We start from the raw sequence: 47,762 nt of genomic DNA, 5'->3' as shown, positions 1-47,762 counted from the left end.
TTGGTGACCTTGATGGTCGGTCGTGAGTTGGGTGAGCAGATCGACTTGGGCCCGCGCACCATTGGCGGCCCGGCCCTGACGGTGAAAGGCCTGATCCGTTCGGACAAGGTTCGCGACGTGTCGTTTGAGGTACGTGCCGGCGAAATCTATGGCATTTCCGGCCTGATCGGTGCGGGCCGTACCGAGTTGTTGCGGCTGATCTTCGGCGCCGACCTGGCCGACAGCGGCACCGTGGCCCTCGGCTCACCGGCCCAGGTGGTCAGCATCCGCTCGCCGGTAGACGCAGTGGGCCACGGCATCGCCTTGATCACTGAGGACCGCAAGGGCGAAGGCCTGCTATTGACGCAATCCATCAGCGCCAATATCGCCCTGGGCAACATGCCGGAAATTTCCGGCGCCGGGGTGGTCAATGGCCGCGACGAAACCGCCTTGGCCAAGCGCCAGATCGATGCCATGCGCATCCGCAGCTCCAGCCCTGCACAGTTGGTGTCCGAACTGTCCGGCGGCAATCAGCAGAAAGTGGTGATTGGCCGTTGGTTGGAGCGCGATTGCTCGGTGATGTTGTTCGATGAGCCCACGCGAGGCATCGATGTGGGGGCCAAGTTCGACATTTATGCCTTGCTCGGCGAATTGACCCGCCAGGGCAAAGCGCTGGTCGTGGTGTCCAGCGACCTGCGTGAACTCATGCTGATCTGCGATCGCATCGGTGTGCTGTCTGCCGGGCGCCTGATCGAGACCTTCGAGCGCGACAGCTGGACCCAGGATGAATTGCTTGCCGCCGCCTTTGCCGGCTATCAGAAACGTGATGCGCTGCTCAACGACGCAGTGCTTAGGGATACCCCATGAAAACCACCATTTCCCCCGGTAAACCCGGCGGCAACTTCTACGGCCTGGGCACTTACCTGGGCCTGGCGGGCGCCTTGCTGGCGATGATCGCGCTGTTCTCGGTGCTCAGTGATCACTTCCTGTCCTATGACACCTTCAGCACCCTGGCCAACCAGATTCCAGACCTGATGGTACTGGCGGTGGGCATGACCTTTATCCTGATCATCGGCGGCATCGACCTGTCCGTGGGCTCGGTGCTGGCGCTGGCGGCGTCGGCGGTCAGCGTGGCGATCCTCGGCTGGGGCTGGAGCGTATTGCCGGCTGCCGTACTGGGCATGGGGTGCGCGGCGCTGGCCGGTACCATCACCGGGTCGATCACCGTGGCGTGGCGTATTCCATCGTTTATCGTGTCCCTCGGCGTGCTGGAAATGGCCCGTGGCGTGGCGTACCAGATGACCGGCTCGCGCACGGCCTACATCGGTGATTCGTTCGCCTGGTTGTCCAACCCGGTGGCGTTCGGCATTTCGCCTTCGTTCATCATTGCGCTGTTGGTGATCATCGCTGCCCAGTTGGTGTTGACCCGTACCGTGTTCGGTCGCTACCTGATCGGCATCGGCACCAATGAAGAGGCGGTGCGCCTGGCAGGGATCAATCCCAAGCCTTACAAGATCCTGGTGTTCAGCCTGATGGGCCTCCTGGCTGGCGTGGCGGCACTGTTCCAGATCTCACGGCTGGAAGCGGCGGACCCGAATGCCGGCTCCGGCCTGGAGCTGCAAGTGATCGCCGCCGTGGTCATCGGCGGTACCAGCCTGATGGGTGGACGCGGCTCGGTTATCAGTACTTTCTTTGGCGTGTTGATTATTTCCGTATTGGCCGCAGGCCTGGCGCAGATCGGTGCCACGGAGCCCACCAAGCGCATCATTACCGGTGCCGTGATCGTGATTGCCGTGGTCCTCGATACCTACCGCAGCCAGCGCGCCAGTCGGCGGGGCTGACCCATGGCAACGATCAAGGATGTGGCAGCGCTTGCAGGTATTTCCTACACCACGGTGTCCCATGTGGTGAACAAGACGCGCCCGGTCAGCGAGCCGGTACGGATCAAGGTCGAAGCGGCGATCAAGCAGCTCGACTATGTTCCCAGTGCCGTTGCGCGGTCGCTCAAGGCCAAGACCACGGCCACCATCGGTTTGCTGGTACCCAACAGCCTCAACCCCTACTTTGCCGAATTGGCGCGGGGCATCGAGGATTATTGCGAGCGCAATGGCTACTGCGTAATCCTCTGCAATTCCGATGACAACGCTGAAAAGCAGCGTAACTATTTACGGGTATTGCTGGAGAAGCGCATCGACGGACTGATCGTTACCTCGGTGGGTGGCGATGACAGTGGCCTTGCTGCCGGCTTGAGTGCGGTGCGCACGCCCATGGTGATTGTCGACCGGGCGCTGGACGGCATTGATGTGGATCTGGTGCGCATCGATCACGAGGAGGGCGCCTACCTCGCGACGCGGCATTTGCTGGAATTAGGGCACCGGGATATCGCCTGTATCGGCGGCCCAGCGCGTACCCGCGTCGCGCAGATGCGGTTGGCGGGCTATCACCGCGCATTGCGTGAAGCGGGCGTGGAGGTGGCGGCCGACCGTATCCAGGAAAGCGACTTCACCAGCACCGGCGGGTATGCCGCCGCCGTGCAACTGCTGGCGCAAAACCCGCCCAGTGCGGTATTCGCCAGCAACGACATGATTGGTTTTGGCGTGTTGCGTGCGGCGGCCGAGCGCAATATTCGCGTACCGGGCGAGCTATCGGTGATCGGCTTCGATGACATCCAGATGGGCCGCTACGTTTACCCGGCGCTGACCACGGTTGGCCAGTCGATCGTGCAACTGGGCGAGACGGCGGCCGAGCTTCTACTGAAACGAATTGCTACACCCCAACTGCCGATCGATCAACGCATCGTGACGCCGAGCATTGTATTGCGTGAGTCCACGGCGCCCGTCGCCGGTGTCTTCGCCCAATACCGCTGAACCGAATTGATGAGTACTGATGTATGCCAGCAAAAGTAGTGGTAGTAGGCAGCTTGAACATGGACCTGGTCACCCGTGCCAGCCGGTTACCCCGTGCCGGTGAAACCCTGATTGGCCAAACGTTCTCCACCGTGCCTGGCGGCAAGGGCGCCAATCAGGCGGTGGCGTCGGCGCGGCTGGGAGCGGATGTTGCGATGGTCGGCTGCGTCGGCACCGATGCCTACGGCACTCAACTGCGTGACGCGTTGCGGGTGGAAGGGATTGATTGCCAGGCTGTCAGCAGCGTGGAAGGTTCCAGCGGCGTAGCGTTGATCGTAGTGGATGACAGCAGCCAGAACGCGATTGTGATCGTCGCGGGCAGCAACGGTGAGCTGAAACCGGCTTCGTTGCAGGCGTTCGATGCAGTGCTACAGGCGGCCGATGTGATCGTCTGCCAGTTGGAGGTGCCCATGGAGACTGTAGGTTTCACGCTCAAGCGCGGTCGTGAATTGGGCAAGACGGTCATCCTCAACCCGGCACCGGCCAGCGCGCCATTGCCTGCGCAGTGGTACGCCTCGATTGATTACCTGATCCCCAACGAAAGCGAGGCCACTGCGCTGAGCGGCATTGCGGTGGACTCACTGGACAGCGCCAAATTGGCGGCGAACCACCTGATCAAGGCGGGCGCACGCAAGGTCATCATCACCCTGGGGGCTCAGGGGGCACTGTTTACCGACGGCCAGCTCGTTGAGCACCTGCTGGCGCCACAGGTCAAGGCGGTAGACACCACGGCCGCGGGTGACACCTTTGTGGGTGGCTTTGCCGCCGCACTGGCGGGTGGTAAAAGCGAAGCTGAAGCGATCCGCTTCGGCCAGGTGGCGGCGGCGCTGTCTGTCACCCGTGCCGGTGCACAACCCTCCATTCCAACGCTGCACGACGTTCAAGGTTTTGTGTCCCCATGAAAAAGACCCCTCTGCTCAATATTGCGCTGTCGCGAGTGATCGCTTCTCTGGGGCACGGCGACCTCCTGGTGATCGGCGACGCTGGTCTGCCGGTGCCGCCGGGCGTTGAGCTGATCGACCTGGCGTTGACCCAGGGTGTCCCGGATTTCATCAGCACCCTGCGTGTGGTGCTCAGCGAAATGCAGGTGGAAAGCCATGTATTGGCCGAAGAAATCCTGCTCAAGCAGCCACCGGCGTTGAGCGAGCTCAATACCCTCACGGACCAGGCGGCCCTCGGTGAGCGGCGCCTGGTCAACCACGAGGCGTTCAAGCAGTTGAGTCGCACGGCGCGTGCCGTGGTGCGTACGGGTGAATGTCAGCCGTACTGCAATATTGCGCTGGTGTCCGGCGTAACGTTCTAGCATTTCCCAACGACAAGGAGTGTTTTATGCAACGTGGTCTCTTAACCCTGAGAAATTTGTTTAGGAGTGTCCTGCTTTTGTCCGCACTCACTGCAGCCAGCGCCCAGGCGGCGGAAAAAATCGACTTGATCATCGACACCGACCCCGGCGCCGACGATGTGGTGGCCTTGCTGTTTGCCATGGCTTCCCCTGAGGAGCTGAGCATTCGCGCCTTGACCACCGTCGCTGGCAACGTGCGCCTGGACAAGACATCGCGCAACGCGCGTCTGGCGCGTGAGTGGGCAGGGCGGGAGGATATTCCGGTATACGCCGGTGCATCGAAACCGCTGCTGCGTACACCGATCTACGCTGAGAATATCCACGGCAAGGAAGGTATTTCCGGTGTGGCGGTGCACGAGCCGAAAAAAGGCCTGGCCGAAGGCAATGCCGTTGACTACCTGATCAAGACCCTGGGCAGCGCCAAACCGCATAGCATCACCATTGCAATGCTGGGCCCGCAGACCAACCTGGCGCTTGCGCTTACTCAGGCGCCCGAGATCACTCAAGGCATCAAGGAAGTCGTGGTGATGGGGGGCGCGCACTTCAACGGCGGTAACATTACCCCCGTAGCGGAGTTCAACCTCTTTGCCGACCCGGTTGCCGCTGAAATTGTGCTCAAGAGTGGTGTGAAGCTGACTTACCTGCCGCTGGATGTGACCCACAAAGTGTTGACCAGTGACGCGCGCTTGAAAAAGATCGCTGACCTGAACAACAACGCCAGCAAAGTGGTCAGCAGTATTCTCAATGAGTACGTCAAGGGTGACATGGAGCACTACGGCATTCCGGGCGGGCCGGTGCATGACGCCACTGTCATTGGTTATCTGCTCAAGCCTTCGCTGTTCAGCGGTCGCCAGGCCAACGTGGTGGTGGACAGCCGCGAAGGGCCGACCTTCGGCCAGACCATCGTTGATTGGTACGATGGCCTTAAGCAGGAAAAAAACGTGTTCTGGGTCGAGAATGGCGACGCCCAAGGCTTCTTCGATCTGCTGACCGAGCGCCTGGCGCGTTTGAAGTAAGTGGACTGCCGGTCGGCGTTCGCCGGCCGGTTCTTATTCGCGCTCGGGGTTCTGGGCGCCCATGTGATCGGCGGGGTACTTTTCGAATATCTGGCCGATGAACGCTTGCGCTGCTTTCGTCCCAAGTTCCTTGACCAGCAGGTCGATGCCGATGATCGCCAATTCCTCTGGGCTGCCGGGGCTGTACGAGCTCTGTCCTTGGGGCCATTTGGCTTTGATATCGGCTTGGAGCGTTACGGTGGTCATGGAGGTCTCACGGGCTGAAAATACTGGGCAGTGCGCTGCAACGCGCGTTTTAGCGAGGCAGTTAACCATTTTGTATCGGATTTGGCACTGATACTTAGGCATGAGGCGCTTCGGAAACGGGCGGGCGCTGTGCGACACTGTGCGCCTGTTTATTGACCGGGGAACACTGCATGCAGATCGATTTGAATAACCCCGAGAACCTGACCCTGGCCGCGGTGCGCCAACTGATCGCCAGCGCCAGTGATGACGAGCACACGCAGTTGCGGGTGACCAACGCCGGTATCGCCTATATCTCGTCGGGGAAGGCGGTGGGCGGGGTGGACATCGATGGGTTGCTGTTCCGTCTGGAGACCTGGGCCAAAGGCTCTGGGTATGTTGGCAATGTGGCCGCAAGTGATGAGGTGTGGGTCACGCAGATTTTCAACGCACTCAAGCAGAATTGGCCAAAGCCGCCGTTTGACTACATCGACATCTACTGATTACGTTCATATCTGGTCACGATTGAGCAGGGAATGCCGGGCGCGAGTCAGGCAGACTGCCCTTCAGCAGTTTACGTCTTGAAACCAATCAGCCAGACCGCTGTCGCACGAACTCTGTCCATTTTTTATCATAGGAGGCTTCATGCCTTGGAAGCTCGCATCATTCGGTACTTTGTTGGCGGCACTCGCGTTGGCGGGTTGCAGTACCCCGGGTGCCTCTGAGCCAACCAAAGATGCCGCCGTGGCCGATGCCGGTCATAGCCGCTGTGAGGCGAAGGCCGCCGAATTCACCATCGGCCAGAAAGCTTCACCTCAGTTGCTGGAGCAGGCCCGTACCCGCGCTGGCGCGCAGAACGCACGCATCCTCAAGCCCAGCGACATGATTACACTGGAGTACCGCTCCGACCGCCTTAACCTGAACACCGATGACAACCTGGTGATCACGCGGGTCAATTGCGGCTGAGTCTCCCAGGCTTTTGCAGCGCCCATAAAAAACCCCGTCACATGGACGGGGTTTTTTAGCTCAGCGGAGAATTACTCGCCGCGAACCTGTGCAGCTTGCATACCCTTTTGGCCTTTCTCAGCCACGAAGGAAACGGTTTGGCCTTCTTTCAGGCTTTTGAAACCGTCGCTTTCGATAGCTTTGAAGTGTACGAACAGGTCGTCACCGCCACCTTGAGGAGTGATGAAGCCGAAGCCTTTTTCATCGTTGAACCATTTAACGGTGCCGGTTTGGCGATTAGACATGGTGTATCTCCAAGAAACATATATTTTCAGTAGTACTGTGCTGCTCAGGCCAACTGGGCACACCGGGCTATCATAGTCGAAATGTTCGGCTTGGGAGCCCCCCCAAGGCATTGTTTGCTAATCAATAGCGTTGCGTTTAGTGCTTGGGTTGGCTGAAAGCCCCGATCTACGGGGCTTTGCCGCGAAATATAAGCTGGTAAAAAAAGCCGTAAAAGCTGCGTAATTTGTGAGAAATGGCAGTTTTTGCGCGATTTCTCCAGCAAAACGACCGTCCGATCAGGCGTCGTCGTTACTTTTTCTTCACGACTTTGCAGGACGAAATAGCTGCCACAGCTTTGTTTTTAAGCTCCGGGCTGGCGTTCTGGTTGGTCATCAGCTCCTTGATCTCCGCCGTGCTCAATTCAGCATTGATCTTGTCGGCGCCACATTCGCAGTGGGCTTTGGCAGTTTTGGCATCTACGTTCTGGCTGGCGGCGGCGCTGCAGTCGCTGACGAAGCTGTCGCGGGCACCGGCTGGCCAGTTAGAAGGAGCGGCGGCTTGTGCACCGAAAGACAGGAAAGCCAGAGAGGCGGCGAGAGCGAGGGTCGAGGTGAAACGCATCATGGGATGCTCCTTTGGGTGGAGGACGAACGGCGATTCTCAGTGGGTTTGAGGCATTGCGTACAGCTCAAGTTCCGTTTTGTAGCTATAAAGCCGGGAATTTGTCGTTGCATGGGGTGGCGTCGGCGCCATGACCGTTCATCTGTGCTAGCATCTTCGGCCTGGCTATTCCCAGGCGTGCCATTTGCCGCCTTGCCATGTTCTTTTTAGCTCACTCCAGTCACTCTGGTTCGATTATCGGTTGGCCGAAAGGCTCCTGCCGCTGTAAGGCAGGCGTTCATCACTGAACGGCCTGGTATTGGATCTTGTACTGGCTCATCCCAACCCACGTGACCTTTGGTAGGGGTCACCACTAGGAGAGGAGGCGCCATGCCAACTATTACTCTTCCCGACGGCAGTCAACGTTCATTCGATCATTCGGTTTCCGTAGCCGAGGTCGCCGCATCCATTGGTGCCGGCTTGGCCAAGGCCACCGTAGCCGGCAAGGTCGACGGCAAGCTGGTTGACGCCAGCGACCTGATCACCAGCGATGCCAGCCTGCAAATCATCACGCCCAAGGATCAAGAGGGGCTGGAGATCATTCGTCACTCTTGCGCTCACTTGATTGGCCATGCGGTCAAGCAGTTGTACCCGACGGCAAAAATGGTGATCGGCCCGGTCATCGACGAAGGCTTTTATTACGATATCGCCTATGAGCGTCCTTTCACCCCGGATGACCTCGCCGCCATCGAACAGCGCATGCACCAGCTGATCGAAAAAGATTACGACGTGATCAAGAAGGTCACGCCTCGCGCCGAAGTGATCGACGTGTTCACCGCCCGTGGCGAAGACTACAAGTTGCGCCTGGTGGAAGACATGCCGGAAGAGCAGGCCATGGGCCTGTACTACCACGAAGAATACGTCGACATGTGCCGTGGCCCGCATGTGCCGAACACGCGCTTCCTCAAGTCGTTCAAGCTGACCAAGCTGTCTGGCGCCTACTGGCGTGGCGACGCTAAAAACGAGCAACTGCAGCGTATCTACGGCACTGCCTGGGCTGACAAGAAGCAGCTGGCTGCCTACATCCAGCGCATCGAAGAAGCCGAGAAGCGCGACCACCGCAAGATCGGCAAGCGCCTGAACCTGTTCCACCTCCAGGAAGAAGCGCCGGGCATGGTGTTCTGGCACCCGAACGGCTGGACCCTGTACCAGGTGCTTGAGCAGTACATGCGCAAGGTTCAGCGCGACAACGGCTACTTGGAGATCAAGACTCCGCAGGTCGTTGACCGCAGCCTGTGGGAGAAATCCGGGCACTGGGCCAACTACGCCGACAACATGTTCACCACTCAGTCGGAAAACCGCGACTACGCCATCAAGCCAATGAACTGCCCGTGCCACGTGCAGGTGTTCAACCAAGGTTTGAAGAGCTACCGCGAGCTGCCGATGCGTTTGGCCGAGTTCGGTGCCTGCCACCGTAACGAGCCATCGGGCGCGCTGCACGGCATCATGCGTGTTCGTGGCTTTACTCAGGACGATGCCCACATCTTCTGCACTGAAGAGCAGATGCAGGCTGAATCCGCTGCGTTCATCAAGCTGACCATGGATGTTTATCGCGATTTCGGCTTTACCGAAGTCGAGATGAAACTGTCCACTCGTCCGGAAAAACGCGTCGGTTCCGACGAACTGTGGGATCGCGCCGAAGCTGCATTGGCCGCAGCGCTGGACAGTGCGGGCCTTGCGTACGATCTGCAGCCGGGGGAGGGCGCGTTCTACGGTCCGAAGATCGAGTTCTCGCTGAAAGATTGCCTTGGCCGTGTCTGGCAGTGTGGTACCCTGCAGCTCGATTTTAACCTGCCGATCCGTCTGGGAGCCGAATACGTCTCCGAAGACAACAGCCGTAAACACCCGGTTATGCTGCACCGGGCGATCCTTGGCTCGTTCGAACGGTTCGTCGGTATCCTGATCGAGCACTACGAGGGTGCATTCCCTGCGTGGCTGGCTCCGACCCAGGCAGTGATCATGAATATCACTGATAAACAGGCAGATTTTGCCGCTGAAGTTGAAAAAACTCTCAACGAAAGCGGGTTTCGTGCCAAGTCCGACTTGAGAAATGAAAAGATCGGCTTTAAAATCCGCGAGCATACTTTGCTCAAGGTTCCCTATCTTTTGGTTATCGGAGATCGGGAAGTCGAGATGCAGACTGTCGCTGTGCGTACTCGTGAAGGTGCTGACCTGGGCTCGATGCCCGTCGCCCAGTTCGCTGAGTTCCTCGCGCAAGCGGTTTCCCGGCGTGGTCGCCCAGATTCGGAGTAATTATTATTAAGCGTGAAATGAGACAAGATAAACGAGCTGCACCGAAAGCCCCGATCAACGAGAATATCTCGGCACGCGAGGTTCGGTTAATTGGCGCTGACGGCGAGCAGATTGGCATCGTCTCGATTGATGAAGCGCTTCGTATCGCTGAAGAGTCCAAATTGGACCTGGTGGAAATCTCCGCCGACGCAGTCCCGCCTGTTTGCCGGGTGATGGACTACGGCAAATCGATCTTCGAAAAGAAGAAGCAGATTGCTGCGGCGAAGAAGAACCAGAAGCAGATTCAAGTAAAAGAAATCAAGTTTCGTCCAGGGACGGAGGAAGGGGATTACCAGGTAAAACTGCGCAACCTGGTACGTTTCCTGAGTGATGGGGACAGGGCCAAGGTATCCTTGCGATTCCGCGGCCGTGAGATGGCCCACCAGGAGCTGGGGATGGAACTCCTCAAGCGGGTTGAAGCTGACCTGCTCGAGTACGGTTCGGTCGAACAGCATCCTAAGATGGAAGGACGCCAACTGATCATGGTCATCGCCCCGAAAAAGAAGAAGTAATCAACAGGGCACGGCAGGCCTTCTGATTATGTTTATCAACTGAATGCGGAGTATCCGAACATGCCAAAGATGAAGACTAAAAGTGGTGCTGCTAAGCGGTTTCTGAAAACTGCTAACGGTATCAAGCACAAGCACGCTTTCAAGAGCCACATCCTGACCAAAATGTCGACCAAGCGTAAGCGTCAACTGCGCGGTAGCAGCTTGCTGCATCCGTCTGACGTGGCAAAAGTCGAGCGCATGCTGCGCCTTCGTTAATTTTTGGATCAAGAATAGAGGAAGTAACTCATGGCTCGTGTAAAGCGTGGCGTCATTGCCCGTAAACGTCACAAAAAAATTCTGAAACTTGCTAAAGGCTACTACGGCGCGCGTTCACGCGTATTCCGTGTTGCCAAGCAAGCGGTAATCAAGGCAGGCCAATACGCCTACCGCGACCGTCGTCAGAAAAAACGTCAGTTCCGCGCTCTGTGGATCGCTCGTATCAACGCTGGTGCTCGTGTTAACGGTCTGTCCTACAGCCGTTTCATCGCTGGCCTGAAAAAAGCTTCCATCGAGATCGACCGTAAGGTTCTGGCCGAACTGGCAGTGAACGAAAAAGCGGTGTTTGCTGCGATTGTCGAGAAAGCTAAAGCCACCTTGGCTTAAGTACCCCCGACAATCACCCTGGGCTACTCCTGTAGCCCAAGGTGGTAAACGTCTTAAATAGGGGAAGAGCCTTCAAGCTCTTCCCCTATTTTGTATCTGGAGTCTGTACATGGAAAACCTGGACGCGCTCGTCGCTCAAGCTCTTGAGGCTGTGCAAAGCGCTGAAGATATCAATGCCCTGGAGCAAATCCGGGTTCACTACCTTGGTAAAAAAGGTGAATTGACTCAGGTGATGAAGACCCTGGGGAATTTGCCCGCTGAAGAGCGTCCGCAAGTCGGCGCGCTGATCAACGTCGCCAAGGAGCGTGTCACAGAAGTACTCAATGCGCGCAAGGCGACGATGGAGGAGGCTGATCTCGCGGCCAAACTCGCTGCCGAGTCCATTGACGTGACCCTGCCTGGCCGTGGCCAGGCCTCGGGCGGCCTGCATCCGATCACCCGGACTCTGGAACGTATCGAGCAGTTCTTCACCCATATTGGCTACGGCATTGCCGAAGGCCCTGAGGTTGAAGACGACTACCACAACTTCGAGGCGCTCAACATCCCAGGCCACCACCCGGCCCGGTCGATGCACGACACCTTCTATTTCAACGCGAACATGCTGTTGCGCACCCATACCTCGCCGGTACAGGTCCGCACCATGGAAGCGAACAAGCCGCCGATCCGCATTGTCTGCCCAGGCCGTGTGTACCGCAGCGACTCCGATATCACCCACTCGCCGATGTTCCACCAGGTTGAAGGCCTGCTGGTTGATCGCGATATCAACTTCGCCGACCTCAAAGGCACCATCGAAGAGTTCCTGCGGGTGTTCTTCGAGAAGGAGCTGGCGGTGCGTTTCCGTCCATCGTTCTTCCCGTTCACCGAGCCGTCCGCTGAAGTCGACATGGAATGCGTGATGTGCAGCGGTAAAGGCTGCCGCGTCTGCAAGCAGACCGGCTGGCTGGAAGTGATGGGCTGCGGCATGGTTCACCCTAACGTGCTGCGCATGTCCGGGATCGACCCAGAAGAATTCTCGGGCTTTGCCTTCGGCATGGGCGTTGAGCGTCTGGCCATGCTGCGTTACGGCGTGAACGACTTGCGTCTGTTCTTCGACAACGACTTGCGGTTCCTCGCGCAATTTCGCTAGTCGTAACGAATCTTTAGGAGAGCAGGATGAAATTCAGTGAACAATGGCTGCGTGGCTGGGTAAGCCCGCAGGTAGATCGCGACGAGCTGGTTGCTCGTCTGTCGATGGCCGGTCTTGAGGTCGATAGCGTTACGCCGGCCGCCGGTGTTTTCAGCGGCGTGGTGGTGGGTGAGGTGCTGAGCACCGAGCAGCACCCGGATGCCGACAAACTGCGTGTGTGCCAGGTCAGCAGTGGTACGGAAACTTTCCAGGTCGTGTGCGGTGCGCCAAACGTGCGTCCGGGCCTGAAGATTCCGTTCGCCATGATCGGTGCCGAGTTGCCAGGCGACTTCAAGATCAAGAAAGCCAAGCTGCGTGGCGTTGAGTCCAACGGCATGCTGTGCTCCCAGGCCGAGCTGCAGGTGGGCGAGGGCAACGATGGGCTGATGGAACTGCCGGCCGATGCGCCAGTGGGCCAGGACATCCGCGTTTACCTGGAACTGGAAGACGCCAGCATCGAGGTCGACCTGACCCCGAACCGTGGTGACTGCCTGTCCCTGGCAGGCTTGGCGCGTGAAGTCGGTGCGCTGTACAACGCCCCGGTTACCCGTCCAGTGGTTGCCTCTGTGCCGGCCGTGCACGACGAAGTGCGCCCGATCGAAGTCATCGCACCCAACGCCTGCCCACGTTACCTGGGCCGTGTGATTCGTAACGTCGACCTGTCCAAGCCTACGCCGCTGTGGATGGTTGAGCGTCTGCGTCGTGCCGATGTGCGCAGCATCGACGCTGCCGTCGATATCACCAACTACGTAATGCTGGAGCTGGGCCAACCATTGCACGCCTTCGATCTCGCCGAGATCAACGGTGGCATCCGCGTGCGCATGGCCGAAGAAGGCGAGAAGCTCGTCCTGCTGGATGGTCAGGAAGTCAGCCTGCGTGCCGATACCCTCGTCATCGCTGACCACTCCCGTGCCCTGGCAATTGCCGGCGTGATGGGGGGCGAGCACAGCGGTGTGTCTGCGACCACCCGCGACGTATTCCTTGAAAGCGCGTTCTTCGATCAAATCGCTATCGCTGGCAAGGCCCGTTCCTACGGCTTGCACACTGATGCATCGCACCGCTACGAGCGTGGCGTGGACTGGAAGCTGGCCCGTGAAGCCATGGAGCGCGCCACTGGCCTGCTGCTGGAAATCACCGGTGGCGAAGCTGGCCCGATCACCGAAACCGTCAACGAACAGTACCTGCCGTCCGTTGCGCCGATCACCCTGCGTGCTAAAAGCGTTGAGCAAATGCTCGGCCTGGTGATCGAACCGGCTGAAATCGAGCAACTGCTGTCGGCCCTCGGTCTGGCCATCTCCGTGAGCGGGGAAGGGCAGTGGAAGGTTGAAGTGCCAAGCCATCGTTTCGATATCAGCCTGGAAGTAGACCTGATCGAGGAGCTGGCCCGTCTGTACGGGTACAACCGCCTGCCTGTTCGTTACCCGCAAGCGCGCCTGGCGCCACAACCGAAGGCCGAGGCGCGTGCGCACCTGCCGGAGTTGCGTCGTCTGCTGGTGGCCCGTGGTTACCAGGAAGCGGTGACCTACAGCTTCATCGATCCCAAGCAGTTCGAGCTGTTTAACCCAGGCGTCGAGCCGCTGCTGCTGGCCAACCCGATTTCCAACGACATGGCGGCCATGCGTTCGTCCCTGTGGCCAGGTCTGGTGAAAGCACTTTCCCACAACCTGAACCGTCAGCAAGACCGCGTGCGCATGTTCGAAAGCGGCCTGCGTTTTGTAGGTCAGTTGGATGGCCTGAAGCAAGAGCCGATGCTGGCTGGCGTAGTCTGCGGTAGCCGTCTGCCGGAAGGCTGGGCGCAGGGCCGCGATGCTGTGGACTTCTTCGACGTCAAGGCTGACGTGGAAGCGGTACTGGGCTTCGCCGGTGCTTTGGATGCCTTCACCTTCCTGCCAGGCAGCCACCCGGCGCTGCATCCGGGCCAGACTGCACGTATCGAGCGTGAAGGTCGCCTTGTTGGCTACGTGGGTGCCATTCACCCGGAACTGTCGAAAACCCTGGGTCTTGACCGTCCTGTGTTTGTATTCGAACTGGTCCTGGCTGAAGTGGCTTCGGGCAAGATGCCTAAATTCAGCGAGCTGTCGCGCTTCCCTGAGGTTCGCCGCGACCTGGCGCTGATCGCCGATCAAGGTGTGGCCGCCACTGCCGTTCTGGATGTAATCCGTGAAAATGCAGGGGAATGGCTGACAGACCTCAGGCTATTTGACGTCTATCAGGGTAAAGGTATTGATCCGCATAGAAAAAGCCTTGCCGTTGGCTTGACCTGGCAGCATCCATCGCGCACTCTTAATGACGATGAGGTGAATACCACGACACAAAATATCCTCACCTCGCTCGAACAAAGGTTGAACGCCACGTTAAGGAAGTGACGTATGGGGGCTTTGACGAAAGCTGAGATGGCGGAACGTCTGTACGAAGAGTTGGGTCTGAACAAACGCGAGGCCAAGGAATTGGTCGAGCTGTTCTTTGAAGAAATCAGACACGCTCTGGAAGACAACGAACAGGTCAAATTGTCCGGTTTCGGCAATTTTGACCTGCGGGACAAACGCCAGCGGCCTGGCCGCAATCCAAAAACGGGAGAAGAAATCCCGATCACGGCTCGCCGTGTGGTCACCTTTCGTCCAGGGCAGAAGTTGAAGGCCCGAGTTGAGGCTTATGCTGGAACCAAGTCATAACGACGAGCTACCCGTCATCCCAGGCAAACGCTACTTCACCATTGGTGAAGTCAGCGAGCTTTGTGCGGTAAAACCGCACGTGCTGCGCTATTGGGAGCAGGAGTTTCCTCAACTCAACCCCGTCAAACGTACCGGGAACCGTCGGTATTATCAGCGCCAGGATGTGCTGATGATCCGACAGATCCGTGCGTTGCTGTACGACCAGGGGTTCACCATCAGCGGTGCGCGCCAGCGTATGTCCGGTGATGAGGCCAAAGACGACACCACCCAATACAAGCAAATGATCCGCCAGATGATCGCCGAGCTTGAAGATGTACTTGTGGTTCTGAAGAAGTAATTCAGGCTTTTAAAATACTTCCACATTTCAAAAGCTTGCGGTATATTCCTGATCGCTTCGTTGCGAAGCAAACCCAGTAACACGCCTAGTCGGGGCGTAGCGCAGTCCGGTAGCGCACTAGCATGGGGTGCTAGGGGTCGAGTGTTCGAATCACTCCGTCCCGACCATATTTTGAAGGGGGCCAATCACCTAGGTGATTGGCCCCTTTTTCGTTTCCGGCTTTCACCACGCTACGCAACCAACTAAAGCATCCCCTCGACCTCTCCCAGTCCTACTCGCGGAACCACGCTCTGCGGAATCCTTGAGCACTCAGACACGTTGTAAACCCTGAAGCCATCCCCCACGACTTTACTGGCCATCAATTCAAACGACGGCAATATCCGGGTGTAGTAGTGCTGATCAAGCCCGCAAGGGGACTTGATGGACTCGAGGCTCTCATAAAACCTTCCCGATTTCTCGTTCAGGTCAACGCCCACCATGAACACCTTGGAGAAGCCGAGGTGGTACGCCAGCTGCAGCGTCAGGTAGGCAACGGTTCGTGCATCAAAGAAGCCTTTGCTCATGTCCTTGCTGAACCCAATGGGGCGTCGGTGAAGGCCAGGTAAGGGGAGATTGGCAATCAGCTCTCTGTGTTTACCTCGCACAGAGTCGAACCAGGACGGTTGTTTGGCCTTGGACAACGGGTACAGGCGCCCGGCCGGGTGAATACCCAGCGACCGCGCGTGCTCCTCCCGCAACGCGACGTTTTGGCTGACAGTCATCGCGTAGTTGAACAAATCCGGCTGTTGTTGGGGAAACCCCGTATCGGTGCAGGTGTAAAACAAGGGTTTAACGTCAGTGCCCAAGAACATCGAAATGGCGCCATTCATTGTGATCATCGGCACGTGGGCAAACCGTTCCAGGGGAAACGACTTGGCCGACTGGCCGGACGCAATGATGAATACGGCGCCTGTTTCAGTATTGCGGCAGGCGTCAAACGGCTGAAAGTCGAGGTGAGGGGAGATCTGTGTCATCGGGCCCTACCGTGCGCTGAAGTGATAATGCGTACTTCAGCCGACTGACTAGCGCTCCCACAGTTCCATTCATGAAACAAACCACATGTGCGCGCCGTTAGAACGTCTGCCCCATCGAGAACTGAAACACCTGCTTATCCGCGTTCTCCGGCGTCTTGATCGGGTACGCCAGGTTCACGCTCAACGGTCCCAGTGGGCTGTACCAGGTCACCCCAACGCCCACCGAACTGGCCATCTGGTTCAGGTCCACGCTGCCACAGCCCTGGGTGGTGCTCAGGTAGCACTTGTCCGAATACACCGAGCCCACGTCCCAGAACAGCGAGGTGCGCACCGACTTGTTGTCTTTGATGAACGGCACTGGGAAAAGGTATTCCACGCCGCCGGTGATCAGGATGTTGCCGCCCAGCGCTTCGGTGTCGCGGTCTGAGTAATACGCTTGGCCGGCGCTGGAATAGGTGCCGGTGGCCGGGGTGTTGCGCGGGCCAAGGGTGCCGCTTTCAAAGCCGCGCACGGTGCCTTCGCCGCCTGCCGTGTAGGTTTCGTAGAAGGGCAGGCTGTCTGTGGAGCCATAGCCGTTGCCGTAGCCAAGCTTGGTGTGAAAGCGCAGGGTGGTGCTGTTGGTGACGGGCACGTAGGTCTGCCCTGAGTAATCGATCTTGTAGAAGCTCAGGTCGCTGCCGGGCACCGTCACCATCAGGTTGAGGTTCTGCGAATAACCGCGAGTGGCCAATATCCCCTTGTTCAGCGTTGACTCCGACCAGCCCAGGTTGGCCTTGAAGTTGGTGAAGTCCTTGCCTTCGCGCTCGACAAAATCATAGATCTCATCCGCGCTGTAGGTACCCGGCTCAATGCTGTCGTGCTGGGCCGTCAGGCCAAAGCTCAGGCGCGAGGTTTCATTGATCGGGTAACCCAGGGTAGCGCCCAGGCCGTAACTGTTGATGGCGTAGTACGACACCCCGTCGTCGTAGTACTTGTTGTAGTCCGTCTTGCTGTAGAACGCGTTGTAGCCCAGGCTCACACCGTCCGGGGTGAAGTAGGGGTCGGTAAAGCCGATGTTGTACTTGCTCTGGTACTCCGAGCGGGTCAGCCCCAGGCTTGCGTAGTTGCCGGTGCCGAGGAAGTTGTTCTGGGTGATCGAGCCGCCCAGGATCAGCCCCGCGCTCTGGGCAAAACCGATGCTGGCGGTGATCGACCCCGACGCCTGTTCTTCCACGGCGTAGTTCACATCCAATTGATCGTCCACGCCCGCCACGGCCGGGGTTTCGACGTTGACCTCCTTGAAGAAACCCAGGCGTTCCAGGCGCACCTTGGATTGATCGATCAGGTAGGTGGAGGCCCAACCGCCTTCCATCTGGCGCATCTCGCGGCGCAGCACCTTGTCGTCGGTCTTGGTATTGCCACGGAAATTGATCCGGTTGACGTAGGCACGCTTGCCGGGGTCGACAGCGAAGGTGATGTCCACCGTGTGATTTTTCTCATCAACCTGCGGTACGCCGCTGACGTTGGCGAAGGTGTAGCCCTCATTGCCCAGGCGACGGGTGATCAGCTCCGAGGTGGTGGTCATCAACTTGCGCGAGAACACCTGGCCCTTTTGCACCAGCAACAGTGACTGTACCTGGTCTTCGGGCACTTTCAGCTCGCCGCTGAGCTTCACCTCACGCACCGTGTATTTCTGGCCTTCCTGGATATTCACGGTGATATACACGTGCTTCTTGTCTGGCGTCATGGATACCTGGGTCGAGGCGATATCCATATTGATATAGCCGCGGTCCAGGTAATACGAGCGCAGTCGTTCCAGGTCACCGGAGAGTTTTTCCCGTGCGTATTTGTCGTCGTTCTTGAAAAACGACAGCCAGTTGCTGGTCTTGAGGGTGAACTGGTCGGTCAGCGCTTCGTCGGAGAACACCGTGTTGCCCACCACGTTGATGTGCTGGATCGACGCGACTTCACCTTCATTGACTTTGACTTTCACCCCCACCCGGTTACGCGGCTGGGCCACCACCTCGGTCTCGACCGACGCCGAATAGCGCCCCTGGGCCACGTACTGGCGCTGCAACTCGTTGCGCACACCTTCCAGGGTCGCGCGCTGGAAAATCTCGCCCTCGGCCAAGCCGGACTGCTTCATGCCCTTCATCAGGTCTTCGGTGGAGATGGCCTTGTTGCCCTCGAACTCGATACTGGCAACCGAAGGACGCTCGACTACATTGATAATCAGCACATCGCCTTCGCGGCTCAGCTGGATGTCCTGGAAGTAGCCGGTCTTAAATAATGCACGGGTGGAATCCACCAGGCGCCGGTCATCGGCTTCGTCACCCACGTTGAGGGGCAGGGCGCCAAACACGCTGCCCGCCGACACCCGTTGCAGGCCGTTGATTCGAATATCCGAGATTTTGAAACCCTGGGCCAAGGCCAGGGAGGCATTGAGCAGCAGCGCAACCGAGCAGAGCAGGCGCGAAAAATTCATCAAGATCTTTTTCCAGAACACATCGACAAGCAGCGCCGGCGCGGCCGGACTGGTGAACATCCAGCTTAAGAGTGCCTGGCGTTTGATGCGGTTAACCGAGTGTCAAGTTAGGTAAAGGTTGGCCGCAAATCATCACGCAAGGCCGATAATGCGCAGCCCCCCACTGACGAGTCCGCGATGATCTCCGTACTGTTGGTCGACGACGACCAGGAACTGACTGCTATGTTGAGCCAATACCTGGCGAGCGAAGGCTTTGCGGCGACGGCGGTGCATACCGGCGAGGAGGGCGAAGTGGAGGCGCTGTCGGGTCGCTACAGCATCGTGGTGCTGGACGTCATGCTGCCCCTGCGCTCGGGCATCGAAGTGTTGCGGCGTATCCGCGCGGTCAGCCAGGTGCCAGTGGTGTTGCTCACCGCCCGTGGCGACAACATCGACCGCATCACCGGCCTGGAGCTGGGCGCCGACGACTACGTACCCAAGCCCAGCTCCCCTGGCGAGTTGGTGGCGCGTTTGCGCGCGATCATGCGCCGGGTGCACCCGGTAGGCCAGCCAACCACCGAGATGATCAAGACCGGCGCGCTGGTGCTGTGGCCGGGCAAGCGCCAGGCGTTGTGGCACGGCGTCGAACTGGGGGTCACCAGTACCGAGTTCAGCCTGCTCGAAGAACTGGCCCGTAGCGCCGGGCAGGTGGTGAGCAAAAAGGATCTGTCCCTTAATGCCTTGGGCTGCCCGCTGACCCGCTACGACCGGCGCATCGATGTGCATATCAGCAGCATCCGGCAAAAACTTGGGCCACGCCCGGACGCCAAGGCCTGGATCCAGAGCGTGCGCGGCCTGGGCTACCTGTTGATCGCCGAATGACCAAGCCCAGCCTGCTGTTCTGGAAGCTGTTCCTGGCCTTCTGGCTGGCCACCACGCTGACCTTTCTGGTGGGGATCGGTGTGCTGGAACTGGGCCGTTTCCGCCCCAACGACCCCCATGTCGAAGCCATCCTGGCGGCCGAAGAAAAGTTGCTGCAGCAATTTGGTGTCGAGGCGGGTGGCGAGCTGCTTACGGTATGGGAGCGCCCTGCGGATGAAGGGATTGGTGTGTATGACAGCAGTGGTCAATTACTGGCGGGGGCGCCGGTTACGGAGGTGGCCCATGAACGATCTGTCACCAGCAAGGAGGGCCTGGTGCTGTCGATTCGTTCCACCCACGCCCCCGGCAAGGACCCCGGCCGGCCCTGGCACGAGATCCCGCTGATCATCGGTACGGTGATGAGCGCATTGTTCAGCGGCTACATGGCCTATTACCTGGCCTGGCCCCTGGCTTACTTGAAGCGGGCAATGAGCGACGCCGCCCAGGGGCGTTTCGAAACACGGGTAAAGCCGGCCATGGGTAAGCGCCGCGACGAAATCGTCGACCTCGCCGAGGACTGCGACCGTATGGCCAACCAACTGAAAGTATTGGTGCAGGCCCAGCAACATTTACTGCACGATATCTCCCACGAGCTGCGCTCCCCGCTCACACGGATACAGGCGGCCATCGGCCTGTTGCGCCAGGATGCTGCGCGGCTGGAGATGCTTGAACGCATCGAAAGTGAATCCGAGCGCATGGACACACTTATTGAAGCGCTGCTGACCCTGGCCCGCCTGCAAGGTCGTCCGGAAAGCATCGAGCGTGAATCCCTGGATGTCGTCGAGTTGTTGACGATGATTGTCGAGAACGCCCAGTTCGAAGCCGGTATCAAAGGCTGTCGTGTCCAGCTGCACGCCTGCCCGCCGTTTATCGCCTGTGTCAGTGGCGAGTTGCTGTACCGCTGCTTCGAAAACGTGCTTCGCAATGCCGTTCGCTACACGCGGCCCGGCACCACGGTGCAGGTATCGGCGCAGGTCAGCGCAGAAGGCAACCGCCTCAATGTACAGATCACCGATCAGGGCCCAGGCGTGAACAGCGACCGCCTGCAACGTATTTTCGATCCGTTCGAACGGGGTGTGGGCGATGCCAGCGTCGGCTTCGGCCTGGGCCTGGCCATCGCCGCACGGGCGGTGCAAATGCACGGTGGCACCATCGTTGCGCGTAACGTTCCCACCGGTGGGCTGACGGTGGAAATCAACCTGCACAGCGCACGATCTTTACACGACATTACATTGGCTTGACCGCCCTGTACGTCGCCCCTGATTAGACTTGCCGCCATTGATAGAGTGGAGGTGGCGATGTTTCAGGTGCACAAGAAGGGCTTCGTGTCCGGCAGGAAAATGGTCGACGGCCTGGTGCCCTACGACTTCTTCTGCGAAGACAGCCCGGCGATCAACCTGTTTGTGTTTACCGGTGCGGCCACGCCGCACGCCACGGTGGAAGAACAGACGCTATGGGGCTTCACCCGCCTGGAGCGCTTCGAGGCGATGAGCGCAGCACTGGTTACCCACAAGAAACACGCCGGCTGGTTCCAGAGCGTCAGCGTGCTGACCGGGCCGAACCAGAACGGCACCCAAAGCGTGAAGTTCCAGCGCGTGTTGAAGATCATCAAGCACGCCAGCGCCACGCGGAAGGTGGATTACGAAATACTCACCGACGAAGGTGACACCTACTTCACCCGCCAGGCCGTCGCCCCCGACAGCGCGCAAACCATCATCTATTCGGCCGAGCCACCGGTGGCCATGTAGCTCAAGGTCATGCGGCTCAACGCCCGAATGCCCACCGCCAGGCTCGGGTCATCCACCCGGAACCCCGGCGAGTGCGTCGGCCATATGGTTTTGCCTTCTAGCGCGGGCGGTGTCACGCCCATGCGCATGAAAATCCCCGGCACCTGGCGCGCATATTCAGCGAAGTCGTCGGCGCCGTAAGTGCCGTTGTCGATGCGCACCGGGGTGGTGGACACCTGTTGCAGCACCGGTAGTAACTGGTCCACCAACGCCGTGTTGTTGTAGCCGGCGCGATAGTTTCCGGGCAGGTACTCGACCTTGGCCGACGCCCCCGACGCTTGGGCAATGTGCTCGGCGGTGCGGGTCATGCGTTGCAGCACATCCTCGCGCTGTTCATCGCTGACGGTGCGAATCGAGCCTTCCAGGCGCACTTCGGCAGGGATGATGTTGTGGCGGTCCCCGGCTTCGATACGGCCCACGGAAATCACCGGCGCGGGCAACAGGCTGAGGTTCGACTGGCGGCTGGGAATGGTCTGCCACGCCAGGATCACTTGGGCCGCCACCGGCACCGGGTCGATACCGGTCCAGGGGAACGCGGCGTGGGTCTGGCGGCCGATGATGTGGGCGACAAAGGTGTCCGCCGCGGCCGTGGTGCGCTGGCGGCTGAGGGTGAACGTGCCCGCTGTACCGGCCGTCACATGAATGCCGAAGATCACCGCCGGCACCGGGTTTTGCAACGCGCCTTCCTTGATCATCAACTGCGCGCCGCCTTGCTCGCCCAGCGGCGGGCCTTCTTCGGCTGGCTGAAAGATCAATTTCAGCGTGCCCGGCAGTTGCTCGCGGTGGGCCGCCAACACTTCGGCCACCCCCAGCGCCATGGCCATATGGGCATCGTGGCCGCAGGCGTGCATCACCCCGACTTCCTTGCCTCGGCTGCGAAAATCCCCACCTTCGTCTTTAGCGCGTACGGTCGAGGCATAGGGTAGGCCGGTCTGCTCCGTTAGCGGCAGTGCATCCAACTCGGCGCGAATCGCCACCACCGGGCCTGGCTTTCCTCCACGCAAAATACCGATCACGCCGGTGTGGGCGATGCCGGTCTGCACCTCCAACCCCAATTCCCGCAGGCGCTGGGCGATGCGTTCACGGGTGTGGAACTCGCGGTTGCCCAGTTCCGGCTGTTGGTGGATGGCGTGGCGCAGTTCGATCACACCGGGCAGTGCCTGGCGGATCTGTGCATCCAGATCGGCCCAAGGCTCAGCGGCCGATGCGGCGCCGGACAACAGCAACAGAAAAAACGCTAGCTTGGACATGTCCGGGCTCAATAAGTAAACGCAATCGGCGGCGCCTTGGCGTTCAGCAGGTAATCACCGATGGCCTTGTACTTGTAGGCCAGGGCGTCATGGGTGGTGTGGGTGCGCGCGTTGCGCCAGTGGCGGTCGAAGTTGTAGCGCGACTGGGTGGTGGCGGCGCCGCCGACCTCATATAACCGCTCGCACACAAACAGCGCGGCGCGGGTCGAGGCGATCTTGGCTTCGGCCACTGCAATCGAAGACTTCACCAAAATGGCCTCCAGCGCCTCACCCTCGGCTAGGACCTGCAATTGCGTGCGCGCCGCCAGGTCCACCGCACCGGCGGCTTTCTCCACCAGTGCTTCGGCGCCATGAATACGCGCGGCCAGGTCGCCCAGGGTGTGCAGGATGTACGGATCCTGGCGCGCCGAATCCACGCCACTTTCGCGCACCGGCCGCGTGCCACTGCGCGCCCACGCCACCGCATCATCCAAAGCCGCCAGGCCAATGCCCACATCCAGCGCGCAGTGGATCAGCTGCGCGCTGGCGCCGATGTAGTTGCGGCGCTGGTACCACTGCGCCAAGGGGATGACCTGTTCGGCACGCACCGGTACATTCTCCAGCAAGGTGCTGCCGCTGGCGGTGACGCGCTGGCCCATGCCGTCCCAGTCATCGAGCAACGTAATGCCAGGGGTGTCGGCGGGCAGCATCACGTACACCGCGTTGCCGGCCTCGTCCACCGCCTGGATTTTCAGCAAATCGGCAAACAGGCAGCCGGTGCTGTAGAACTTGCTGCCATTGAGCACCAGCTGGTCGCCGCGCCGCTCCAGCCGTGTGTGGATTTCGCCGCGAAAGGTGCCGCTGCGCTCGGCAATCGCCCCCGACGATAACTGGCGCTCGGCAAACGCGCCGAGGTACTCGCGCTGCTGCGCCGGGTTGGCGATCAGGCGCAGGTGTTCAACGGTGGCGAAGTGCGGGAACAACGCCTGTGCCACACTCGGATCGGCCTTGGCCAGCGTGATAAAAATCTGCGCCACTTGCAGCTGGCTGACGTCACCGCCGCCCAACTCAGTGGGCACCCGCGCGGCGCCCAGGCCCGACTCGCGGATCAGGTCGAGCTGGGCATACGGCAAGATCCGCCCCGCATCGCGTTCGGCGGCGCGGGGTTGGATCTGCGCGGCGAGTTGGTGGGCGAGGGCAAGGTAATCGGTCATGAAGATGTCCATCAAAAAAGGTCAGGAAGCGTCGCGCAGGGCGCTGCGTGGAACGCCGAACAACAGGATCAATGTGCCGGTGGCCACCAGTGCCGCGACGATATACAACGCCAGGCTGATGCTGCCGGTGGAGGTCTTGATCGCGCCGATCATGATCGGCGTGAGCAGGCTGCTGATCTGCCCGCAGCAATTGACCAGCGCCAGGCCGGCGGCCTTGGCGTGGTCCGACAGGTAGTAGGTGGGGATGGTCCAGAAAATCGCCGTGGCCACCAGGTAACCGCTGGTCATCAGGGTCAGCACGGCAATCGCCGAATATGGGCTGAATAGAAAATTGGGCAGTACCAGCATCGCCAGCGCCGCCGTCAGGCCGCCCACGGCGAAGTGCCAACGCCGCTCTTGCTGCACATCCGAATGCCGGCACGCCCACAGCATCACGCCCACGCCGATCACATAGGGCAGGGCCGACAGCATGCCCAGTTGCCCAAGGTTGCTCACCCCGGAGTCGCGGATGATCGACGGCGCCCAAATATTGGTGACGTTGCCGGTGCACATGATGGTCAGGCAGTACGCCAGGGTGATGAACCACACCTTGCGATCCTTCAGCGCCTCCACAAAGCGTGTGTGCCCGCCGGGTTTACGTTGCTGGCGCTCTTGGGCCAGGGCCTGTTCGATGGCGGCTTTTTCATCGGCGCTCAACCAATTGGCCGACGCGGGTTTGTCGTCCAGCCAGTACCAGGCGAACAACCCCGCGAGCACCGGCGGAATGCCGGTGATCACGAACAGCCATTGCCAGCCGGTAAACCCGCCGACGCCCGCGAAGTGCCCCATGATGCTGGTGGACAGCGGCCCGCCGATGATCCCGCACACCGCAATCGCCATGATGAAGCGCGAGGTGATGCGTGCCCGGTGGCTGGCCGGAAACCAGTAGGTGAGGTACAGGATCACCCCCGGAAAGAACCCGGCCTCGGCCGCCCCCAACAGCACCCGCAGCACATAGAACTGCGCCGGGGTCTGGGCAAACGCGGTGGCGATGGTCACCAGGCCCCACAGCACCATGATACGCATCATGGTTTTTTTCGCGCCGATCTTTTCCAGCAGCAGGTTGCTGGGGATCTCGAACAGCAGGTAACCGATGGAGAACACCCCGACGATGATGCCGAACGTGGCGTCGCTGATGTTCAGGTCAGTCTTGAACTGCAAATGCGCAAAGCTGATGTTGACCCGGTCCAGCCAATTGAGCACAAAGCACAGAAACAGGAACGGCATGATCCGCCACGCCAGTTTGCGGTACAGGCGCTGGTCGAAGGCGGCCGCCGGGCGTTCGTAGTTAGTCATTACCAGCTCACGTCGACTTTAGCGAAGTAGTACGCGCCTTCCAGGCCGTAAGGCGAGTACCAGCTGTAGGTCGGGTTGTCGGTGGGGAAGAAGTAGAAGCGCTTGGCTTCGTCATTCAACTGCTCGGGGCGCTTGTCGAAGATGTTTTCGCCGCCCACGGTGACTTTCACCGCATCGCTCAACCAGTAACCCACGCTCAGGTCGGTGATGAACGCAGGCTTGACCACTTCATCGCGGCTGGCGGCAATCTGGTTGCGCCCGGTGACCTTGGAGTAGCGGGTTTCCTTGAGGTTGACCTCGAAGTCTCCCAACTGCCAGGCGGCATTGAGGGAGGTGGTGTTCTTCGGGTACGCCGAGGTCAGGTTGCCCTGGCGGTCGCGGCCCACGGCGCTCACACCGGTGCCGGCGAGTGCCGACGGTTCCTTGATTTTCTCGATGGTCTGCAGGCTCTGGTTGCTGAGCAAGGTCCACTTGGTCTTGCCATAGCGGCCCAGGTCGTAGCGGTAGTCCGCCACCAGGTCGATGCCACGGGTGCGCGTATCGGCCAGGTTGCCGAAGTAGGAGACGATCTGGTTCGGGTTCAGGCCAGCGGCTGCGAGTACGTTGGATACTGCAGTGCCTTGCAGGTTACTGGTTTGCAGGATGCGGTCCTTGATGTCGATCTGGTACAGGTCGACGGTGACGTCCAGGTTCTCGGTGGGCGTTGCCACAAACCCGAGGCTGTAGTTCATCGAGCGTTCAGGCTTGAGCTGCTTGGCGCCCAAGGCCTGGCCAGCCGGATCGTTGACGGTGACGTAGCGCGTGGTGGCCTGCTCCAGTTGCCCGTTGAGCGGGCTGGTGCGCCAGGCGGTCAGCGATGATGAGTAGAACTGCTGTTGCAGGGACGGCGCGCGGAAGCCGTTGCTCACCGTACCGCGCACGGCGAATTGCGGGGTAAAGGCATAGCGCGTGGAGAGCTTGCCGCTGCCGGTGTCGCCAAAATCGCTGTAGTGCTCAAAACGCCCGGCCAGGCTTACGTCCCACTTGTCGGTAAGGCTCTGGCTGAAGTCCACGTAGCCGGCGGTGTTGGTGCGCGAATAGTTATGCGCATCCGCCGGGGTGAAACCCACCAGCCCGGGTGCGCCGGGGTTGGGGCGTTGGCCGGCCAACGGGCTGCCGGCGGGGAACACGTAGCCGCCATCGGCGTAGGAGGCGTATTCACCGGCCTGGATCTCGAAACCGTCACGACGGAATTCCAGGCCCGTGGACACGTTCAGCGGCTTGGCGAACAAACCGGTGTCGAATGAGCGGGTCAGGTCGAGGTTGTTAGTCCACTGGCTGGCGATCAGGTTGCCGCCGTCCATGTTCTGCGGGCTGTTGGGCCCCAGGGAGGGGTTCAGCGACCGCTCGTTGCGGGTGTTGGCATTGTTGTAGCCGTAGCTGGTGCTCAAGTCCCAGGCCCAGCCGAGCAGGTCGTCGTTACGCACGCCGAACACGCTCTGGAAGTCATCTTCTTCCACCACAAAGCGCGGCGAGAAACCGTCCGGGTACACCGAGACAATGTTCTGCGGCGAGTTGGCCGTACGGTAAGTGCCCCAACTGGTGGAGTTGCGGTGGCTGAGGGTGGAGAACGAATACAGCGTGTAGTCCTCGTTCAGCGGCAGCTCGGCGTTGTAGCCGAAGTTGTAGGTTTGTGAACGCGGCTGGCCCAACTGTTGGCGATAGCGGCTTTCGCTGGTTTCGCGCGGGTCGGGCTGGCCGTTCTGGCGGAAATAGATGCTGGTGCGATCCGGTACGGCACCGGCCACGTTGGAGCTTTCCTGGATGCCGACGTCCGCGCTGAGGCTGAAGAAACCATCATTGGGCAACTCGAACCCCTGGTTGACCTGGCCCTGGCCCCGGGCACCGAAGTTGCCCTTGCCGCCCACGCGATTGGCGTACTGCCCGTACAAGGCACTGCCGCTGCCGCCGGAATGGTTGCGCTTGAGGATGATGTTGATCACCCCCGCGATGGCGTCCGAACCGTACTGCGCCGCTGCGCCGTCACGCAGCACTTCCACATGGTCGACGGCGGCGATGGGGATCAGGTCGAGGTCGGCAGGGGACTGGCCGCTGGACGTGGCGGCGGTCTGCACAAAAATCAGCGAGGTGTTGTGGCGACGCTTGCCATTGACCAGCACCAGCACATGGTTGCCGCCCAGGCCGCGCAGGGTGGCGGACTTGACCGACAACCCGGTGCCACCGGTGAAGCCGGCTGCGTTGGTATAGGACGGCACGCTGGCCGCCAGGGCGTCCCGCAGGTTCTGCTTGCCGGAACGGGCGAGGTCGTCGGCGCTGATCACATCGATCGGCGCCAGGCTCTTGGCTACGGTGCGGCCGCTGTCCCGGGCACCGGTGACCACCACGGTTTGCAGGGCGGTATCGCTGCTCAGGGATTTCTCTTCAGCCTGGGCCGCGTGTTGGGTGCACAGGCCAAGGATGCCGACCGTCAGCAGGCTGAGCCTGGGACGCAAGCGGGTGTTAGGGCGAGACATGGTGAGGCTCCAATGTTTAGGTGCCGCTTTCCATTCCTGGTGGTGGGAGTTCCTGACAGTACTGGGGAGGCTTGGGTGTTGGCTGTTTCTAGTTATGGGGGAGGGGTCAGCGCCCCAGCATCACGTCCTGGCGGGCCTGGTCGACCAGTGCCATCTGCCGGATCAAGCGGCCTTTGCGTTCGGCCAGCAGCAGCATCTTGGTCCACTCCACCGCCTTGGCGGAGTGGCTGGCCAGGCGTGCGGCCAGTTCCAGCGAACTGGCGTAGGCGTCATCCACCACCTGGTTGACCAGGCCGATGGCCAGCGCCTCCTGGGCGTCGAACTTGCGTGCGCTGAGCATGATATCCAGGGCCGCTGCTTCGCCGATCAGGCTGGGCAGGGTGATCGCGCTGAAGCCGGACAACATGCCGTGCTGCACTTCCGGGAAGTGAAAGCGCGTGTCGTGGTGGGCAATACGGAAATCGCAGTGAATCGCCAGGCTGATGCCCAAGCCCAGGGTGTGGCCGTGCAACGCGGCAATCACCGGTTTGCTCAGGTCATTGCCGACGCCGGGCAGGGCACGGGCCAGTACGTCGCTGCTGACGGTTTCGCCGGTAGCTTCGATTTCCTTGAGGTCGGAACCGGCGCAAAACGCCCGCTCACCGGCGCCGCGCAGCACGATGGCACGCACGGCGCTGTCGTGTTGGGCGCGTTGCCACACCTCGGCCAGCTCGTGCTTGGCCTGGCTGTCCAGCGCATTGAGACGTTCCTGGCGGTTGAGGGTAACCACCAGGATGCCTTCGCCCATTGTTTGGTATTCGACTGTCATGAAGTGCTTTTCATCAGGTGTGAAAGAAAGACGCGATTGCCCCTTGAGGTCCGCGTCAAAGTGAGGAAAACTTAAAGCATGTGCACAATGCAAACAATATGTTTGTTATATGAACATATTCTTATCGGGTCAGAAACGGTTATAAAAAATGAAAGCCATCGTTCTAAAAGCCTTCGGCGGACCGGAGCAATTGCAGGTTGAGGAGGTGCCCACCCCGCAGGTTGGCGCGGGTGAAGTGCTGGTCAAAGTCGAGGCGGCCGGGGTGTGTCATCACGACCTGCTGCACCGCGCCGGGCATCTGCCGGGGGCGCACACGGGCGTGGTGCTGGGCCATGAAGTGGCCGGTGAAGTGGTCGAAGTAGGCGCCGGTGTTCATCATCTGGCGACTGGCGCTCGCGTTGTGGTGTATCAGCGGCGTTTCTGCGGCCAGTGCCGCGACTGCCTGCGCGGTCGCCAGGACCTGTGCCGGGCCCTCGGCCTGCCCTCGGTGGACACCGAAGGTGCCTATGCCCAATACCTGCGGGTGCCGGCGATTTCCGCGATTGAACTGCCCGAAGGGCTGGGTTACGTGCAGGCCGCACTGGCTTCGTGCCCCATCGGTACCAGCGTGCGTGCGCTGCACGGCGAAGCGGCGCTCAAGCCTGGCGAAAGCGTGTTGATCAACGGCGCCAGCGGCGGCCTGGGGGCACATCAGATTCAACTGGCCAAAGCCTTCGGTGCGCGGGTGATCGCGGTCACCGGCAGCGCTGGCAAACGCGAGTTCCTGCACAGCCTGGGAGCCGATGAGGTCATCGTTGCCAGCGGCAGCTACAGCGCCGAGGTGTGGAAGCTCACCGGTAAGCGCGGCGTTGATGTGGCCATGGAAAACCTCGGCAGCACCCTGGAAGATACCCTGCGTAGCATGGCCCTCGGCGGTCGCGTGGTGGTGTTGGGCAACGTCGCGCCCGCCGCCGTGCCGGTCAACCCCGGCCTGTTGATTGGCCGCCGCCTGCGGGTGCAGGGCTCGGGCAGCGCCACCCTGGAAGAAGTGCGCGTGGCGCTGGCGTTGATCAAGGGTGGGCAGGTCAAGCCGCTGATCGACCGCGTGCTGCCGTTTCACCAGGTGGCTGAGGCCCACGCCCTATTGGAGTCACGCCAGGTGACTGGGCGCATTGTGTTGAGTGGGTGGTAAGCATGGATATCAGTACGCTGCTGAGTCAGGCCGCTTTCAAGTGGCCGGACCGAATCGCCCTGCATGAACCCGCCAGCTCACGGAGCTTGACCTTTGCCGAGCTGGATCGCGCCCTCAGCGGCGTCGGCCAGGCGTTGGATCAACTGCACATCCCGGCCGGTGCACGGGTGGCCTTGCTGGCCGACGCCAGTGTGGACTATCTGCTGGCCGACTACGGCTGCATGGCCACCGGCCGCGTGCGGGTGCCGCTGGACCCGGCGCTGTCGGCGCACGAACTGGTGGCGCAGTTGCAGGATGCGGGCGCGGCCTTGCTGCTGTTTTCCGAGGCCTACGCTGACATCGCCCAAGGCCTGGGCATTCGAGCCCTGGCGCTGCAAGCCGTCACCCAAGGCGCGGCGGGCGACAACGTGGTGCGCCCGGCGCAATCGCCCCAAGCCTTGGCCTCGCTCAACTACACCGGCGGCACCACCGGCACGCCCAAGGCCGTGATGCATCGGCACGCCAGCCTGTGCGCGGTGTTGCAGAACATCGTGATGGGCCGCGGCGCGGCGGTGGGGGATGTACTGCTCAACGTGCGCCCGCTGTGGCCAATTGCGGCGGTGGCGGTGCTCGCCCATGTGCTCAGCGGCGGGCAAGTGGTGTTGGGCGGGCGCTTCGACGGCAAGACCTTTATCGCCCAGCTCACTGAATACCGCGTGGCCTTCAGCTCTTTGGTGCCGACCCAACTGCTGCGTTTGTTGCGCGAAACCGGCTCGGCGCCCGCCGATCTGCCCCTGTTCAAGAGCCTCGATGTGGGCGCAGCCGCGTTGACCGGCGAGGTACTGGAAGGCTCGTGCAGCCTGTTCGCCGAGCGCATCGGCGTGCTCTATGGCATGACGGAAGCCCCCTGGAGTTGCTACCTCTCACCCATGCAAATGCAAGCGGTGCGCGCGACTGGCGACAGTGGCGAAGGCGTGGTCGGTCGCCCGCTGTTCAGCGCCGCGATCCGTATCCACCAGCCAGACGCCAATGGCCTGGGCGAGATCCTGCTGGGCGGCCCGCAATTGATGAGCGGCTACTGGCAATTGGATGCCCTCAGCGCCAAGACCCTGGACAACGGCTGGTTGCGCAGCGGCGATCTTGGCCGTATCGACAGCGATGGGCTGTTGCGCGTGCTGGGGCGCTGCAAAGACATCATCCGCAGCGGCGGCAAATCCGTACAGCCCGGCGAAGTGGAACAAAACCTGATGAGCCATCCCGGCGTGCAGGATGTGCACGTATTCGGCCTGGCGGATCTGGAGTGGGGCGAGCAAGTCTGCGCAGCGGTGGTGCTGGACGGTTCCCAGCCACTCTCGGCGCAACAGTTGATGGACCACTGCCGCACCGGGCTGTCGCGCTATAAGGTGCCACGCCGGGTCTACTTCATCGATGAGCTGCCGCGCTCCCACTACGGCAAGGTGCAAAAAAACCGCCTGCTCGCCGCGTTGGGTTTGCAGCCTTAAAGGTTGCCCAACTGCGCCGCAATGCCTTCACAGGCGCGGCGCACATGGCTGGCAAGTGATGAGGCCGGATGGGTTTCGTCTTCCATCTCCAGGCCCGCAACCACCACCGCGCCAATGGCCTGGCCGCCTTCCACACGAATCGGAAACGCCACCGAGGACAGCCCCGGTTTGAACTCGCCATGGCCAAACGCAAAGTCCTGCTGGCTGCGGATCAACTCCAGCGCCGGGCGCGCCTTGGCGTAGCGCGCGTCGCCGAGGATCGCCTGGGCCGCCGCTTCGCTGTAGGTGGCCAGCACCGCACGGCCGCTGGGGCTGCCGTCGATGGGGAACTGGTCGGCCAGGTCGACAATCACGTTGAGGGGCGTGGTGGGTGTCCACATCCGTTCGATCAACACCACTTGGTCACCCACCGGCACCGACAGCGACACAATCGCTTGGCGTTCGCCGATCACCCGTTGCAGCTCGATGGCGTAGGGCAGGGCGATCTTGCGCAGGTTCAGGCGATTAAGGTACGCCGCCGAATAAATCAGGCACTCCGGGCCGATGCGATAGGTACCGCCCTGGGATTCGATCAGGCTCCAGTGGGTGAGGGTCTTGAGCAAGCGGTGGATGGTAGTGCGGTCGATGCCGGTCAGTCGCGCCAGGTCCAGCGCACTGGCGCCATGCTTGAGGCTGGCGAGGGTACGCAACAGCACAATCGAACGGTCGATGACCTGAACGCGCCCACCGGCATTTTCCTTGTTGCTGGCGGGCGGGGGAGGAGTCGAGGAAATATCCATGGTGGCAGCAGCTTCCGAAATCATGATGTTCGGCAAGCGCGGATCGCAGGCTTGGCCGGTGACCAAGGTTAGCCGCGATCTGTGGCGGGGTGAAGCCTTAACACCATCGGGCTTAAAAAACTGAGCGCGGACTTGCTTTTGTAGTGAGCGGGCTTGCCCCCCGGCGCGGGGCAAGCCCGCTCACTACATTCATCCCGCCGCGCCTCTCCCCAATGTGGAGACGCTGGTGGCGCTGGATCGAGTCAAGGTCGGGTTGCACGTACCGGTGTGACGGTTGCCGTCGGGTAATCGGTGTAGTCCCGTGTCGGGCTGCCGTTGATGCCATAGAACGTGGCGCGATCAGCGTCGGCCAGCGGCCAGTGGTGCTGCATGCGCGCCACCAAATCGGGGTTGGCGATGAACGGGCGACCGAATGCCACCAGGTCCAGGTCGCCTTTTTCCAGTACTACTTCGGCCAATTCACGGTTGAAGCCGCCCGCCGCGATCAGCGTGCCCCGGTAGGCCTGACGAAACTGCGTGGCGAAACCGGCCGGGATCGCCTCGGCGCCAATGGTCAGTTGGTCGCTCAAATGCACATAGGCGAGGCTGCGCTCGTTGAGTGCCGCAGCCAGGCTCAACCACGCCTGGGCTTCCTGCGCGTATGGGTGCATATCAAACAGACGCCCGAACGGCGAAAGGCGCACGCCGACCCGCGTGCTGCCGATCTCGGCGGCCAGGGCATCGAGGGTTTCCAGCAGCAAACGCTGGCGGTTGGCAATGGAGCCGCCGTACTCATCGGTGCGGGTGTTGAGTGCACCGTTCAGGAACTGTTCGAACAGATAGCCGTTGGCACCATGCAATTCGATGCCGTCAAACCCCGCCTCCATGGCGCGGCGGGCGGCGTCGACAAAGTCCGCCGTCACCCTGCGCACTTCATGGGTCTCAAGTGCACGCGGGGTGCTGGCTTGCACCGGCCCCGGCTGGCCTTCGGCGACCCAGGCGTAGGCATTCGAGCGGGCGGCGCCCACCGCCACCGATGATACTGGCGCACCCCCATCAGGCTGAATCGACACATGGGACATGCGCCCCACATGCCACAACTGCGCGAAGATCTTGCCGCCCTTGGCATGCACGGCATCGGTGACCCGGCGCCAGCCCTGGGTTTGTGCGTCGTTGTACAAGCCAGGGTTGAACAGGTAACCGCAACCCTCGCGGGAGATCGGCGCGCCTTCGCTGATGATCAGCCCGGCCGAGGCACGTTGGGCGTAATAGAGAACGGTGTGCTCATCCGGGATATCGTCCTGTGCACGGGCGCGGGTCATGGGGGCCATGACCACGCGGTTGGCCAGCGGGGTGCCGGCAAGGTCGTAGGGCTTGAATAGGGTACTCATGGGGATTCTCCGCCAGTGATGAGGGTTCAGGAACGTGCGGGCCACACCACGTCCAGGCGCGTGCGGCTGATCAGCCATTGGCCCTGTACGCGGCGGTATTCATCGACGTACAGGCCAAGCAGCAGTAAGGGGCTGTCCCCGGCCGGGCGCTGGGTGACGAAGTCGGTCAGGTAGCAGCGGCCCTCGGCGTGGTCTTCGTCGAGGAACTCGATCCAATGGTTGGACACCGCATGCAGGAAGGGGTACTCGCCGCGTTGCTCGGTATCAAAATCACGAAAGGCCTGGGACAAGCCCGCCTTGATGGCGTCGCGGCCGGTCCAGCCGGCGCGGTCGACCTGGCAAATGGCGTCTTCGGTAAATAACTGCGCCAGCGCATCCATGCGGTTGGCGTCGAGATGATGGCAGTAGCGCAGGCGCAGGTTGCGAATCGCTTCCAGGCTGACAAGGCGGTTTAGATCGGCGGTCATGGGACCTCGCTGGGGTGGTCATTGAACAGTGGCACCTAGCTTATTCCAGCGTGGCGGTTGGAATAATTCGGGAAAAGTACGTTCAGTTCATCCTGTCAGGCTAGAATCGAGGTTTTCTGTGGGGCGGCAGCGATGGAAACCCTTCAATTTGATGGCATCCCTGAATTTATCCTGGCTGCCCAACTGGGCAGCTTTACTGCTGCGGCCTTGCAACTGGGGGTCACCAGCTCAGCGGTGGGCAAGAGCGTCACGCGGCTGGAGAAGCGCCTGGGCATCCAGTTGCTGCACCGCAGCACGCGCAAGCTGAGCCTGACCCACGAGGGCGAGGTTTACCTGGCCAGTTGCCTGCGGGTGATGGAGGAGTTGCGCGGCGTCGAGGGCAGTTTCCTCAGCGGTGTCGCCCAGCCCAAGGGCCGCGTGCGGATCGACCTGCCCGCCGCGTTTGGCCGTCGGCATATCGCGCCGCTGCTGATCACCTTGGCCGGTCGGTATGCGCAACTGGACCTGACCCTCACGTTTGGCGAGCGCAAGGTCGATATGGTCAACGACGGCATCGACCTGGCGGTGCGGATCGGTGAACTCAAGGATGACCCCGAGTTGGTCGCTCGCCGCCTCGGTGAGCAACGCCTGGTGATCTGCACTGCGCCACAGTACCTGAGCAAGGCGCCGCCCCTGCTGAGCCCGGCCGATTTGCTGACCCACGATTGCATCATCGGCTGGCGTGTCGGGCTGCGTAAGCGCTGGCTGCTGAAAAACGCCAAAGGCAGCGTGCACGAGCAGGAAATACGCGTGCGCCATGAGTTCGGCGACGGCGAGATGATGTTGCGTGCCACCCTCGACGGTGGCGGCCTGTGCCAATTGCCCACCTGGTTGGTGGCCGAACACTTGCGCAGTGGCGCCTTGGTGACGGTGCTCGACGACTGCGCGGGGGCGACCATGCCGATCCACGTGATCTGGCCTCATACCCGCTACGTGCAACCCAAGGTGCGGGTGGTGGTGGACGCGCTGCTGGAAATGGCCGCGCAACAACGCGAGGTATTTGGCGGCGGTGAAAAATAAATCAAAAAGCCTGTCCCTTTTTTTTGCTTCACCGGTCATTCCAGGTAAGTGAACAAAATCGAGAGCTTCCTCCAATGCCCGTAGTCCGCCCCTTGCTCAAACTGAGCCTGCTGCTGAGCCTCAGCGCCAGCCCGTTTTTCGCGTCCGTCAGCTATGCCGATGACGCCCGCCGCAGCTACCAGGTGCCGGCCGGCAGCCTGAGCGCAGCGCTGACCCGGTTTGCCGGTTTGGCGGGGGTCAATCTGTCGGTGGACCCGGCGTTGGTCAGTGGGCGCAGCAGCAGTGGCCTGTCCGGTGAGTTCGGCGTGGAAGAGGGCTTTGCGCGCCTGCTGCAAGGCTCCGGCCTGCAACTGCAACCCATGGGCGAGCAGGCCTACAGGTTGGTGCCGGTGCCGGAGGGCAGCAGCCTGGAACTGGCGCCCACTTCGATCCTTGGCACCACCGGTCTGTACGACGGCGATACCTATGCCGGGGGCCAAGTGGCGCGGCGTGGCTCCCAAGGCCTGTTGGGCACGCGGGACTTTATGGAAACGCCGTTCAGCATGACCACCTACACCCAGGAAACGGTGAAAAACCAGCAGGCCCGCACCCTCGGCGACCTGATCGCCAGCGACCCCTCGGTGCGCGCCACCAACCCTGCCGGTGGGCGTTACGAGCAGTTCACCATCCGTGGGTTCAGCCTGTTCAACAGTGATGTGTCTTATAACGGCCTGTACGGCGTGCTGCCGACCTACACCATCGACATGGAAATGGCCGACCGCGTCGATATCTTCAAAGGCCCCACCCAGTTGATCAACGGCATCTCGCCCCGTGGCAGCGTGGGCGGCGGGATCAACGTGGTGCCCAAGCGTGCCACCGACAAGGACATCAACTCGTTCACCGGCACCTGGGCCTCCGACAGCCAGGCCGGTGGCGCGGTGGATGTGGGCCGACGTTTCGGCGAAGACAATAAATTCGGCATCCGCTTCAACGGCGTTAAGCAGTCTGGCGATACCACCTGGGACCACCAGAGCGTTGACCGCGAAATGGCGGTGCTGGGCCTGGACTTCCGTGGCGAGCGCCTGCGCCTGTCCACCGATATTGGCCACACCGAACGTGACACCGATGCGCCCCAGGAACGTGTGCAGGTCGCGGCCGCTGCGCCTGTGCCCAGCGCCAACGACGTGCGCCGCAACTATGCGCAATCCTGGAGCAAAGCCCGCACCAAGGACACCTTCGGCACGTTCAACGCTGAATATGATGTAAGCGATGACGTGATGCTGTACGGCGGTTTCGGTGCGCGTAAAAGCAACCACGAGTTCCTGCGCCATGCGGTCTCGGTGACCAACGCCGCGGGCAATTTCAGTGTGTCGCCGCGGGACTTTACCCGGGACGAAAACGTACGCACCTACAACGCCGGTGTGCGCAACTGGTTCCATACCGGCTCGGTGAGCCATGAGGTCAACCTGGCCGCCAGCTACTTCGACATGGACTTCACCAACGGCGGCGCCCGTTACGCGACGGTGAACGGCAATAACCTGTATGACCCGGTGCAAACCCCCACGCCGACCACGGCCACCCGCCAGGACGCCAAGGTGTACACCGAGAACAAATTCAGCGGCGTGGCCTTGTCCGACACCCTGGGCTTCTTCGACGACCGTCTGCTACTGACCCTTGGCGCACGCTGGCAGCGGGTCAAGGTGACGGACTGGAACAACGGCATCAAAGGCGACACCGGCTACGACGAAGAAAAAGTCTCGCCCTCCGGCGGCCTGCTGTTCAAGGCCACCGACAAGCTGTCGCTGTACGCCAACTACATGGAAGGCCTGAGCCAGGGCAAGATCGCGCCGTCCACCTCGCGCAACGAAGACCAGATCTTCCCGCCCTTCATCAGCCGCCAGGTAGAAGTGGGTGCCAAGTACGACGCCGGTGCCTTCGCCGTCACCGCCGCCGTGTTCCGCATCAAGCAGCCGGCCTATGAAACCAATGCCACCACGGTGCTGTTCGGCCCCAACGGCAAGCGCCAGAACACCGGTGTGGAACTGAGTGCGTTCGGCGAACCGCTCAAGGGCGTGCGTCTGCTCGGCGGCGTGATGTATATCGACAGCAAACTCAAAGACACCACCAACGGCGCCTGGGACGGCAACCGCGCACCGGCCACCCCCAAGTACAACGTCAACCTGGGTGCCGAATGGGACGTGCCGGGCCTGGAAGGCCTGACGCTCACCAGCCGTGGCATCCACTCCAGCTCGCAGTATCTGGACCAGTCCAACGTTAAGGAGATCGACGCCTGGAACCGCATCGACGTTGGCGCACGCTATGCCTTCAAAGTGGACGACAAGAACGTCACCCTGCGGGCAAATGTGGAGAACGTGGCGGACAAGCGCTACTGGAGCTCGGCCGGCGCCTCGGATGACAGCGAGCCGGGCCTGACCCTGGCCACACCGCGTACCTACCTGCTCTCGGCCACCGTGGATTTCTAACCAGACGCCGATCTCACTGTGTGTACAGATTTGTGTGGGAGGGGGCTTGCTCCCGATAGCGGTGGATCAGCCACAGATAAAGTGACTGACCCACCGCTATCGGGAGCAAGCCCCCTCCCACATTTACCCAGCAGTGTCAGCTATCGCTTTATCACCCCAATGAGAATGTTTTTTGATCACATCGCCCCGATGTGGAATAGTACCCGCCGTTTTCCCAGGCCTGTCTAGCCTGGGTGTTTCAACGCCGAGGTCCACGTCATGCGATTGCTGCGCTCTATCCCCACCCTGGCCGCCTGTGTGCTGGCGTTCTCTTCAAGCGTGCTGAGCGCTGCCCCCATCGACCTCAACGACGGCCAACACTCGGTGCATCTGCCGGATGCGCCCAAGCGCGTAGTGGTGTTGGAGTTTTCCTTTCTCGACAGCCTCGCCGCCGTTGATGTGACCCCGGTCGGCGCCGCCGATGATGGCGACGCCAACCGCGTATTGCCCCGTGTACGCCAGGCTATCGGCCAGTGGAAGTCGGTGGGCCTGCGCTCCCAGCCAAGCATCGAGGAAATCGCCCGGCTCAAGCCGGACCTGATCGTGGCCGACCTCAACCGTCACCAGGCCTTGTACAGCGACCTGGCAAGCATCGCGCCGACCCTGTTGCTGCCGTCGCGGGGTGAGAACTATGAGGGCAGCCTCAAGTCCGCCGAGCTGATCGGCAAGGCCCTGGGCAAGAGCCCGCAAATGCAAGCGCGCATCCAGAAAAACCGCGAGAACCTCAAGGCCATCGCCCTGCAGATTCCCGCTGGCGCCAGCGTGTTGTTCGGTGTTGCCCGTGAAGACAGCTTCTCCGTGCACGGCCCGGACTCCTATGCCGGCAGCGTGCTGCAAGCCATCGGCCTGAAAGTACCGAGCGTGCGGGCCAACGCCGCGCCCACCGAATTCGTCAGCCTGGAGCAACTGCTGGCGCTGGACCCCGGCTGGTTGCTGGTGGGCCACTACCGCCGCCCGAGCATCGTCGACACCTGGAGCAAGCAGCCACTGTGGCAAGTGCTCGGCGCCGTACGCAACCAGCATGTGGCCGAAGTGGATGGCGACAGCTGGGCGCGCAACCGGGGTGTGCTGGCTTCGGAGCAGATCGCCGAAGATGCCCTGGCGATTCTTAAAGGCGGCAAAGCCGTACTGAGCCAATAAGCGTGCAGCGCAGTGTGGCTGCCCTCGGCATTGTGCTGCTGGGGGCGGTGTTGTTCTGGTTCGCGCTGTACAGCTGGTCGCCGTTCACCATTACGGCGACAGACGCGTGGAACGGCCTGGTGCATCAGGGCAGCGTGGGCGGCAATATGGCCTACATCGTCGCCCAGTTGCGCGTGCCCCGTGCAGTGTGCGCGGCATTGGTCGGTGCCTGCCTGGGCCTGGCCGGTGCGTTGATGCAGGGCATTACCCGCAACCGTCTGGCGTCGCCGTCGTTGTTTGGTGTGACGGCGGGGGCGGCGCTGGGGTTGGCGTTGTTCTCCACTGGGTTGGTCGCACCGCCGTTCGCCGGTGGCGCGTTGCTGATGACCTGCCTGGGCGGCGGGCTGGCCTGGGTCACCGTGTTCAGCCTGGGCGGCGCCTGGTCGCCGACCACTGCCCAAGGCCGCCTGGTGCTGGCCGGTGTCGCCGTGGCGGCGCTGTGCGCGGCCTTGACCCGCCTCACGGTGATTCTGGTCGAAGCCCAGGCGCAAAGCGTACTCAACTGGCTGGCCGGTTCCCTGGCCAATGTGGGGGCAGCACAGGTGCAGCTGCTGTGGCCGTGCACCCTGATCGGCGGCCTGTGGGCGCTGTGGTGCGCGCCGCGCCTGAACCTGATCAACCTTGGCGAAGACGCTGCACGCTCCCTGGGTGTGGGCATCGCCAGCCTGCGCTTGCAGGTGTTTATCGCCAGCCTGTTGCTGGTGGGGGCGAGCGTTTGCGCAGTGGGGCCGATTGGCTTTGTCGGGCTGATCGCGCCGAACATCCTGCGCCAGTTCCTGGGCAACGACTACCGCTGGCTGATCCCGTTGAGTGCGGCATTGGGCGCGGTGATCGTACTGGGCGCCGACCTGCTCAGCCGCGCCGTGGCGTTCCCGGTAGAGACACCGGCCGGTGTGGTCACCGCGCTGATTGGCGCGCCGTTCTTCCTCTTTCTTGCCAGGCGCGCCCTATGATCCGCCCCCGTTTGCGCCTGTGGCTGCTGCTTGGTTTGCTGCTGCTGGCCACGTTTATCAGCCTGAGTGCCGGCACGTTGTGGCTCAAACCCGCCACAGTCGTGGACCGTTTGCTGGCCCACGACGCCCTCGACTTCGAAGTGTGGAACCACCGGTTGCCTCGCAGCCTGATCGCGATCCTGGCCGGTTGCGCCTTCGGCCTGGCCGGGGCGATTGTGCAGGGAGTGATCCGCAACCCGCTGGCCTCGCCGGAAATCCTTGGTGTAACCCAAGGCGCCGGTTTGGCGCTGACCGTGGCGATCATCAGTTGGCCGCAGTTGCCGATTGCCTGGCTGCCCCTGGTGGCGTGCCTGGGCGGTGCCGGTGGTGCATTACTGCTGGCGCTGTACAACACCGGCGTGAGTTTTTCCGGGGTGCGCTTTGCGTTGTCGGGGGTGGCGATTGCGGTGACCTTGTCCAGCGTCACCGAATTTCTGATCCTGTCCCACCCGCTGGATATCAACACCGCACTGCTGGCGCTGACCGGCAGCCTGTGGAGCCGCAACTGGCACCATGTGGCGCTGGTGTTGCCGTTTTTGCTACTGATCCCGCTGGGCCTGTGCCTGGCCAAACCGCTGAACCTGATCGCCCTCGGCGACGAAGCCGCCCATAGCCTGGGCACGGCGCTAAACCGCACGCGCTGGCTGGCGATGGCGTGCGCGGTGTTGCTCACCAGCCTGGGCGTTGGCGTGATCGGGCCGATTGGGTTTATCGGGTTGGTTGCACCGCATATGGCACGCCGCCTGGTGGGCGGGCATCACCAGTTTCTATTACCGGCCGCTATGTTGATCGGCGCACTGTTGCTGGTGCTGGCCGACACCCTCGGGCGCACGTTGATCGCCCCCAGCGAGATCCCCGCCGGGGTGCTCACAGCGGTGATCGGCGCGCCGTATTTTCTTTGGTTGCTGGCACGGTTCAAGGGCTGATCACATGAGTATTTTGCAGGCACATCAGCTCGATATTGGCTACGGCGCCACGCGCATCGTGCAAGGGTTGTCGTTTACCCCGCCGGCGGGGAAGGTCACCGCGTTGATCGGCCCGAACGGCTGCGGCAAGTCCACCCTGCTCAAGGCCTTTGCGCGCATCCTCAAGCCGACCCAGGGGGAATTGACCCTGGACGGCCAGGCCTACGCCAACCTGAGCGCCCGCCAATTGGCGCGGCAGATCGCGTTTCTGCCCCAAGTGCTGCCCGTGCCGGAAGGCGTCAGCGTGCGCCAGTTGGTCGCCTATGGGCGCAGCCCGCACAACTCGTTGTGGGGGCGCTTGAGTGGCAGTGATCAGGCCCATGTGACCCAGGCCATGCAGCGTCTGGAGTTGGACGTGTTGGCTGATCGGGCCCTGGCGGATTTGTCCGGCGGCCAGCGCCAACGGGCCTGGCTGGCGATGGTGCTGGCGCAGAATGCGCCGGTGGTGCTGCTGGATGAGCCCACCACTTACCTGGACATCAGCCATCAGGTTGAACTGCTCGACTTGATGGGCGAGTTGGCGGCAGAGGGCAAGACCGTGATAACGGTGTTGCACGATATCAACCAAGCCTGCCGGTATGCCGATCACCTGGCGGTGATGCACGGCGGCAAGCTGGTGGCCGATGGCGCGCCGGGGGCGGTGATCAGTGCAGAGTTGATGCGGCAGGTGTTTGATGTGCAGGTGCAGGTGATGCAAGAGCCGATTGCCGGAACCCCCATGTGCCTGATCGAGAAAAGCACCCGCCCTCACGTCTGACGGAGTTCAAAAGGTGGCAGGGGGGTTACTCTGCACTCAAGCCTGATGAAGTTCAAATGTGGGAGGGGGCTTGCTCCCGATGAGGGAGTGTCAGTCACAGATGTATCAACTGATATCCCCTCATCGGGGGCAAGCCCCCTCCCACATTTAGCTCTCAGTTGGCTTCTGATCTCCACACGGCCTGGTTGACGTCAATGGCCTTGGGCAGCAACTTGTTCTGGTAGAACAAATCCGCCGTCGCCTGCTGCGCCTGGATGATCTTGTCGTCAATCGGCAGGATCGGCGAAGGCGGGCGGTTGTCCATGTAGCGCGTAACCACATCGGCAGGCAGCCCCATGAATGCGGTCAGTACTTTCAAACTGTCTTCCCGCTGGCTGCGGGTCAGCGCTTCTGCCGCAGTAAGTTCATCCAGCAAGTCATGCACAAACGTCCCATAGGTTTTGGCATAGTCGCGCCGCGCGGTGTACACCGGCCCCGATAACCCCAACCCTTCGCCATTGGCCAGCACATGGCTTGGGCTCTGGCTCAAGGCCAGGGACGAGTAGGGTTCCCAGATCGCCCAGGCATCCACGCTGCCTTGCTCGAACGCAGCACGCGCATCGGCCGGGGGCAGGTACACCGGTTGGATGTCCTTGTAGCTCAAGCCGGCTTTGTTCAGGGCCCGCAGGATCAGGTTGTGGGAACTGGAGCCTTTCTGGAACGCGACTTTCTTGCCCTTCAGGTCCGCTACCGAGTGCAGCGGGCTGTCGTTGCGCACCAGGATGGTTTCGGCGCTGGGCTTGGGCGGCTCGGCGCCGATGTACACCAGGTCTGCGCCAGCGGCCTGGGCGAACAGCGGTGGGATGTCACCGGTGGAACCCACGTCCAGGGCGCCGACGTTCAGTGCTTCGAGCATCTGCGGGCCGGCGGGGAATTCGATCCACTTCACATTGGTTTTTGGGAAGCGTTTTTCCAGCAGCCCATGTTCCTTGGCCAGCACCAGGGCGATGGAGCCTTTCTGGTAGCCAATGCGCAGGCTGGCGGGGTCGGCCGCCAGGGCGGTTTGGGAAACGGCCAACAGGGCCAGTAACAGCGCTGGAATCTTCATGCCTTGTCCTTTTTATAGCGATTTTCCGGGCGCGCCAAACCGAGGTTTTCACGCAGGGTGGAGCCCGTGTATTCAGTGCGGAACAGTCCGCGTCGTTGCAGTTCGGGCACCACCCACTGGGCGAAGTCTTCCAGCCCGCCGGGCAGGTGGGGCACCAGGATATTAAAGCCATCGGCCGCGCCGTTTTCGAACCAACGTTGCAACTCATCGGCGATCTGCCCTGGGGTGCCAATCAGGCTGTAGTGCCCACGCCCACCGGCGATGCGCCGACCCAATTGGGCCAGGGTCAGGTTTTCGCGGTGGGCCAAGTCACTGAGCAATTGCTGGCGGCTGCGTTGGCCGCTGTCGGTCAGCGGCAGCTCTGGCAGCGGCCCGTCCAGCGGGTAGCCAGACAAGTCGAAATTGCCCAGCATGCGCCCCAGCAAGGCCACGCCGACTTCTGGCTGCACCAGGTCCTGGAATGCCTCGAACTTGGCCTGCGCCTCAGTCTCGGTCTGCCCGACCACCACAAACACCCCTGGCATGATTTTCAGCGAATCCGCTTCACGGCCATAACGGGCCAAGCGCCCCTTGAGATCGGCATAAAACCCCTGGGCACTCTCCAGCGACGTCTGCGCGGTAAACACCACCTCGGCGGTTTGCGCCGCCAATTCACGGCCAGTTTCCGACGACCCAGCCTGCACGATCACCGGCTGGCCCTGGGGGGAGCGCGCCACGTTCAGCGGGCCTTTGACGCGAAAGTGTTCGCCCACATGGTCCAGCACATGCAGCTTGGCCGGGTCGTAGTAGTTGCCGCTGGCCTTGTCGCGCACAAAAGCGTCGTCTTCCCAGCTGTCCCACAAACCGGTGACCACCTGGTGAAACTCGCGGGCGCGGCTGTAGCGCTCGCCATGGCCCAGGTGTTCATCACGGCCAAAATTCTGCGCTTCGGCGGCAGCGTCCGAAGTCACCAGGTTCCAGCCCGCACGTCCGCCGGACAAGTGATCCAGCGAGGCAAATTTGCGGGCCACATGGTAGGGCTCGTTGTAGGTGGTGGTGGCCGTGGCGATCAGGCCGATATTATCGGTCACTGCACTGAGCGCCGACAGCAAGGTCAGCGGCTCGAAATGGTCCGAACGCGCCATATGGCTGGCGATCTCCCCCGTGGCGGCGGCAATGCTGTCGGCCACGAACAGCGCATCGAACTTCGCCGCTTCGGCAACCCGCGCCAGGTGCTTGTACTGGGCGAAATCCAGCCCGGCATTGGCCGGCACATCCGGGTGGCGCCAGGCGGCGACGTGGTGACCGGTGGCCATGAGAAAGGCGCCGAGTTTGAGTTGACGGCTCATGCTAGAAATCCTTGCGCAGTTGCACGCCGAAGTAACGTTCATCGTCACGGGGCACGGCGCGGTAGATGTAGTTGCCACCGCTGGCCAGCAGCGGCGAGTAGGACTTGTCGGCAAGGTTCTTGGCCAACAATGCGACACGCCAGCCGTTGCTGTAGTCGGCCAGGGCCACGCTGGCGTTCCAGATGCCGTAGGCGCCTTGCTTGGTGTCGACGTTCTGGCTGATGTCGTACTGCACTTCGCTCTGCCAGCTGTAGTCGGTGCCCAGTTCGATGTCCAGGCCGTTATCCAGGGGGATGCTGTAGTCGGCGCGTACGTAGCTTTTCCAGTCCGGGCTGAAGGGTAACGGCTTGCCATTCACGTTGCACGTTGCCGCCGCACCGGCTGGGCAGGCGAACTCGTCGATGCGCGCACGGGTGTAGGCCAGGGCGCCGGACAGTTTCAGTTGCTGGGTGGCCTGCAAGGCGTAATCGAGCTCGACGCCTTCGGTGCTGACGCTGCCGGCGTTGATCAGGCGCGTCACCACTTGGCCGGCCACAGTGTCGAAGAAGTTGGCCTGGTAGTTGTCGTAGTCGCTGTGGAATACCGCCAGGTTGGTGGTCAGGCGGTTGTTCCAGGCGGTGGCCTTGATCCCGGCTTCCCAGGTGTTGGAGGTCTCGGGCTTGAGGGCGTCGGTGTCACGCGGCTGCATGTTGAAGAACACGTTGTACGCCGGGCCTTTGTAGCCACGGGAGTAGGTGAGGTAGCTGGTGACGTTGTCGGTGATGTCGTACTGCACGCCCAGGCGGCCGGACCAACCGTCTTCATCCACCGAGCCCGAGCTGGACGTGGCCGGTTGAATGCCGCTGACCGTGGCGGCCGAGGTGGAAACGCGGCGGTGATCGTATTTCAGGTCGTCGTGGGTGTAGCGCAAGCCGGCGATGCCGCGAAAGCGCGAGGTGAAGTTCAGTGTGGTCTCGCCAAACACCGCGTAGCTGTCGTTGGTGGTGCTGTAGTCGGCAATGCCACGGTCGGTGCGGGTGGTGGTGGTCAGCGTGCGTTGGTAGGTTTCTTCGTCCTTGCCGTGCATGTAGAACAGGCCGCCGACGTACTCCAAAAACTCACCCTTGGGGGAGGCCAGGCGCAGCTCCTGGGAATATTGGTTGAACTCAAGCTGGCCCTTGTCGGCAGTGCCGGGGAACGCGGCGGTCACGGTGCCCAGGCGGTCGCCGTCCTGGTACTGGGTGTTGTCCCAGCCGCGCCAGGCGGTGATGGAGGTGAGGGTGTAGTCGCCGAGGTTCCAGTCCAACTGCGCCGACAGGCCTTTGTTGGTGTCTTGCACATGGCTGCGGGTGTCGGTGTTGATGTCGCGGTTGTCGCTGGAGCCGCGCACCGGGTTCAGTGCGTTGGCGAACGCCGGGGTGAGGGACTTGCTCACCACGCCATTGGGCGCATCGTCGTGGGACTGCATGTAGTCGCCGATCAGGGTCAGCTTCAGGTCGTCGTTGGGGGTGAACTCCAACTTGCCGCGAATGCCCTTGTGGTTGTAGCCATTGACCTCTTGCCCATTGTGTTTGTTATCGACGTTGCCGTCATAGCTGCCGAACAGGGTGCTGACCGAGCCCTTGAGCACGCCGGGCACCAGGCTGCCGCCGATGCCGAAACGGGTGCGGCTTTCATTGCCGCTGTAGTAGGACTGGTCGATATAGCCGTGGGTCTCGGCCGTGGGCGCCTTGCTGGTGATGTTCAGCACACCGGCCGAGGCGTTCTTGCCAAACAGTGTGCCCTGGGGGCCGCGCAGCACTTCGATGCGTTCCAGGTCCAGCAGGTCGAGGGTGGCCTGGCCTGGGCGGGCATAGACTACGCCGTCGATCACCGTGGCCACCGTTGGCTCCACGCCAGGGGAGGTGGAGATAGTGCCCACGCCGCGCACGAACAGCGAGGTGTCCTTGTTCGAGGCGCCGGTGCGGAAGTTCAGCGACGGCACCTGTTGGGCAATACTGGCCACGCCGTTACGGTTGTCGCGTTCCAGTTGTTCGCCATCGAGCACCGAAACGGCGACCGGGACTTTTTGCAGCGACTCCTCGCGGCGGGTGGCGGTGACGGTCACGGATTTGAGCGTCGGCTCCTGCTCATCGGCCGCAAAGGCGGGCAGGGCAGTCAGCCCGGCCAAGATCAATAAGGTAGTGCGCTGGAAGTTGTGCATGCTGTGCCCGCTCGAAAAAAATGCCCTGAACCGTTACCGTTCTGCGACGGCAACGCCTGTGTATCGGTCTCTGGCATTCGCTTGAGCGAGTAGCAGACAGAGCGCTTTGTTAGCGCTAACATCGGCATTATTGTGGGGCCAGGTTTAGAACGTCAAATACTGAAAAATTAGTCCTATATTCCTTTTCGTTGTTAACAGGATTCTGCCGTGAGCCAAGACAAACCGCGCAAACGCCGTGGCGCCGGGCGCGTCACTCTCAATACCGTGGCGCGCGAGGCTGGGGTGTCGGCCATTACCGTGTCGCGTTATTTCAACCAGCCCGAGCAGGTTTCCCCTGAGCGTCGCGAGCGCATCGCCCAGGTGGTGGCCGAATTGGGCTACGTGCCCAACCTGGTGGCGGGGGGGCTGGCCTCGGCGCGCGGGCGTATCGTGGCGATGGTGATCCCGAACATCTCCGGGCCGATCTTTGCCAATACCATCCAGGGCTTCAGTGACACCCTCAGTCGCCATGGTTATCAGCTGTTGCTGGCCTCCAGTTACTTCAGTGCCGAGCAGGAAGAAAGCGCGGTGCGTGCGTTCCTGGGTTGGTCACCGGCGGCGCTGGTGCTGACCAGCCGCTTTCACAGTGCGGCCACCGAAAAGATGATTGCCGACGCCGATATCCCGGTGGTGGAAACCTGGGACTACGTGCCTGAGCGCGAGCCGTTGCAGATCGGTTTTTCCCACTACGAGGTGGGCGTCACCGCCGCGCGTTATCTGCATGGGCAGGGCTATCGGCGCATCGCGTTTGTGCAGAACAGTGCGGTGGGGGACTTCAGCGCGATGGAGCGCGGCGAGGGGTTTGCCGCCACGCTCACCGCGCTGGGTGTAGAGCCTTGGGTATTCGTCCCGGATGCCGACAGTGCGCCGTTCGAAGCCGGCAAGCAGGCCATGCAAGCGCTGATGAGCCACGCCACACCGCCGGATGCGATCTTCTTCGCCAATGACAACCTGGCTGCCGGTGGCTTGCTGGCCGGGCAGCGCGCCGGTTTGAACATCCCCCAGGATTGCGCGGTGCTGGGCTTTGGCGACTACCCGTTTGCCGAAATGCTGCTGCCCAGCCTGAGCACCATCAAGCCACCGGCCCTGGAGATCGGTGTGCTGGCGGCCACCCGCGTGTTGGAAAGCCTGGGGGTGCTGCCGGTTGAGGATGAAGTACAACGGTTGAACCTGTTGGACTGCCGACTGATCGAACGGGAAAGCTCAAGGACTGACCCATGACCGAACCCACCCCCAAAACCCGCCGCGCACCCAAGGGTGAAAAACGCCGTGAAGAGCTGCTGGATGCGGCCTTGCAGGTGTTTTCCCTGGAAGGCTACAGCGGCGCCTCCATGGCCCAGGTGGCGGCGATTGTGGGCATCTCCGTGGCGGGCCTGCTGCATCATTTTCCCAGCAAGATCTCGCTGTTGATGGGGGTGTTGCAGCGTCGCGATGAGGTCAATCAGCGGATTGCCGATGAGGTACGCGCGGAAAAATCCTTGAATGGTTTGCTCGGCAGCCTGCGCGCCATCAACCGCTCGAATGCTACGGCGCCGGGTGTTGTGCGGGCGTTTACCATTTTGAATGCCGAGAGTTTGCTGGACACCCACCCGGCGTGGGGCTGGTTCCAGGCGCGGTATGCGGCGATTCATCAGCGTATGCAGGGGCAGTTTGCTGAACTGGTGGCGGCGGGGGAGGTGCGGGGGGATGTGGATCTTGCCGGGTTGGTGGAGGAGATTTTGGCGATGATGGATGGGTTGCAGGTGCAGTGGTTGCGGTTTCCGGAGCAGGTGGATTTGGTGGGGCGGTTTGATACGTATATTGCGCGGGTTGAGGCGGCGATCAGGCCTTGAGGCGATCTAGATCTATGGTCGAACCTGGTTTGAATGTGGGAGGGGGCTTGCTCCCGATGGCGGTGTTTCGGTGTACATATCCATTGCTGCGGTAACGGCCACTTATGGTTTCGCTCTTACAGCGACTCACTTTTGGAAGGACCCAAAAGTAAGCAAAAGGGCTCTTGCCCCACCACTCGGTGCCTCGCCTAGGTTCGGCCAGCGTGTTTGACGGGGCGACCCCAGATCAAAAGCAAGAGCGCGGCGGCCTTAGAGCCGACCGGTTGGGTGTGTCGTACTCGGTTAAAACTGTGGGAGCGGGCTTGCTCGCGAATGCGGTGGATCAGTTAAAAATC

The 47,762-nt window shown here is 61.5% G+C and carries 46 protein-coding genes and 1 tRNA gene; 31 read left to right on the top strand and 16 right to left on the bottom strand.

The annotated features are described in order from the left end of the window. The 6 genes from DYL59_RS25740 to DYL59_RS25715 all read left to right on the top strand — a co-directional run. Nucleotides 1-846 (top strand): ATP-binding cassette domain-containing protein (locus DYL59_RS25740; RefSeq protein ID WP_135291711.1); only part of this gene is annotated, 846 nt, incomplete at its 5' end. Continuing rightward, a complete protein-coding gene (locus DYL59_RS25735; RefSeq protein WP_135291710.1) occupies nucleotides 843-1,820 on the top strand; it encodes an ABC transporter permease in 978 nt (325 codons plus the stop codon). The genes DYL59_RS25740 and DYL59_RS25735, both read left to right, overlap by 4 nt. Before the next feature lie 3 nt (nucleotides 1,821-1,823). After that, nucleotides 1,824-2,846 (top strand): LacI family DNA-binding transcriptional regulator, encoded by a 1,023-nt coding sequence (locus tag DYL59_RS25730; protein ID WP_135291709.1) that lies wholly within the window; start codon nucleotides 1,824-1,826, stop codon nucleotides 2,844-2,846. Nucleotides 2,847-2,869: 23 nt separating this feature from the next. Further along, nucleotides 2,870-3,787, top strand: a complete 918-nt coding sequence (rbsK, locus tag DYL59_RS25725; protein WP_135291708.1) for a ribokinase — start codon at nucleotides 2,870-2,872, stop codon at nucleotides 3,785-3,787. Then, nucleotides 3,784-4,188, top strand: a complete 405-nt coding sequence (rbsD, locus tag DYL59_RS25720; RefSeq protein ID WP_135291707.1) for a D-ribose pyranase — start codon at nucleotides 3,784-3,786, stop codon at nucleotides 4,186-4,188. The genes rbsK and rbsD overlap by 4 nt, the downstream gene beginning before the upstream one ends. 26 nt (nucleotides 4,189-4,214) lie before the next feature. Continuing rightward, nucleotides 4,215-5,243, top strand: a complete 1,029-nt coding sequence (locus tag DYL59_RS25715; RefSeq protein ID WP_135291706.1) for a nucleoside hydrolase — start codon at nucleotides 4,215-4,217, stop codon at nucleotides 5,241-5,243. A gap of 33 nt (nucleotides 5,244-5,276) precedes the next feature. Here the strand turns inward: DYL59_RS25715 and DYL59_RS25710 are convergent, their stop codons facing one another. Next, the gene (locus DYL59_RS25710) at nucleotides 5,277-5,489 is read right to left on the bottom strand and encodes a hypothetical protein (protein ID WP_135291705.1); all 213 of its coding nucleotides are present in this window, start codon (nucleotides 5,487-5,489) and stop codon (nucleotides 5,277-5,279) included. A 170-nt stretch (nucleotides 5,490-5,659) separates the two neighbouring features. Here DYL59_RS25710 and DYL59_RS25705 point away from each other — a divergent pair, with 170 nt between their 5' ends. Together DYL59_RS25705 and DYL59_RS25700 are read left to right on the top strand one after the other, a co-directional pair. Next, nucleotides 5,660-5,968, top strand: coding sequence for a hypothetical protein (locus DYL59_RS25705; RefSeq protein WP_135291704.1), 309 nt, complete (start codon nucleotides 5,660-5,662; stop codon nucleotides 5,966-5,968). A gap of 142 nt (nucleotides 5,969-6,110) precedes the next feature. Further along, nucleotides 6,111-6,431, top strand: coding sequence for an I78 family peptidase inhibitor (locus DYL59_RS25700; RefSeq protein ID WP_135291703.1), 321 nt, complete (start codon nucleotides 6,111-6,113; stop codon nucleotides 6,429-6,431). Between the two features lie 71 nt (nucleotides 6,432-6,502). On the opposite strand, the gene DYL59_RS25695 is transcribed toward DYL59_RS25700, so the two are convergent. Continuing rightward, the gene (locus DYL59_RS25695; protein WP_003234260.1) at nucleotides 6,503-6,715 is read right to left on the bottom strand and encodes a cold-shock protein; all 213 of its coding nucleotides are present in this window, start codon (nucleotides 6,713-6,715) and stop codon (nucleotides 6,503-6,505) included. A gap of 289 nt (nucleotides 6,716-7,004) precedes the next feature. Continuing rightward, nucleotides 7,005-7,319, bottom strand: coding sequence for a hypothetical protein (locus DYL59_RS25690; RefSeq protein ID WP_135291702.1), 315 nt, complete (start codon nucleotides 7,317-7,319; stop codon nucleotides 7,005-7,007). Nucleotides 7,320-7,685: 366 nt separating this feature from the next. Here DYL59_RS25690 and thrS point away from each other — a divergent pair, with 366 nt between their 5' ends. From thrS to DYL59_RS25645, 9 genes are all read left to right on the top strand, one after another. Further along, nucleotides 7,686-9,608, top strand: a complete 1,923-nt coding sequence (gene thrS, locus DYL59_RS25685; RefSeq protein WP_135291701.1) for a threonine--tRNA ligase — start codon at nucleotides 7,686-7,688, stop codon at nucleotides 9,606-9,608. Continuing rightward, nucleotides 9,608-10,159, top strand: coding sequence for a translation initiation factor IF-3 (gene infC, locus DYL59_RS25680; RefSeq protein ID WP_169850653.1), 552 nt, complete (start codon nucleotides 9,608-9,610; stop codon nucleotides 10,157-10,159). The genes thrS and infC overlap by 1 nt, the downstream gene beginning before the upstream one ends. Nucleotides 10,160-10,219: 60 nt before the next feature. Then, nucleotides 10,220-10,414, top strand: coding sequence for a 50S ribosomal protein L35 (rpmI, locus tag DYL59_RS25675; protein WP_002553160.1), 195 nt, complete (start codon nucleotides 10,220-10,222; stop codon nucleotides 10,412-10,414). 30 nt (nucleotides 10,415-10,444) lie between these two features. After that, on the top strand, nucleotides 10,445-10,801 hold the full coding sequence (gene rplT, locus DYL59_RS25670) for a 50S ribosomal protein L20 (protein ID WP_003174975.1): 357 nt from the start codon (nucleotides 10,445-10,447) through the stop codon (nucleotides 10,799-10,801). Nucleotides 10,802-10,910: 109 nt separating this feature from the next. Further along, nucleotides 10,911-11,927 (top strand): phenylalanine--tRNA ligase subunit alpha, encoded by a 1,017-nt coding sequence (gene pheS, locus DYL59_RS25665; protein ID WP_017737822.1) that lies wholly within the window; start codon nucleotides 10,911-10,913, stop codon nucleotides 11,925-11,927. Nucleotides 11,928-11,953: 26 nt separating this feature from the next. Next, nucleotides 11,954-14,332 carry a phenylalanine--tRNA ligase subunit beta gene (gene pheT, locus DYL59_RS25660; RefSeq protein ID WP_135291700.1) on the top strand — a complete coding sequence of 793 codons (2,379 nt, stop codon included), beginning with the start codon at nucleotides 11,954-11,956 and terminating at the stop codon, nucleotides 14,330-14,332. Nucleotides 14,333-14,335: 3 nt separating this feature from the next. Beyond that, nucleotides 14,336-14,638, top strand: a complete 303-nt coding sequence (ihfA, locus tag DYL59_RS25655) for an integration host factor subunit alpha (RefSeq protein ID WP_002553164.1) — start codon at nucleotides 14,336-14,338, stop codon at nucleotides 14,636-14,638. Further along, a complete protein-coding gene (locus DYL59_RS25650; protein ID WP_010209127.1) occupies nucleotides 14,619-14,975 on the top strand; it encodes a MerR family transcriptional regulator in 357 nt (118 codons plus the stop codon). The genes ihfA and DYL59_RS25650 overlap by 20 nt, the downstream gene beginning before the upstream one ends. A gap of 90 nt (nucleotides 14,976-15,065) precedes the next feature. Next, a tRNA-Pro gene (locus DYL59_RS25645) sits at nucleotides 15,066-15,142 on the top strand. A 75-nt stretch (nucleotides 15,143-15,217) separates the two neighbouring features. Here the strand turns inward: DYL59_RS25645 and DYL59_RS25640 are convergent. After that, nucleotides 15,218-15,988 carry a lipopolysaccharide biosynthesis protein gene (locus DYL59_RS25640; RefSeq protein ID WP_135291699.1) on the bottom strand — a complete coding sequence of 257 codons (771 nt, stop codon included), beginning with the start codon at nucleotides 15,986-15,988 and terminating at the stop codon, nucleotides 15,218-15,220. A gap of 97 nt (nucleotides 15,989-16,085) precedes the next feature. Then, nucleotides 16,086-18,452, bottom strand: a complete 2,367-nt coding sequence (gene bamA / locus DYL59_RS25635) for an outer membrane protein assembly factor BamA (RefSeq protein WP_135291713.1) — start codon at nucleotides 18,450-18,452, stop codon at nucleotides 16,086-16,088. Nucleotides 18,453-18,629: 177 nt separating this feature from the next. Between bamA and DYL59_RS25630 the strand changes: the two genes are divergently transcribed. From DYL59_RS25630 to DYL59_RS25620, 3 genes are read left to right on the top strand one after another with little or no spacing between them, the layout of a single operon-like run. After that, nucleotides 18,630-19,313, top strand: a complete 684-nt coding sequence (locus DYL59_RS25630; protein ID WP_135291698.1) for a response regulator transcription factor — start codon at nucleotides 18,630-18,632, stop codon at nucleotides 19,311-19,313. After that, nucleotides 19,310-20,593: a HAMP domain-containing sensor histidine kinase gene (locus tag DYL59_RS25625; RefSeq protein ID WP_135291697.1), complete on the top strand. Its 1,284-nt coding sequence runs from the start codon at nucleotides 19,310-19,312 to the stop codon at nucleotides 20,591-20,593. Before DYL59_RS25630 ends, DYL59_RS25625 begins: the two co-directional genes overlap by 4 nt. Before the next feature lie 57 nt (nucleotides 20,594-20,650). Further along, nucleotides 20,651-21,100, top strand: coding sequence for a hypothetical protein (locus DYL59_RS25620; RefSeq protein ID WP_135291696.1), 450 nt, complete (start codon nucleotides 20,651-20,653; stop codon nucleotides 21,098-21,100). On the opposite strand, the gene DYL59_RS25615 is transcribed toward DYL59_RS25620, so the two are convergent. The 5 genes from DYL59_RS25615 to DYL59_RS25595 form a co-directional block, all read right to left on the bottom strand. Beyond that, on the bottom strand, nucleotides 21,070-22,389 hold the full coding sequence (locus DYL59_RS25615; RefSeq protein WP_135291695.1) for an amidohydrolase: 1,320 nt from the start codon (nucleotides 22,387-22,389) through the stop codon (nucleotides 21,070-21,072). The genes DYL59_RS25620 and DYL59_RS25615 overlap by 31 nt on opposite strands. Before the next feature lie 8 nt (nucleotides 22,390-22,397). After that, nucleotides 22,398-23,582: an acyl-CoA dehydrogenase family protein gene (locus tag DYL59_RS25610; RefSeq protein ID WP_135291694.1), complete on the bottom strand. Its 1,185-nt coding sequence runs from the start codon at nucleotides 23,580-23,582 to the stop codon at nucleotides 22,398-22,400. A gap of 21 nt (nucleotides 23,583-23,603) precedes the next feature. After that, nucleotides 23,604-24,917, bottom strand: a complete 1,314-nt coding sequence (locus tag DYL59_RS25605) for an MFS transporter (RefSeq protein WP_135291693.1) — start codon at nucleotides 24,915-24,917, stop codon at nucleotides 23,604-23,606. Continuing rightward, a complete protein-coding gene (locus DYL59_RS25600) occupies nucleotides 24,917-27,430 on the bottom strand; it encodes a TonB-dependent receptor plug domain-containing protein (protein WP_135291692.1) in 2,514 nt (837 codons plus the stop codon). The genes DYL59_RS25605 and DYL59_RS25600 overlap by 1 nt, the downstream gene beginning before the upstream one ends. Nucleotides 27,431-27,536: 106 nt before the next feature. Beyond that, a complete protein-coding gene (locus DYL59_RS25595) occupies nucleotides 27,537-28,238 on the bottom strand; it encodes an enoyl-CoA hydratase/isomerase family protein (RefSeq protein ID WP_135291691.1) in 702 nt (233 codons plus the stop codon). Nucleotides 28,239-28,386: 148 nt separating this feature from the next. Here DYL59_RS25595 and DYL59_RS25590 point away from each other — a divergent pair, with 148 nt between their 5' ends. Both DYL59_RS25590 and DYL59_RS25585 read left to right on the top strand, forming a co-directional pair. Further along, nucleotides 28,387-29,409, top strand: coding sequence for an alcohol dehydrogenase catalytic domain-containing protein (locus tag DYL59_RS25590; protein ID WP_135291690.1), 1,023 nt, complete (start codon nucleotides 28,387-28,389; stop codon nucleotides 29,407-29,409). A gap of 2 nt (nucleotides 29,410-29,411) precedes the next feature. Further along, a complete protein-coding gene (locus tag DYL59_RS25585) occupies nucleotides 29,412-30,890 on the top strand; it encodes a class I adenylate-forming enzyme family protein (RefSeq protein ID WP_135291689.1) in 1,479 nt (492 codons plus the stop codon). Here the strand turns inward: DYL59_RS25585 and DYL59_RS25580 are convergent. Beyond that, entirely contained in the window at nucleotides 30,887-31,669 is a 783-nt protein-coding gene (locus DYL59_RS25580; protein ID WP_135291688.1) for an IclR family transcriptional regulator, read from the bottom strand. The two genes, DYL59_RS25585 and DYL59_RS25580, sit on opposite strands and share 4 nt — an antisense overlap. On the opposite strand from DYL59_RS25580, the gene DYL59_RS31900 reads away from it, so the two are divergent. After that, nucleotides 31,668-31,793, top strand: coding sequence for a hypothetical protein (locus tag DYL59_RS31900; protein ID WP_272948899.1), 126 nt, complete (start codon nucleotides 31,668-31,670; stop codon nucleotides 31,791-31,793). The two genes, DYL59_RS25580 and DYL59_RS31900, sit on opposite strands and share 2 nt — an antisense overlap. A gap of 118 nt (nucleotides 31,794-31,911) precedes the next feature. On the opposite strand, the gene DYL59_RS25575 is transcribed toward DYL59_RS31900, so the two are convergent. Beyond that, nucleotides 31,912-33,039, bottom strand: coding sequence for an alkene reductase (locus tag DYL59_RS25575; protein WP_135291687.1), 1,128 nt, complete (start codon nucleotides 33,037-33,039; stop codon nucleotides 31,912-31,914). 26 nt (nucleotides 33,040-33,065) lie between these two features. Then, nucleotides 33,066-33,506, bottom strand: a complete 441-nt coding sequence (locus DYL59_RS25570; RefSeq protein ID WP_135291686.1) for a nuclear transport factor 2 family protein — start codon at nucleotides 33,504-33,506, stop codon at nucleotides 33,066-33,068. A 132-nt stretch (nucleotides 33,507-33,638) separates the two neighbouring features. Between DYL59_RS25570 and DYL59_RS25565 the strand changes: the two genes are divergently transcribed. The 6 genes from DYL59_RS25565 (at nucleotide 33,639) to fecE (ending at nucleotide 40,959) form a co-directional block, all read left to right on the top strand. After that, nucleotides 33,639-34,565, top strand: a complete 927-nt coding sequence (locus DYL59_RS25565; protein ID WP_135291685.1) for a LysR family transcriptional regulator — start codon at nucleotides 33,639-33,641, stop codon at nucleotides 34,563-34,565. A gap of 74 nt (nucleotides 34,566-34,639) precedes the next feature. Further along, nucleotides 34,640-37,027: a TonB-dependent receptor gene (locus DYL59_RS25560; protein WP_135291684.1), complete on the top strand. Its 2,388-nt coding sequence runs from the start codon at nucleotides 34,640-34,642 to the stop codon at nucleotides 37,025-37,027. Between the two features lie 258 nt (nucleotides 37,028-37,285). Continuing rightward, the gene (locus DYL59_RS25555) at nucleotides 37,286-38,206 is read left to right on the top strand and encodes a Fe(3+) dicitrate ABC transporter substrate-binding protein FecB (RefSeq protein WP_135291683.1); all 921 of its coding nucleotides are present in this window, start codon (nucleotides 37,286-37,288) and stop codon (nucleotides 38,204-38,206) included. Nucleotides 38,207-38,208: 2 nt separating this feature from the next. Continuing rightward, the gene (gene fecC, locus DYL59_RS25550; protein ID WP_167496716.1) at nucleotides 38,209-39,198 is read left to right on the top strand and encodes an iron-dicitrate ABC transporter permease FecC; all 990 of its coding nucleotides are present in this window, start codon (nucleotides 38,209-38,211) and stop codon (nucleotides 39,196-39,198) included. Then, nucleotides 39,195-40,163, top strand: coding sequence for a FecCD family ABC transporter permease (locus DYL59_RS25545; RefSeq protein ID WP_135291682.1), 969 nt, complete (start codon nucleotides 39,195-39,197; stop codon nucleotides 40,161-40,163). Before fecC ends, DYL59_RS25545 begins: the two co-directional genes overlap by 4 nt. Nucleotides 40,164-40,167: 4 nt before the next feature. After that, nucleotides 40,168-40,959: a Fe(3+) dicitrate ABC transporter ATP-binding protein FecE gene (gene fecE / locus DYL59_RS25540; protein ID WP_135291681.1), complete on the top strand. Its 792-nt coding sequence runs from the start codon at nucleotides 40,168-40,170 to the stop codon at nucleotides 40,957-40,959. A gap of 154 nt (nucleotides 40,960-41,113) precedes the next feature. Here fecE and DYL59_RS25535 read toward each other — a convergent pair whose 3' ends face one another. The 3 genes from DYL59_RS25535 to DYL59_RS25525 are packed head-to-tail and all read right to left on the bottom strand — an operon-like array spanning nucleotide 41,114 to nucleotide 45,556. Further along, complete coding sequence (locus DYL59_RS25535; protein ID WP_135291680.1) at nucleotides 41,114-42,046, bottom strand: sulfonate ABC transporter substrate-binding protein; 933 nt, start codon at nucleotides 42,044-42,046, stop codon at nucleotides 41,114-41,116. Continuing rightward, a complete protein-coding gene (locus DYL59_RS25530) occupies nucleotides 42,043-43,374 on the bottom strand; it encodes an LLM class flavin-dependent oxidoreductase (RefSeq protein ID WP_135291679.1) in 1,332 nt (443 codons plus the stop codon). Before DYL59_RS25530 ends, DYL59_RS25535 begins: the two co-directional genes overlap by 4 nt. Before the next feature lies 1 nt (nucleotide 43,375). After that, on the bottom strand, nucleotides 43,376-45,556 hold the full coding sequence (locus tag DYL59_RS25525; RefSeq protein WP_135291678.1) for a TonB-dependent receptor: 2,181 nt from the start codon (nucleotides 45,554-45,556) through the stop codon (nucleotides 43,376-43,378). 207 nt (nucleotides 45,557-45,763) lie between these two features. Between DYL59_RS25525 and DYL59_RS25520 the strand changes: the two genes are divergently transcribed. Both DYL59_RS25520 and DYL59_RS25515 read left to right on the top strand, forming a co-directional pair. Beyond that, entirely contained in the window at nucleotides 45,764-46,816 is a 1,053-nt protein-coding gene (locus DYL59_RS25520) for a LacI family DNA-binding transcriptional regulator (RefSeq protein ID WP_135291677.1), read from the top strand. Then, entirely contained in the window at nucleotides 46,813-47,427 is a 615-nt protein-coding gene (locus DYL59_RS25515) for a TetR/AcrR family transcriptional regulator (RefSeq protein WP_135291676.1), read from the top strand. The genes DYL59_RS25520 and DYL59_RS25515 overlap by 4 nt, the downstream gene beginning before the upstream one ends. The last annotated feature ends 335 nt before the right edge of the window (nucleotides 47,428-47,762 follow it).

Origin of the sequence: Pseudomonas kairouanensis, assembly GCF_004682055.1 — a bacterium.
Classification (GTDB): Bacteria; Pseudomonadota; Gammaproteobacteria; order Pseudomonadales; family Pseudomonadaceae; genus Aquipseudomonas; species Aquipseudomonas kairouanensis.
Note: the sequence above shows the minus strand (reverse complement) of the source record. Positions and strands in the feature narration are given on the sequence as shown.

Excerpts from the sequence above, each read along its gene's own strand:
- DYL59_RS25705 (WP_135291704.1), top strand. The coding sequence starts at position 5,660 with ATGCAGATCGATTTGAATAACCCCGAGAACCTGACCCTGGCCGCGGTG.
- DYL59_RS25605 (WP_135291693.1), bottom strand. The coding sequence starts at position 24,917 with ATGACTAACTACGAACGCCCGGCGGCCGCCTTCGACCAGCGCCTGTAC.
- DYL59_RS25565 (WP_135291685.1), top strand. The coding sequence starts at position 33,639 with ATGGAAACCCTTCAATTTGATGGCATCCCTGAATTTATCCTGGCTGCC.
- DYL59_RS25620 (WP_135291696.1), top strand. The coding sequence starts at position 20,651 with ATGTTTCAGGTGCACAAGAAGGGCTTCGTGTCCGGCAGGAAAATGGTC.
- DYL59_RS25515 (WP_135291676.1), top strand. The coding sequence starts at position 46,813 with ATGACCGAACCCACCCCCAAAACCCGCCGCGCACCCAAGGGTGAAAAA.
- DYL59_RS25630 (WP_135291698.1), top strand. The coding sequence starts at position 18,630 with ATGATCTCCGTACTGTTGGTCGACGACGACCAGGAACTGACTGCTATG.
- thrS (WP_135291701.1), top strand. The coding sequence starts at position 7,686 with ATGCCAACTATTACTCTTCCCGACGGCAGTCAACGTTCATTCGATCAT.
- rbsK (WP_135291708.1), top strand. The coding sequence starts at position 2,870 with ATGCCAGCAAAAGTAGTGGTAGTAGGCAGCTTGAACATGGACCTGGTC.
- DYL59_RS25600 (WP_135291692.1), bottom strand. The coding sequence starts at position 27,430 with ATGTCTCGCCCTAACACCCGCTTGCGTCCCAGGCTCAGCCTGCTGACG.
- DYL59_RS25560 (WP_135291684.1), top strand. The coding sequence starts at position 34,640 with ATGCCCGTAGTCCGCCCCTTGCTCAAACTGAGCCTGCTGCTGAGCCTC.
- DYL59_RS25615 (WP_135291695.1), bottom strand. The coding sequence starts at position 22,389 with ATGTCCAAGCTAGCGTTTTTTCTGTTGCTGTTGTCCGGCGCCGCATCG.
- DYL59_RS25530 (WP_135291679.1), bottom strand. The coding sequence starts at position 43,374 with ATGAGCCGTCAACTCAAACTCGGCGCCTTTCTCATGGCCACCGGTCAC.
- rpmI (WP_002553160.1), top strand. The coding sequence starts at position 10,220 with ATGCCAAAGATGAAGACTAAAAGTGGTGCTGCTAAGCGGTTTCTGAAA.
- DYL59_RS25575 (WP_135291687.1), bottom strand. The coding sequence starts at position 33,039 with ATGAGTACCCTATTCAAGCCCTACGACCTTGCCGGCACCCCGCTGGCC.
- DYL59_RS25595 (WP_135291691.1), bottom strand. The coding sequence starts at position 28,238 with ATGACAGTCGAATACCAAACAATGGGCGAAGGCATCCTGGTGGTTACC.
- ihfA (WP_002553164.1), top strand. The coding sequence starts at position 14,336 with ATGGGGGCTTTGACGAAAGCTGAGATGGCGGAACGTCTGTACGAAGAG.
- DYL59_RS25730 (WP_135291709.1), top strand. The coding sequence starts at position 1,824 with ATGGCAACGATCAAGGATGTGGCAGCGCTTGCAGGTATTTCCTACACC.
- DYL59_RS25570 (WP_135291686.1), bottom strand. The coding sequence starts at position 33,506 with ATGACCGCCGATCTAAACCGCCTTGTCAGCCTGGAAGCGATTCGCAAC.
- bamA (WP_135291713.1), bottom strand. The coding sequence starts at position 18,452 with ATGAATTTTTCGCGCCTGCTCTGCTCGGTTGCGCTGCTGCTCAATGCC.
- rplT (WP_003174975.1), top strand. The coding sequence starts at position 10,445 with ATGGCTCGTGTAAAGCGTGGCGTCATTGCCCGTAAACGTCACAAAAAA.
- DYL59_RS25710 (WP_135291705.1), bottom strand. The coding sequence starts at position 5,489 with ATGACCACCGTAACGCTCCAAGCCGATATCAAAGCCAAATGGCCCCAA.
- DYL59_RS25625 (WP_135291697.1), top strand. The coding sequence starts at position 19,310 with ATGACCAAGCCCAGCCTGCTGTTCTGGAAGCTGTTCCTGGCCTTCTGG.
- DYL59_RS25590 (WP_135291690.1), top strand. The coding sequence starts at position 28,387 with ATGAAAGCCATCGTTCTAAAAGCCTTCGGCGGACCGGAGCAATTGCAG.
- DYL59_RS25650 (WP_010209127.1), top strand. The coding sequence starts at position 14,619 with ATGCTGGAACCAAGTCATAACGACGAGCTACCCGTCATCCCAGGCAAA.
- DYL59_RS25695 (WP_003234260.1), bottom strand. The coding sequence starts at position 6,715 with ATGTCTAATCGCCAAACCGGCACCGTTAAATGGTTCAACGATGAAAAA.
- DYL59_RS25690 (WP_135291702.1), bottom strand. The coding sequence starts at position 7,319 with ATGATGCGTTTCACCTCGACCCTCGCTCTCGCCGCCTCTCTGGCTTTC.
- DYL59_RS25535 (WP_135291680.1), bottom strand. The coding sequence starts at position 42,046 with ATGAAGATTCCAGCGCTGTTACTGGCCCTGTTGGCCGTTTCCCAAACC.
- rbsD (WP_135291707.1), top strand. The coding sequence starts at position 3,784 with ATGAAAAAGACCCCTCTGCTCAATATTGCGCTGTCGCGAGTGATCGCT.
- DYL59_RS25555 (WP_135291683.1), top strand. The coding sequence starts at position 37,286 with ATGCGATTGCTGCGCTCTATCCCCACCCTGGCCGCCTGTGTGCTGGCG.
- DYL59_RS25610 (WP_135291694.1), bottom strand. The coding sequence starts at position 23,582 with ATGACCGATTACCTTGCCCTCGCCCACCAACTCGCCGCGCAGATCCAA.
- DYL59_RS25525 (WP_135291678.1), bottom strand. The coding sequence starts at position 45,556 with ATGCACAACTTCCAGCGCACTACCTTATTGATCTTGGCCGGGCTGACT.
- DYL59_RS25640 (WP_135291699.1), bottom strand. The coding sequence starts at position 15,988 with ATGACACAGATCTCCCCTCACCTCGACTTTCAGCCGTTTGACGCCTGC.
- DYL59_RS25545 (WP_135291682.1), top strand. The coding sequence starts at position 39,195 with ATGATCCGCCCCCGTTTGCGCCTGTGGCTGCTGCTTGGTTTGCTGCTG.
- pheT (WP_135291700.1), top strand. The coding sequence starts at position 11,954 with ATGAAATTCAGTGAACAATGGCTGCGTGGCTGGGTAAGCCCGCAGGTA.
- pheS (WP_017737822.1), top strand. The coding sequence starts at position 10,911 with ATGGAAAACCTGGACGCGCTCGTCGCTCAAGCTCTTGAGGCTGTGCAA.
- DYL59_RS25700 (WP_135291703.1), top strand. The coding sequence starts at position 6,111 with ATGCCTTGGAAGCTCGCATCATTCGGTACTTTGTTGGCGGCACTCGCG.
- DYL59_RS31900 (WP_272948899.1), top strand. The coding sequence starts at position 31,668 with ATGGTGGCAGCAGCTTCCGAAATCATGATGTTCGGCAAGCGCGGATCG.
- fecE (WP_135291681.1), top strand. The coding sequence starts at position 40,168 with ATGAGTATTTTGCAGGCACATCAGCTCGATATTGGCTACGGCGCCACG.
- DYL59_RS25715 (WP_135291706.1), top strand. The coding sequence starts at position 4,215 with ATGCAACGTGGTCTCTTAACCCTGAGAAATTTGTTTAGGAGTGTCCTG.
- DYL59_RS25735 (WP_135291710.1), top strand. The coding sequence starts at position 843 with ATGAAAACCACCATTTCCCCCGGTAAACCCGGCGGCAACTTCTACGGC.
- DYL59_RS25585 (WP_135291689.1), top strand. The coding sequence starts at position 29,412 with ATGGATATCAGTACGCTGCTGAGTCAGGCCGCTTTCAAGTGGCCGGAC.
- DYL59_RS25580 (WP_135291688.1), bottom strand. The coding sequence starts at position 31,669 with ATGGATATTTCCTCGACTCCTCCCCCGCCCGCCAGCAACAAGGAAAAT.